Here is a 57,671-nt window from a genome sequence, read left to right as displayed (position 1 = left end):
CTGCACGGATGGCGGGTCGAGGCGCGCTACGAGGACGACGGGCTGGCGATGCGCGTACGCCTGGGCTAGGCAGGCACGAGGTGGAACACAGCGCCCTCGGCACCAGGTGCGCAGCTACTCCTCGACGCTCGTGCCCACGGCCCGTTCCAGTACGCCCAGGAAGGTCTCGGCGTCACGCGTGGCGACGAGCTTGCGCGGGAAGCCGATCTCTTCCAGCATCGAGCGGACGTGGTCGAAGTGGCCTATCCCGCACGAGATGTGGGAGTCGGTGCCCGTCGAGATCATGACCCCCTCCTCCGCGCAGCGCTCGGCTAGCCTGCGGCAGGTGCTCGTCGCGGATGGGTGGCTGGCAAGGGTCGCCTCGTTTATCTCGACGAGCTTGCCCTTCTCGCGCGCCACGGCGAGCACCTCGCCCACGTCGAAGGGCACGCCGGCACGTCCCGCGTGTCCCAGGATCAACACCTTGGGGTCCTCGAGGGCCCGCACGTACATCCGGGTCGTCTGCGCCAGGCTTGCGCCACGTGCGAATTCGTCGCAGTGCACCGAGGCGATAACGTAGTCGCAGCCTTGGAAGACGCGCTCCTTGAGGGTGAGCTGTCGGTGCAGGGGGTTGCCGTTTATCTCGTGCGTGAGGGGCACGTCATGGCCGAAGAGGTGGCCGTCGAGGTCCACGACGTCCGCCTCGCAGCCGTGCAGCAGACGCACGCCTCGCCACACGCGCGGCCAGGCGCCGTAGTTCATGAAGTACTGGAAGTCCCGCAAGTCGTAGCCCTGCGCACGCTCCATGCTGCCAACCTCGGAGAAGAGCATCGAGGAGTAGTGGTCGGTCGACCCCAGCAGCTCGAGGTGCAGCTCCGCCGCCGCCCGCACGTTCTCCTCTATGGTGGAGTAGGCGTGGCGCGAATAGAGGGTGTGGGTGTGGACGTCACAGGCCAGCTGAAGCATGGGGGCTCCTCTCTTGGAAGACCCTCCCAGCTTAGCAGCGCCCCCGGCAGGCGAGAGGTGCGTTGCCGCCCGCGCCGCAGGCTCGTCCGCATGGGATGCCTCCCTCGACCGCGAGACGCCCTCGCCCCAGCGTCCCCTGAGGCCGAAGCCCGCCTTGGGCGTCATCCTGAAGGCGGGACAGGCGGCGTCGGACGCATGCACCTCTCCCCTTCTGCCGTCTGGGGCGACGCAGACGCTGCGCGTGCGCAGGAGCCCCGTCTTTGCCTGGCAGAAGCTGCAGTTCTGGCAGATGCGCTCCCAGCTCACGCGTCCCCCTGGGCATACTGCTCGGCGAGGCGCCTCCATGCCGGCATCGAGTCGACGATGGTCTGGTGGCTCACGCAGTAGCCCACGCGCACCCAGCCCTCGCAGCCAAAGCTGTTTGACGGGACGGGCAGGAGTTCCAGGGCCTTCGCCTTCTGGAAGAAGGCCTCGGCGTCGGGCTCCAGGGACTTCACCCAGAGGTAGAAGGCGCCTTGCGGCTCGATGTACTCGTAGCCAAGCGCCGAGAGCCCCTCCGTGAGCGCCTTGCGGTTGCGCTCGTAGGCGGCGACGTCGCTCGGGACGTCCACGCAGTCCATGACCACGCGCTGGAAGAGCGCCGGCGCGCAGACGAAGCCCAGCTTGCGGCCGGCACCGGCGATGGCGGGGACAAGCTCGTCGTGGTCGGGGTTGGTGTTGGGGACCAGCACCCAGCCCACGCGCTCGCCGGGCAGGCTCAGGCTCTTGGAGTAGGAGTAGCAGACGACGCTGCGGTCGTACAAGGAGGGGATCCAAGGCACCTCGCAGCCGTAGCTGATCTCGCGATACGGCTCGTCGGACACCAGGTAGATGGCGGTCCCCAGGGCGCTCTCGCGCTCGCGGAGCACGTCCGCCAGCTCCTCGAGGTTCTGGCGGGAGTAGACCGACCCGACGGGGTTGTTGGGCGAGTTGACCACCACGGCCTTGGTGCGGCTCGTGATGGCGGCGCACACGGCCTCCGTGTCCACCTGGAAGGTCTGGGGGTCCGCCATGACCTCGACGCAGGACGCCCCGGCGGTCTGGATCCAGACGCGGTACTCCGGGAAGTAGGGGGCGATGACGATGACCTCGTCGCCGGGATCGACCAGCGCGTTGAAGCTGATGCTGAGCGAGGCGGCGGCACCGCAGGTCATGTAGAGGTCGCCCGCCCCGTAGTCGCAGCCGAAGCGTCGGTTGAGCGACTCCGCGACGCGCTGCCTGACCTCGACGAGGCCTGCGGCGGGGGTGTAGCCGTGCAGCTGCACGGGAGGGAGCTCCAGGGAGCGCTCGATGGAGCGGCGGACCTCCTCGGGCGCGGGCACGGAGGGGTTGCCCAGCGAGAAGTCGAAGACCTTCTCGGCCCCTATCTGCGCCTTGCGCTGGGCGCCGTAGGCAGCGATCTCCCTGATGCTGGACTTGGAGGTCCCGTACTCGTAGCTCCTCTGGTTGACTGGCATCTCCACTCCCCTCCTCGGCACCGGCCCGGCGGCGCGCCCCTGACAAAAAAGAGTGCGGCGCGGCATGAGCCGCGCCGCCAGCTTGCAGACTACTCGCCGCCGAGGACGGGCGACGATTCCGTCACAGACTCGTCACCGCCGAGCGGCGAGTCCACCGCGACCTCCGGGTGCTCGAGGACGTACTGCGCCCAGCGGTCGTCCAGAAGGGCGTTGACCACGTCGCCCTCCACCGTCTCGCGCGCAAGGAGCACCTTGGCCATGGTCTCCATCTGGCTGCGCCTCGCCTCGAGCACCGCGCGCGAGCGACCATGGGCCTCGCGCATGATGCGCTCGACCTCGTCGTCGATGCGTTTGGCCGTCTCGGCGGCGTAGTCGTTGTGGTTCGCGTAGTCGCGCCCCAGGAAGACCTCGTGCTGGGCCTCGCCGAAGACCTGCGTGCCCAGCTCCTCGCTCATGCCGTAGCGAGTGACCATCTCGCGCGCCATCTTGGTGGCCCGCTCGAGGTCGTTGCTGGCGCCGGTGGTGATGTCCTCGCAGAAGAGCTCCTCGGCCGTACGTCCCCCCAGGAAGACGGCGATCTGGTCCAGCATGCCGTCGCGCGTCTCGAGGAAGTGGTCCTCCTCGGGGAGCTGCAGGGTGTATCCCAGGGCACGACCACGGCTGATGATGCTGATCTTGTGCACCGGGTCGGAGTTCTCGAGTATGTGCCCCACCAGGGCATGCCCGCACTCGTGGTAGGCGATGGTAACGCGCTCCTTCTGGGTCATCACGCGGCCCCTCTTCTCGGGACCGGCGACGACGCGTTCCATGGACTCCTCCACCTCCTCCATCGAGATGCGGTCCTTGTGCCGGCGGGCGGCGAGGAGCGCGGACTCGTTCATGAGGTTGGCGAGGTCGGCACCCGTGAAGCCTGGCGTCAGCTTGGCGATCCGCTTGAGGTCGACGTCCTTTTTGAGGGGCTTGTTCTGGGAGTGGACCGAGAGGATCCTCTCCCTCCCCTTGACGTCGGGGCGGTCGACGGTGACCTGCCGGTCGAAGCGTCCGGGGCGCAGCAGCGCCGGGTCCAGGATGTCGGGACGGTTCGTCGCGGCGACCAGGATGACGGCCTGGTTCTCCTCGAAGCCGTCCATCTCGACCAGCAGCTGGTTGAGGGTCTGTTCGCGCTCGTCGTGGCCACCACCCAAGCCAGCGCCGCGCTGGCGTCCCACAGCGTCGATCTCGTCGATGAAGATGATGGAGGGGGCGGACTCCTTCGCCTGCTTGAAGAGGTCGCGCACGCGACTCGCGCCAACGCCCACGAACATCTCGACGAAGTCTGAGCCAGATATGGAGAAGAACGGCACCCCCGCCTCGCCGGCCACGGCCTTGGCGAGCAAGGTCTTGCCGGTGCCCGGGGGACCCACCAGGAGCACGCCACGCGGAATCTTGGCACCCATCTTCTGGTAGCGCTCGGGCTCGCGCAGGAAGTCGCGGACCTCCTTGAGCTCCTCTACCGCCTCGTCTATGCCCGCCACGTCAGAGAACTTCACCTTGGGCCGGGTCTCCTCCGTCGTGCGCGCCCTGTTGGCGCGACCGAAGTTCATGGAGCGTCCGTTCTGGCCCTGCATCTGCCTGGTGAAGTAGATCATGAAGGCGAGTATGACCGCCGTGGGGACGATCGACACCAGGATGGTCTGGAGCAGGTCGGAGCTCGACGTGTCGATGGTGAAGCTCACGTCGGGATGCTGCGCCATGAGCTCCTGCAGGCTGTCGGCACCCACGTAGTAGCTCACGAAGCGGCTCTGCTCGTTGCCGTCATGGCGGTAGTTGCCCCTCAGGCTGCCGTCGGAGGTCTTGTAGGTGACGTCGCTCACCCGCTCGTCCTTGACCGCGGTGACGAAGGCGTTGGTGGTGAGGGTGTCCGCTTGGCTCGCCCCCAGCATCGACTGACCGGCGGTGTAAGCGACGTAGGCGACCAACGCGATCATGAGGGCGGCGATGATGGCTGGCTGACGGCGTCCCCCCGGGCCCTCCTGCCCGGGAATGGGCGGGCGCGAGGGATCGAGGCCGTTGTTGTTGTCTGACACTTGGCTGGGCTCCTTGGAAGGGTCTGGAGGCTACCCCTGGTAGACCTCGGGCTTGAGCACCCCCACGTAGGGAAGGTTGCGATACTTCTCCGCATAGTCCAGACCATAGCCCACGATGAACTCGTTGGGGACGTGCGCCCCCACGTACTCGGGGTTGATGGCGGGGGTGTGGTTGGGGATGTCCTTGATGGAGAAGGCAGCCACGCTGACGGACTTGGGACCCCTGCCCTTGAGCAGCTCGACGAGGTAGCTCAGGGTGAGGCCGGAGTCGAGGATGTCCTCCGCGATGATGAGGTCGCGACCCTCGACCTTGGTGCTGAGGTCCTTGATGATGCGCACGACGCCGGAGCTCTTCACGCCATCCCCGTAGCTCGAGACCGCCATGAAGTCGACCTCGCAGGGGATGGTGATGGAGCGCAGGAGGTCCGCGGTGAACACGAAGGCGCCGCGCAGCACGGCTACGATAAGGGGGTTGCGTCCCTCGTAGTCGCGGCTGATCTCTGCGCCCATGCGCTGGACGATCCCCCTGATCTGATCCTCGGTGAGGATGACGCTCTTGATGTCGGCGGTGAGCTCGTCTGCCATGGACCTTGCCCTTCCTGTGCGTCAGTCGGTCTTGCCGGCTGGCTGGACGTATGCGCCTATGGTACTACGCCCTCGGGGCGCGACCGCCCCCGTTGGGTGCGACGTAACGCAGGCGCAGCTTAGCCGGCATGCTCAAACGCTCGCCCCTCTCGTCCGCCACGCTCGAACGCACGCAACTTTCGCTCACCACGCTCGAACGCACGGATGTCCCGACTGACAACTGGGCAAACGCGAAGGCGTCCGTGCTCTTCCGCGTGCGCGTCGCATGAGGCGTGCGTTGGAGCGTGGGCGCTTCGCGCGTGACGGGCGCGCCACACGAAGCGTGCGTTCGCGCGTGACGGGCCGCGCGCTCTTACGTGCTAGCTCAGGGCAAGCTCGAGGACGAGGCGGGTGGTGGGCACGCAGCGCACGCGCTCGTCGCAGCGAAGGGGAGAGACCCAGAGCACCTGGCCCGTGGGGCCGCTCCTCACCACGGGCACTCCCGGTCGGTCGGCCGCGGGTACGTGCACCTCGTTGAGGAGGTCGGAGAGCTTCTTCGACTGGCCGTGCATGCCCAGGGGGCACATGACGTCTCCCGCCGCGGGGGCGTCCACCCACAGCCTCCCCTGCCCCGAGGGAGAGACGCCGCAGGCCACGGCGTCGAGATAGACCGAGCGGCCACCCCATTCCAGGGCATGGGCGCGGGCCACCTCTTCAGGGGAGGAGCCCGCCGGAACCGACGCCAGGCGCGCGGAGATGGTGCGGCCGTCGGGGAGGCGCACGCTTCCCGGGACGTCGAGCCATGCCGGGCCCACCGAGGCCGTACGCCGGGGGACGCGCAGGAAGAGCAGGCCGTACTCGACGCGCGCGTCGATTCCCAAGCTCACGTTGCAGGACCCGCATCCCTGGGCCACGATGCGCAAGACCCTTGCCACCTGCGCGGACTCGATGCGTGCCGCGGGGCTCAGGCCAAGGATGGCGAGCCTCACCACGCGCCGGGCTATGGACACGTCGGCCGCGCCGAGGCGGCGGGCGTCCAAGGCGACCACCCCCTCGCCCGAGCGCCTCACGAGCTCGCGATAGCTGCGGGCGGCCACCTGTCCCAGGTAGGCGTCCTCGTCCGAGAGAATCTCGCAGGTGTTTGAGAGGGCGCTGACCAGCTGGGGGTTGCGACCCAGCGCAACGGGCATGATCTCGTGGCGCACGAAGGAGCGAAGGTAGCGCGTGTCCGCGTTGGTCGCATCCTCCCTCCAGGCGATCCCCTTGAGCGAGAGGAGCTCGCAGAGCTCCTCGTGGGTGCGTTCCAGGAGTGGGCGCACGATGCGGTTGCGGCGGCGGGGTATGGAGGAGAGGCCGGAGGTGCCCGTGCCCCTGATGGCATTCATGAAGAAGGTCTCCGCCCGGTCGCTCGCGGTATGCGCCGTGAGTATGCGTGCGGCGGAGCGCGGCGTGCCCAAGCTTGCCGAGAGCTCGTTGGCAAGCTCCCCGGCGAGGCGGTAGCGCTCCTCTCGCCCCACGTTCTCTATGTTGCCGCCGGCGGAACCGGCCTGCGCGGCAAGGCCGGCCACGTCCACCCTACGCACCGTGCAGGGGACGCCAAGCTCCGCGCAGAGCCCGCGCACGAAGGCCTCGTCACCCAGGGCGTCGTCGCCACGGAGCTGGTGGTTGACGTGCAGGACGTGGAGGCGCTCCCGGGCGATGCGCGCGCGGCCGCGGCCGTCGTCGATGTCGAGCTCGGAGCCCACGGCCAAGAGCAGGAGGGCCGTCGAGTCCGCACCGCCCGAGACCATGAGCACGACGGGCGCGCGTGCCTCGTCGTCGGCCGCGGGGCCAGGGCGGCCGCCCCTTCCCCGAACGCTTGCATATCTGCGCATGACGCTGGTCACGGGCCCTCCAAGCCTCGTCTTGGCCCAGCTCGGGCACGCCGGGCCATGCATGGGGCCCGGACGCCCCAGTGTCGCCCGGGCCCCTTGGGAACCCTATGATACCCGCGTCGCACAAAGCCCCGACGCGAGGCCCCGCCTCCGCTAGACCAGGACCTGAGCCACGAGCAGCAGCGCGTTGAGCAGGACCGTGATGACCAAGAGCGGCGTCACGAACTTGAACCAGCGGCTGAAGGGCACGTCCACCATGGCAAGGGACGCGAGGATGAGGCCCGTGGGCGTGACGTACGAGATGAGGCCCTGGCCGTAGTTGTAGGCCGAGATGATGGCCGTCTTCGAGACGCCCACCGCGCCGCCGAGGGGCGCCATGATGGGCACCGAGAGCACGGCGAGGCCGGAGGACGAGTTGATGAAGAAGCCCAGGATGATGTAGACGACCAGCATCATGATGATGAACAGCACGGGGCTCATCCCCGCGATGGCACCCGAGAAGAAGTACAGGATGGTGTCAGAGATGAGACCGTTCTCGAGCAGGATGTTGACCGCACGGGCGACGCCGACGACCAGCGCGACGCTCATGAGGTCGCCGCAGCCGCCGATGTACTCGTCCATGAAGACCTCCTCGTCGAGGCCGCAGGTGAAGGCGAGGATCATGGAGCAGGCTAGGAAGACGGCGGTCATGTAGTCGAACCACCACTGGTGGGCGACGATGCCGTAGACCAGAACGACGAACGAGACGCCAAAGACGGCGAGCGAGACCTTCATGGGCGTGGTAAACTCGGGAGCCTCGCCCCTCTGGCCCCAGCGCTCCTCGATCCTCTCCTTGAAGTCGTAGACGACGGACTTGGAGGGGTCGAGGCGAACCTTGTGCCCGTAGCGCATGACGTAGGCGAGCGAGATGACGGTGCCTATGGCGAGCGCCACGAACCTCCAGGACATGCCCTCGGCCATGGAGATGCCGGCCGCCTTAGTGGCGACGCCGATGGCGAAGGGGTTGACCGTCGAATACATGGTGCCCACGCAGGAGCCCATGAAGATGACGGCGATGCAGGTCATCGCGTCATAGCCCGCTGCGATGAATACGGGCATGAGGATCGGGTAGAGGGCGATCGTCTCCTCCGCGAGGCCAAAGGTGGTCCCGCCCGCGACGATGATGAGCGTCAGCACGATGATGAGCAGCCACTCACGCCCCCTCGTCACGCGCGAGAGCGCGGCGACCGCGGCGGTGAGGGCGCCCATGTGGTTGAGGACGCCGATGCAACCGCCCAGCAAGAACACGAACAGGATGATGTCGATCGACTCGTAGACACCGTTGATCGGGGCGAGAAGGAACTCCACGACGCCCTGCGGGTTCTGGTCGACTCGCTGGTAGGTGCCGGGGATCGCCGTCGGCTTCGAGATGGACCCGTCGAGGTAGCTCTCGACGTTCGCCGAGATGCCCAGCTTAGTGAGGGTCTCCTGCGTGGCGGGCTGCTCCTCCGTCGTGCCGTCCGCGTTGGTGATCGAGAACACGTCGTCGTCCGCGACGTACTTGAGCTTCGAGTACTCACCCGCCGGCACGACCCAGGTAAGCACCGCAGCGAAGAGCATCACGATGAAGAGCACCGTGATCGCGGTCGGGAAGTGGAGCTTGTCCCTCTTCTTGGGCGCGCCCCCCTCTGTAGCCGCTTCGACCATCGCCTCTTCTGCCATAGCAAGACCCCTTTCGTCCAAAGGGGCCGCCCTCATGGCGGCCCCTGATGCAACCCCCGCGCTCGGACCGCTATTCCCCGGCAAAGACCCTCACGAGCTCGACCGCCATCCTCGTGGCGGCATCCATGCCCTCGACCGTGATGTGCTCGTAGGGACCGTGATATCCGTGGCCGCCGGTTCCCAGGTTGGGACAGGGCAGCCCGCGGTACGAGAGCTGGCAGCCGTCCGTGCCCCCGCGTATGGGCGACACGTCGGGCTTGACGCCGGCGCGCTCCGCGGCCAGCTTCGCGTTGTCGATCATGTACATGCAGCCGTCGATGACCGAGGCCATGTTCTTGTACTCGTCCTTGATGGTCAGGGTGACCGTTCCCTCGCCCCACTCCTCGTTCATGAGCTTCTCGATGTGGCGCAGCGTCTGCTTTCGCGCCTCGAAGGAGCCCGCGTCGTGGTCGCGCACGATGTACGAGAGGCTCGCGTGGGCCTCGTCGCCGTTTATCTGGAGCAGGTGGTAGAAGCCCTCGTAGCCCTCGGTGTGGCGCGGGGTCTCGAAGGCGGGGAGCATGCCGTTGATCTGGCAGGCGAGGAGGACGGCGTTCACCATGACGTCCTTGGCGGAGCCCGGGTGCACGCTCACGCCCGTGACCTCGAAGCTGGCCTCGCAGGCGTTGAAGTTCTGGTACTGGATCTCGCCCTCGGTGTCGCCATCCAAGGTATAGGCGACGTCAGCGTCGAATCCCTCGACGTCGAAGCTGTGCACGCCGCAGCCTATCTCCTCGTCAGGGGTGAAGGCGATGCGCAGCGGGCCATGGGCGATGCCCTCGGCGAGCAGGGTCTCGAGGGCGGTCATAATCTCGGCGATGCCCGCCTTGTCGTCCGCGCCAAGGATCGTCGTCCCGTCGCTGGTGATGAGCGTACGGCCCTTGAGGGTAGGCAGGTGGGGGAAGTCCCTCACCGCGAGCGTGCGCCCACTCTGGAAGAGCGGAAGGTCCCCACCGTCGTAGTCGGGCGTGAGCTGGGGACGGATCTCGTGGTCACAGAACTGCGAGACCGTGTCCATGTGGGCGATGAGCCCCAGCTTGGGCCTGTCCTCGAGGCCTGGCGTCGCCGGTACCTTCGCATAGACGAAGCAGTCGTCGCTCAGGCGGACGTCGGTGACGCCCAACCCCCTGAGCTCCTCCACCAGCATGCGCGCGAGCTCGAACTGCTCGGGGCTGCTGGGGGTGTGCGCCTCGTTCCCCTCGTCGCTGGGCGTGCGCACGACGACGTAGTCAAGGAGTCTCTCGTATGCCCTCACGTCGCGCTCTCCTCTCCATGGCATGTCACGGGCGGCCGCATGCGAACTGGAGGTGCCAGTCGATGCAACGGCCTTTTGATTGGCTGGCCCATGACAATTTGAATGACGTTTAACAGTCTAGAAATACTAGGGAGTGAGCGCCAGGATGGCTTCCGCCAGGGGTCAAAACTGGGCGAGCCGCCCCAAATTCCAGGCGAGAGGTTCCTGGACACAAAAAAGGGGAGGCGACGCCGTGGCATCGCCTCCCCCACCTCGCTATGTCAGCAAATCAAACCTGGCCAAACCCCGATTCGAGCTAGTCGATCGAAATCTTGGTGACGTTGGCCTTCTCCTCCTGCTTGGGGACGTTGACGGTGAGCACGCCGCCGTCGAGCTTTGCGGAGAGACCGGAGATCGCGGCGTCCTTGAGGTACACGCCACGGGTGGCCTGCCACTCGTTCGTCTCCTTGTGGAGGTAGTTCTTGCCCTTCTCCTCCTCGGTCTCCTTCTTCTCGACCGAGACCGAGAGGCGACCCTCGTTGAGCTCTACGTCGATGTCCTCGCGCTTCACGCCGGGGAGCTCGGCCGAGACGACGTACTTGTCGCCGGCGTCCTCGACGTTCATCTTGAATGCGGCATCGCTCGAGAGGCTGGCCAGCGGCGCGTTGAAGAAGTCGTCGAACGCGTTGAAGGGGAACGCCCTGCGAAGGGCCCTGTCATAGCTGGTGTAAGGGATGAGGTTCGTCATCTTTACCACTCCTTCTGCTTGCGGATGCCCTGGTAGACACCCTTTGCTCTCGTTGGTATATATGCCCATCGAAGCTTGACTTTATACCTCAGGTCAATATTTTCTCAGTTGAGTTTGCTCATTAAATCTAAGTCTGTCTAAGTTAGGTGTTGCAGAGGAAGATTGCGTTAGATGTAGCTATCGCGCATGACACTTTGGCAGGCCTCACCTGCTCTATCATGACTGCCATTGATGTGTACGGGCTTTGCGTGCCACGGCGGCGGAGGTGCTCCATGGACAAGGGCTTTGACGAGGGTCTTCGGGAGCCCCTTCCCAACAACGCAACGAACGAGGAGGGCACGCCCAAGACGGCGGCGACCGAGGCCCGGCCGTCGGTCGTTTCGGCAACCCAAGGTGGGACCGAGGCCACGGGCGAGACGGGCGAGGGCGACTTCGCGGCCACCACCTTCCAGCCCGTGGCCGCCCGCGTGCCCTACGTGAGGCAGCGCGCCCCGCACCGCTCCCAGGCCGCCATCGACGACCTCGGACAGGACGGCGCCTCCGCCAGCGGCTACGCCCACGACTCAAACGTCGCCGTGAGCGGCAAAGTCTTCTCCGGCGCGTCCAAGTACCGCCGCTCGCGCGGCGGCATGGGCAGGATCCAGAACAGCCGCTACGGCCAGTACCTCGAGATTCCCAAGGGTCGGCGCTCCATCTTCTCGTCGCGCGAGAGGAGCCGCCGCAGGCGCTCGGTGCTCTCGCTCATCGTCGTGGTGGCCCTGCTCGTGGTGGTCGCCCTCATCATCCTGAGGCTGCTCTCCACCAGGTAGGCCGGACGGGATGCCCCCGACGATCTGACGCGCGCTTCACGGGCGACGGCGGCACCCTCCTGCCGGCCGGAGACCCTTCTAATCCCAGGGATCGGCCTCGAAGAGGGGCTCGCACGGGGCGGGACGGTCCGAGTAGGGGTCGTAGCCGTCGTCGTCCTCGTTCTCCGCCCGAAGGAAGCTGGCGTCAGATGACGTGACGGGCCTCTCGCCTGTCGCCCTTTCGCCTGACCAGTCAGCTTCCCGCACGGGACCGACACCCCCCGCCCTGCTCGCCAGCATGACGTCCCCTCCATCAATGGCGTCCTTGTGCATCCGCTCGCTATCCAACCTCTGCCCCTCGCTTGCCGTAGACGTCGCCGTAGGCGACGAAGTCACAGACGCTCCCTCCAAAGGGAGCCAGGTCATAGCTCTTGTACAGGGCCTTGGGAGCGGCCGTCACGACCACGCGCGCGTCCTTCCCGCCCTGGACTATGAGCACCGTCCAGCAGGCGTCGCCCATCTCTCCGTAACCGCAGACGAAGGGCGTGCCCTTGCGTTCCTGCCCCTGCGGGAGGACGACCGTCTGCATGTTGCAGCTTCTGCTCAGCCCGCTGAGACCGCAGAGCTCCATGACCCCCTCCAGGGCGTCGCGGCTGAGCCTGCCCGCTTCCGCGGGCCACTCTGACTTGGGCAGCTCCAGGCGCACGCCCTCGAAGCCGGCGTCAGCCTCTGGGGTCGCCCCCTCCCTTGCTGCCTCGAGGTCGAACTTTGCCGAGAAGGGATACGAGCCCAAGGTGACCCTGCCCCCCTCGCCCTCATAGAGCGCCTGCGCCTTGCCGTGCGCGTTTGCATAGCTTGCCTGGAGGGAGAATCCCTGCTTCTGGAGGTAGTCCCCGATCTGGCTGGCGGTGAACTCGAAGTACTCGGCCAGGTGGTGATAGTCGGACGGATAGGGCTCCGAGACCCTGAGGGTCACGACGTCGTCCCTGCCGACGCGCGTGCCCTGGTCAGGGCTCACCCCGACGACGCTCCCGCCCGGCTCGTCGGAGCTCACGTACTCGAGCTTGGCCTCGAGGCCCGCCGCCTCGACGAGCGACCTTGCCTCGGACTCATTCTTGCCCATGACATAGGGAACCGTGTAGGGCTGCGCCACGGTGAGGGTGATCGCGTCGCGGGCCACGAAGGCGCTCCCCGCCTCGGGGGTCGACCTGGTGACCGTTCCCCCCTCGGCGGACGAGGCCTCGTACTGGATCGACACGTCTTGCGCCCCCGCATCAGCCAGGACGGCACGAGCCTCGTCGAGTCGCATGCCCACGACGTCGGGAAGCACGCGCTTCGTGCCGACGACCAGCGTGACCTCGCTGCCACGCTCGAGCCTGGTTCCGCTTGCAGGGTCGCAGCGGACCGCCTTGCCCACCCCGTCGTCGACAGGCTCCTCCGCCAGCACGACCTCGAAGCCGCGCTGTTCCAGGTCGCGCTGGGCCACCACCTGGGACTTGCCCGTGACAGAAGGGACGCGGCGGCCGCCCCAGAGCTCCGCCTCATAGGTGACGAAGAGCGCGGTGACCGTGACGGCAGCGAGCAGGAGCACGGCAGCCACGACGGGACGAGATACGCTGCGGCTCTTGCCCTCGCCGGGAACGCTCTTTGGGGGCTCCAGCGATTCGGGCTCCCGCACGGGAGCCGCGACGGCCTGTGGGAGGACGGCCGTGACGGGAGGATCGGACGGCGATTCCAGGTCGCCTGCCGGCTCGGACCTTCCCACGGAGGGGCCCAGCCCGTCCGACGGGACCTCGGAGAGCCTGCTCTTGGGGTCTTCCATCTGCCCTCCCGGTGGGTTGTGCGCGCGATTCTTCCCTATGGTCGCGCAAAGGGCCGGCTCACGCCAGGCCGGCCCAGCAAGCGCGAGGGGACGGGCCTTCGGGTCCGTCCCCTCGCGAAATGGCGGGTACCGTGCGGTACGAAGGTCGATGCGATAGCAGCTACTCCACGGAATCGGGCTCCAACGCCTGCTCGTCACGGGCGGCGAAGAGCTTTCCGTCCGCCCCGACGTCCACCATGACGGTATCGCCCTCGTGGAGCTCCCCGGCGATGATCAGGCTGGCGACGTTGTCCACGACCTGGCGCTGGATGAGCCGCTTGAGCGGACGCGCGCCATAGACCGGATCAAGCCCGTCGAGCGAGAGGAGCTGCACCGCGCTGTCCGAGAGCCTGAGCGTGATGCGCTCGCGGGCGAGGCGGCTGCGCACGTCGCGAAGCTGGATGTCCACGATCTTCTCTATCTCGGCCAGCCCGAGGGAGTGGAAGACGACCACGTCGTCGATGCGGTTGAGGAACTCTGGCTTGAAGGCCTGGCGCAGCGCCTCCATGACCTGGGAGTTGACCGCCTTGGGATCGCTCGTGGCGTTGGCGGCCGCGATGAACTGGCTCCCCACGTTGCTGGTCATGATGATGATCGTGTTCTTGAAGCTCACGACGCGACCCTGCCCGTCGGTCAGGCGACCGTCGTCCAGCACCTGCAGGAGGATGTTGAACACGTCGGGATGCGCCTTCTCCATCTCGTCCAGGAGGATGACGCTGTACGGCTTGCGACGCACGGCCTCGGTGAGCTGGCCTCCCTCGTCGTAGCCCACGTATCCCGGAGGGGCGCCGATCAGGCGCTGGACGCTGAACTTCTCCATGTACTCGGACATGTCGATGCGCACCAGCGCGCGCTCGTCGTCGAAGAGGCACTCGGCAAGCGCCTTGGCGAGTTCGGTCTTTCCCACGCCGGTGGGTCCCAGGAAGAAGAAGCTTCCCAGGGGACGATTGGGGTCGGCAAGCCCCGCACGGCTGCGGCGCACCGCCGAGGCGACCGCGCTCACGGCCTCGTTCTGGCCGATGACGCGCTCGTGGAGCTCGGCCTCGAGGTTCTGGAGCTTGTCTATCTCGCCCTGCATCATCTTCGACACGGGGACGCCGGTCCAGGAGCTCACGACCTCGGCGATCTCTTCGGTGGTGACCTCCTCCTTGAGTATGCCGCCCGCCTCCTGCTTCTGCGATAACGCCGCCTCGGCGGCGTCGTACTCGGCCTGGAGCGAGGGGATGGTCGAGTAGCGCAGCTCGGACGCGCGAGCAAGGTCACCGGTACGGGTGACGCGCTCCATCTCGCCTCTGGCTTCCTCTATCTTGGACTTGAGGTCCTGGACGCGGTCGATGCTCGCCTTCTCGTTCTCCCAGCTCGCCTTCATGCCGTCGAGCCTCTCGCGCGTGGTCGCGATCTCCTTCCGCAGGGTCTCGAGGCGCTCGCGGCTTGCGGCGTCCTCCTCCTTCATGAGGGCCTGCTCCTCGATCTGCATCTGCGTGAGCTGGCGGTCGACGGCGTCTATCTCGGCCGGCATGGAGTCGAGCTCCATGCGCAGGCGGCTCGCCGCCTCGTCCACCAGGTCGATGGCCTTGTCGGGCAGGAAGCGCTCGCTGATGTAGCGGTTCGAGAGGTCCGCGGCAGACACCAAGGCCGCGTCGGTGATGCGCACGCGGTGATGCTGCTCGTACTTCTCCTTGAGGCCGCGGAGGATGCTGACCGTGTCCTCTACCGTGGGCTCGCTCACGAGCACCGTCTGGAAGCGGCGGGCCAGCGCCTGGTCCTTCTCTATGTACTTGCGGTACTCGTCCAGCGTGGTCGCGCCGATGGCATGGAGCTCGCCGCGGGCGAGCGCGGGCTTCAGGATGTTGCCCGCGTCCATGGAGCCCTCGGTCGCGCCGGCACCCACGATGGTGTGGAGCTCATCGATGAACAGGATGATCTGCCCGTCGGACTTCTCCACCTCCTTGAGCACCGACTTCAGGCGGTCCTCGAACTCACCGCGGTACTTCGCTCCCGCGACCAGCGCGCTCATGTCGAGCTCGACGATGTCCTTGTCCTTGATGGTCGAGGGTACGTCGCCAGCCACGATGCGCTCGGCCAGACCCTCGACGATGGCGGTCTTGCCTACGCCGGGCTCACCGATGAGCACCGGGTTGTTCTTCGTGCGGCGGCTCAGGACCTGGATCGTGCGACGTATCTCCTCCACGCGGCCGATCACCGGGTCGAGCTTGCCCTGGCGTGCAAGGTCCGTCACGTTGCGGCCGTACTGCTCAAGGGCCTCGAACTGGGACTTCTGGTCCTGGGAGGTCACGCGCTCGTCACCACGCAGGCTCTGGTAGGCCTCCTGCACGCGCTTGCTCGTGACGCCCGCGGCCTTGAGGGCGCTGCCCGCCTCGCCACGCTCGTCGGCAAGCGCGCAGAGCAGGTGCTCGGAGGTGACATAGGAGTCGCCGAGCTTGGCGGCAAGCTTCTCCGCGGCGTCGCCCACGCGCGTGAGCTCGGTCGAGATGCCCATCTGCGACAGGTCGCCACTCACCTTGGGGGCACGCGCGATGGCCTGGTCCACCTGGGCTTCAACCTGCGCCGGGTCCGCACCGACGCGCTCGACGATGGCGCGGAGGTTCCTCTCGCCCGACTCTATCAGGGCCTTGAGCAGGTGGATGGGTCGAACCTGCCCCGCCTCGGCATCGGCGGCGATGGTTATGGAGGACTGCAGAGCCTCCTGGGCGGTGACCGCCCACTTGTCAAACCTCATCTGCCTCACCCCTTCTGGCTCCCTCGGGGAGCACCGCTGTCTGTTGAGTTGATTGTTCCCTGGAGTGGTGGTCGCTATGCGCAAATCTAAGTGTATTCACAATAGATTATCTGAGTTGTCTTGTACGTTTGCGAAAGGTCTGTCACGCCGGCGCCCAGGCCTGCGGCGGACGGGGCGCAACGCGGCCCCCGGCTCGCGACAACAATCCCCGCATCGCGGCACCCGAACGCCTCGACGGGCTGTCCCAGAAGCAGACCCGCGTACCCGACATCATGTTTGTGGGCAGTGGAGTGGGAATCAACTACGACGGGGGCATGCACTACGACCTGCGGAGCATTGCCGAGGCCACGACGATGGAGCCCAACGAGGCGGACGAGGCGCTTGCCGCCGTCAGACGCGCGATCGTCGACGACAAGCGCCGCGACCGCGACCTCTGGCTACGCGGCCTCACGGTGCTACCCGCCACGAGCGAGGACCTGTACCAACCCCGAGGCCCGGACCGTCTCATGGGGCAGGTCATGGAGGCGATCGAGCGAACGGCCGGCAGGGACCTCTCACTGCAGAGGAGCGTCCTGACCAGACAGCCCTTCGTGCGGGAGCGGCAGCGGCTGGTCTGGTCGCTTCTTCCAGGCGAGAGGGGGCGGCGCATCTCACAACAGCTCGTCCGGGAGCTCCAACGCCCTCAGGGGCACGTCGAGAGCTGCATCATCGCGCTGTGACAAGGAGTGGGAGCTTGGATGAGATGGCACGATGGCACCCCCGTCCAAAATCGGACATGTTGGTGTGCACAATGCTCGAATCTGAAAGCATTTCTCGCCAAAAAAGCCCTTTTATCAGTGATTTCGCTCGTTTGTGTACACTAATCGCGTAAAAGGGACGACGACCGGAGTCGCGTGCGCCCAGCGCGACACAAAGGGCAGACCCAGACCAGACGAGAGGGGCATCACGGACAGAGTCGCGATGCCCCCTGCCTGGTGCGAACGTCGCCGCCGCTACTCGTCATCGTCCTCGAGGTGGGTCTCCAGGAGCCCGCGCATGACCTGTTCGGGACCCGTGCCGTCGTAGCGGGCAAGCGCCGTGATGCGCTCGCGCATGCGAAGCTCGTGGATATCGTCCTCGAGCGAGCGGACCCGCGCGCGCAGCTCGTCTATCTCCTTGTCGCGCTTGAGGGCGCGCTCACGCATGTCCAGGATGCGCACGACGCCCGCGAGGTTGATGCCCTCGTCGGTAAGCTTGCTGATCAGGTTGAGGCGTTCGATGTCGCCTTGGGAGTACAGCCGCGTGTTGCCACGCGAGCGGCCGGGGTTGACCAGGCCCTTCTGCTCGTAGACGCGCAGGGTCTGCGGATGCATGCCGGTCAGCTCGGCCGCAACGCTGATCATGTAAAGCGGCTTGTCCTTGCCGCTCGCGTCGCTACGCGCCATATGCCTCGACGTCCTTTCTGTAGTCACGGCCGTCGGCATCACGCAGGGCCTCCAGCGCGTCACGCTCCTTTTGCGAGAGTCGCGTGGGCACCTTGACCCTCACGGTCACGTACAGGGCGCCACGGGATCCCTTGCGACGCACATCGGGGGCGCCCAGCTCCTTGAAGCGGAAGGTCTTGCCGTCCTGCGTGCCTGCGGGAACCTTGAGGCGGACTTCCGCCCCCTCGGGCGTCGGCACGTCGATGGTGGCCCCCAGGGCAGCCTCGAAGGCGCTCACCGGAAGCTCCATGCGCACGTCGGCCCCGTCGCGCTTGAAGAGCGGGTGCTCGGCCACGCGGGTCGTCACCACGAGGTCGCCGCGGGCACCGCCGTTGGTCCCGTACTCGCCACGTCCGCGATAGCGCAGCTTGCCACCATCGATTGCCCCGGCGGGGACCTTGACGTTGAGGGTCTGGCGCTCGCCCGTCGAGGGAATCGAGTAGCTGATCTTGCGCTGCTCGCCCGCAAAGGCGGCCTCCGCGCTCACGTCTATGGTGGCGGTTATATCCCGGCCCTTGGAAGGACGGTTGGCGGCGGCCTGCCCACCGAAGATCGACGAGAAGTCGAAGCCAGGGAAGGCGCCGTCACCGTTGCGGATATTGTCGAAGATGTCGCCCCAGTCGGCCCCGCCCACGTTGGTGGTGTAGCTGTAGCCGCCGCTCCTGCCGCCCGCACCACCAAATCCCGAGCCGGGCATGCCACCAAACATCAGCATCTGGTCATACTCGCGACGCTTCTGGGTGTCAGAGAGCGTCGTGTACGCCTCGCTGACCTCCTTGAACTTTGCCTCGTCACCACCCGCGTCGGGGTGATACTTGGCAGCGAGCTTGCGAAAGGCCTTCTTGATGTCGTCCTGGCTGGCGTCGCGCTTCACGCCCAAGACGTCGTAGTAGTTCTTGTCTGCCATAGAAGCCAACGCCTCCTTCCTGGTGGCAGCGCCCGGACTTGGGCCCGGGCGCGCCAAGTGCGACTACTCCTTGGTCTCGTCGTCGCCCGTGGGCTCGCCCTCCGGCTCGGGACGCTTGGGCCCGCCATAGGTCACCGTGACCATGGCCGTACGAATCACCTTGCCGCCCATGCGATAGCCCCTCTGGTACACCTGGGCCACCGTCTCGTCATAGGCCTCGGTGTTCTCCTCGCGACCTACGGCCTGGTGGACCAGGGGGTCAAAGGGCTCGCCGGCTGGGTCGATGACCTCGACGCCCTCCTTGCCCAGGACGGAGACCATCTTGTCGTGCACCGCGTCGACGCCGGCGACGAACTGCAGCAGGGCCTCGTCGCCATCGGCGGTCTGTGCCGCATGGGCGGAGGCGCGCTCCATGTCGTCGAGGACCGGAAGCAGGTTGAGCACGAGCTTCTCGGCCGCGCGTTCCCTCTCGGCCAGGCGTTCCTGCGCAGTGCGGCGGCGGTAGTTGTCCCAGTCGGCCTGCAGGCGCGTCAGTCGGTCAGTCGAGTCCGCGGCCTCCCTCTGTGCCGCGGCGACCTTGTCCGCGACCTCGTCGAGCTGCCGTTGGAGGTCGTCGCGCTCCTGACGGACCTTGTCGGCATCGGCCTTGAAGTCGGCCTCAGCCGCCTGCTCGCCTGCGCGCTTCGCCGCCTCCACCAGGTCCTCCTCGCTGGACTCCTCCTCGGGCGCGGCGTCAGCGACCACCTCCGGCTCGACCGCCGGCTCACCCTCGGCCGCCGTGGCCTCGACGACGTCCTCGTCCCTCATGTCATCACCCTCGATAGGCACCTTCACGTCACCCTCCTCGGGCTGCCAAAGGGGCGGCCGCAAGGGCCGCCCCAGCCAACATCTTGTCCTAGGGCCTAGGCGGCCTTGGCCTACTGGTTGTTCTTGTCGTCGTCCACGACCTCGTAGTCGGCGTCGACGACGTCGTCGGTCGAGCTTCCGCCGGCAGCGGAGGTCTGAGCCTGGGTGTCGGAGTAGACGATCTCGGCCAGCTTGTGCCCGACCTCCTGGAGCTTCTCGCCCGCGGCCTTGATGGCGTCGACGTCAGTGCCGTCAAGTGCCTTCTTGGCTGCGTCGACCGCGTCCTGGACCTCCTTCTTCTGGTCCTCGGACACCTTGTCGCCCAGGTCCTTCAGCGTCTGCTCGGTGCTGTAGCACAGCGAGTCGGTCTGGTTGCGGACCTCGATCTCGTCCTTGTGCCTCTTGTCCTCCTCGGCGTGGGACTCGGCGTCCTTGACCATGCGGTCGACCTCGTCGTCCGAGAGCGCGGTGGAGCCAGAGATCGTGATCTGCTGCTGCTTGCCGGTGCCCTTGTCCTTGGCGGTGACCTTCACGATGCCGTTGGCGTCGATGTCGAAGGTGACCTCGATCTGGGGCACGCCGCGGCGTGCGGCGGGGATGCCGGTCAGGTTGAACTTGCCCAGGCTCTTGTTGTCACGAGCCATCTCGCGCTCGCCCTGCAGGACGTTGATCTCGACGGAGGTCTGGTTGTCGGCCGCCGTGGAGTAGACCTCGGTCTTGCTGGTGGGAATCGTGGTGTTGCGGTCGATCATCTTGGTCATGACGCCGCCCATGGTCTCGACGCCCAGCGAGAGCGGGGTGACGTCGAGCAGCAGGATGCCGGAGACGTCGCCGGTGAGCACGCCGCCCTGGACGGCAGCGCCGTCGGCGACGACCTCGTCGGGGTTCACGGACATGTTGGGCTGCTTGCCGGTCATGGTCTTGACCAGGTCCTGCACGGCGGGCATGCGAGAGGAGCCACCCACGAGGATGACCTCGTTGACCTCAAAGATCTGCAGGCCGGCGTCCTGGAGGGCCTTGGTGACGGGGCCCTTGCAGCGGTCGAGCAGGTCACGGGTGATGCGCTCGAACTCGGCGCGGGTCAGCGTGTAGTTGAGGTGCTTGGGGCCGGTGGCGTCGGCGGTGATGAAGGGCAGGTTGATGTCTGCCTGCTGGGCGCTGGAGAGCTCCTTCTTGGCGTTCTCGGCGGCCTCCTTCAGGCGCTGCAGCGCCATGGGGTCACGGCGCAGGTCGATGCCCATCTCCTGCTGGAACTTGTCGGCCATCCAGTCGATGACGCGCTGGTCCCAGTCGTCGCCGCCCAGATGGTTGTCACCGTTGGTGGCCAGGACCTCGACGACTCCGTCGGCCAGGTCGAGCAGGGACACGTCGAAGGTGCCGCCGCCCAGGTCGAAGACCAGGACCTTCTGGTCGATGTCCTTCTTGTCGAGGCCGTAGGCGAGGGCCGCCGCCGTGGGCTCGTTGACGATGCGCTGGACGTTGAGGCCGGCGATATTGACGGCGTCCGTGGTGGCCTGGCGCTGGGCGTCGTTGAAGTAGGCGGGGACGGTGATGACCGCGTCGGTGACGGGCTCGCCCAAGTACTTCTCGGCGTCGGCCTTCATCTTGGCCAGAATCATTGCGCTGATCTGCTCGGGGGTGAAGTCCTCACCGTCGATCTCGACCACGGCACGGTTGCCGGTGCCGCCCTTCACGGAGTAGGGGACGGTCTTGAGCTCGGAACTGACCTCGTCGTAGCGACGGCCCATGAAGCGCTTGATGGAGAAGACCGTGTTCTTGGGGTTGGTGACTGCCTGGTTCTTTGCGGCCTTGCCCACGATGCGGTCGCCGTCGGCGCGGAAGCCCACGACGGACGGGGTGGTGCGGTCGCCCTCGGCGTTGACGATGATGGTGGGCTCGCCGCCCTCGAGGACTGCCATCGCGGAGTTGGTGGTGCCAAGATCGATACCCAGAATCTTGCCCATTGCGATTCCCTTCTGTCTCTCCCTTGGCCCCTGGGGCGGGGAGCTTGTCTGCCCTTGTGCTGCCGCCGAGTCGCCGACGGAGCCTTCGTACACTGCGATTGTTCCCGCGGTATCTGATTCTATACGCAATCTAAGTCTCTACACATTAGATTTTTTGTTCTCTCATGAGTGAGGAATCTTGAGCCAGCCAGAGGGGGTGGTCACTCGCCGACAATCGAGCTTGTGGCGACGCATCGCCTGCGGGGAACGACGCCCATGGGTGGGTGGGGCGGCACGGAACAGGGTCGTGCCACAAGAAGGGGTCCGCGGCAGCTCGCCTCGGACCCCGATACACGTGCACTGTCTGGCAGCGCGAGTTCGCTACTCTTCCCCCTCTTCCTTCCCCGCCTTCCTGAGCTGGGAGAAGCCAACGAACGAGAGTACGGTCTGGGCGACCACGAAGAAGAAGTACATGGGGAAGAGAACCATCGCCACGGCGTAGAGGATGGCTCCCACCAAGGCGAAAGAGGGCTTGTGCATGAAGAGCCCGAGCCCGTTGAAGATGACCGCCACGGCAGTGGATGCCAGGTGGGGCATGACGAGGTAGGTCGCAATCGCGGCGCCGGCTCGATAGGCGGTCGTCCCCGAGGAGCCCGCACCACCCCAGTAGTAGACGCTGTACAGGAGGTACAGCGCCCCCAACACGAACGAGATGAGCAGCAGTACGTTGAGCTTCTTCTTCATGACTTCGCTTCCTTCGATTGCGTGGTCTTGCGCCTTGACATGCTCCGCCGATGAGCCGTCGTAGCCCCTACGAGAGACTGAAGGTCTGGGTGGCCAGGGGCTCGTCGCTCGCAGAGACGTACTCCTTCACCTCGACCTCAATGTCCGAGGTGTCCTGTAACGCATACGGGATGCGCACCTTTATTGTCCCGCCAGGCTTGACCTTGTTTGACCAGTCGGCAGTATCGACCCCGTCGACGATGCCCGGCTCGCACTGTATGCCGTTCTGGTACACCTCCGTTGACGCCACCGCCATCAGCGACTGCGCTTCGTCGGAGTTATTCGTGAAGCTGTAGTCGATGACCGCGGCAGGGTTGCCCTGGTAGTCGACGGCGGAGGTGCAGCCGTCGATTGTCACTTCGTAGTCGGACTTCGCCTTCTGAGCCTGGACGGGATCCGAGCCCGCGCCGTCGCCGCTCGACGACGGGGTGCCGGAGCAAGCCGCCAGCGGCAGGGCGACAAGCGTGGCAACGACAACTGCACAAACGGTCTTCTTGACGCTCATGTGTTCTCTCACCTTTCTCTTTGCTGGCTTCTGCCAGGACAAAGGAGATGGTAGGGGCGAGAGAACCCCCGTTCATTAGCTGTCAGCTAACTGTTCGCGAGCGGGCCACCCGGAGCCGCGCCGCCCGTGAGGGGCCGCTCCCTCTGCTCCCAGAGGAGATGGTCGCAGCAGGTCACGCCCATCCCGCGCTCGAGGCAGAAGGCGATGACCACATCCCGGCGGCGGTCGGGCCTGAGGGCGCTCAGGCCGCCGCGTTCCAGGGCGTCGCTCGCGTCCTCCACGCCCAGCCCCATCCCGAAGCAGACCTGGAGGAGCTTGTCACGCGTGGGGTTTCGCGACCCAGAGAGGATCTGATACGCGTAGGTGTGATTGAGGCCCGAGCGCCCCACGACCGCGCCACGCGAGAGCGAGCGCTCGCGCAGGGCGTCATCCGCCCAGCCGGCAAAGTTTCGGTCGTCAAGCGGCGCGCTTTCCAACGCGCGCCTGACGTCCGAACCGCAGTCCCTCAAGAAGCCCCACTCATCCATTGCACAACCCCTTTCGCGTGAAAGGGTAGGTGGCGCGACGCGGCGATTCATTAGCTGGCAGCTCATTGTTTCGCGGAAGGGCCACGTGGCGCAGGGGTGGGGAGCGGCCGCGCGGCCAGGCGCACCCAAGGCAGAGCAGCCTCCGCGCCACGCGCGACATTGCGCAAAGGGCCTAGACGAGACCGGCCGCCTGGGCAAGGATCTGTAGCGCGAGCATAATCGCAAAGCCTGCGAAAAGCTCCTCCGCCACACGAAGCAGCAGACGCCTCGGGAGCGCGCCCCGATCCAGACCCGCGTACTCCCCCACCCCTGCCACGGCGCAAGCGAGCTCGTAGGAGGGGAGGAGTATCCACCAGGCCATGAGCACGAGGTACGAGATGGCGGCAAGCGACTCCTGGGCAATCCCCACCTGCCGTCCCACCTGCTCTGGCATGCCAAGGAGACCCGCGGCGAACACCACGAGGAGGACCACCGCGAACACGAGCGCGACGGTCTTGCGCACGGAGCGAGACGCACGGAGCAGCGCCAGAACGGTCGGGGCGAGCTCCATCCAGACGTGGAGCGAGTGGGGGGCGAGGCTCCGGTCGCCCTTGGGGCGCAGCTCGACGGCCGGCACGGCAGCGGGTCCCTCCCAATCATCCTGTCCCGCCGTGCCCGAACCTTCGGCGCAGGAGCGCAACTCAGCCATGAGCTCTGCCGCAGACTGAGGGCGCGCGCTGGGCTCAAGCGACCGGGCACGGCCTATCAGCCCGACCACCTCCCCTGGCACGGCGGCGAGTCCCAACGCAGGATCGAAGCCCCTCTCGCCCGGCCAGGTAGCTGTGAGCATGTAGGCGAGCACGCTCGCCAGGAAGTCCACGTCGGACCTAGCGTCGGTCTGGGCGAAGCCGAACTGCTCTGGTGCGGCAAAGCCCCAGGTGCCTAGGAGCGTCGTGTCTCGCCCCGCCTCGTCCGAGCGCAGGCGCGCGATGCCCAGGTCTATGAGGTGGGCGCATCCCCCGCCATCCACGATGACGTTCTTTGGCGTGATGTCGCGGTGTATGATGCCATGCTCGTGGAGCGCCTGTGCGGCGGAGCAGATTCCGTCCATGAGCCGCACCGCCCGCGACAGGGAGAGCGGTCCCTCCCGCGTCACGAGGCCCTCGAGAGACTCCCCGTCCACGTACTCGAGCACCACGGCCAGGCGGTCAGGAAGGCGGTAGACGGTCTCCACTCGGGGAAGCCCCGGCTCGTCAACGCCCAGCAACGTGCCCCAGAGCCCAGGTGCGGCGAGTCCGCCAGCGAAGTACTTGCGCACGAAGAGGCCAGCCCCACCAAGGGTCACGAGCTCGGTCCTGAGCCCCTCTCGCTCGGAAAGCACCCGCTCGACCTTGTAGGTGTCGTCCAGCACAAGGGCGTGCAACACCTCTCCCTCGTCCACGCGTCAGCCCTCCGCAGGCAGGAGGGTCTCTTCCCCCATGCGGTAGAGCTCGTCGTCGCAGTTCTCGCGGCTGAGCCCGGGCTCGAGGCAGAAGATGACGATCGCGTCGCGCCGCCGGCGACTCCACAGCTCCGCATGCCCCGCCAGACGCAGTAGCCTCTGGGCCTCGTGCAGGGTGCAGCCCATGCCGAAGGCGAGCATCAGGGCCCTGTCGCGCCCGATGTGCCGCGTGCCTTGGAAGACCTGGTAGCCAAAGGTGGCGTTGAGTCCGGCGGCGGCAATGGCCTGCGCGCGCCCGAGGCCCTTCCGCTCCAGGAGGTCGCGCAGGTACTCGGCGAGGTCGCGCCCCTCGAGGTCGGGCTCGACGGCGCTGAGATAGCCCTCTATCGAGGTGGACGCGAGCAGGCGCTCGAGGAGCTCCTCGGTCACGTGCTCGTGGCCGCAAGAATCGACCTCCGACCGCTCTTTGGCCATGCGCTTCCCTTCCCCGTTTCCCAGGAGAGACCATCATAGCCCCCACCTGGGACGCGAGCAGACTCCACCCGGGACGCGCGCGGCCCCGGGGATGCGGGCGCTTGCGCTAAGCTCGACTGCATGCCAGAAAACATCGTCGGACGAGAGAAGACCTCGTCCTCGGCCCTTGGGAGGCACCACATGAAGCTGCTCCTCGCCTCTGACATCCACGGTGCGGCAGACCGCTGCGCCCGCCTCATGGACGCCATCGATGCGGAGCGGCCCGACCGCGTGGTGCTCCTGGGAGACCTCCTCTACCACGGGCCCCGCAACGACCTGCCCGCCGACTACGCCCCCAAACGCGTCATCCAGATGCTCAACTCCATCGCGGACCAGGTCATAGCCGTGCGCGGCAACTGCGACGCCGAGGTGGACCAGATGGTCCTGGACTTCCCCTGCATGACCGACCACAACCTGCTCTGGGACCCTGCCGCCCCCAACCCCGTGACCGGCGGCATGGGTCGCACGCTCTTCCTCACGCACGGGCACGTCTGGGGCGCAGGCTTCCACAACTCCGTCGACCACCTGCCCCTGCTGCCCGATGGCGCGGCGCTCGTGTACGGGCACACGCACCGGAAGGTCAACGAGCCCGCGCCGGGCAACCCCGACATCTGGTGCTTCAACCCTGGCAGCGTGGGCATTCCCAAGGACGGCAGCAGCAGCTACGGCCTCTGGCTGGACGGGCGCCTCGAGCACCGCGAGCTCTAGGACGATGGAGCGGGTCCCTCCGCCATGCTGCCCCCGGCGCAGGGACCCCACCTCAGCTTGCCCCGACGCGATCCCATGTCCGAGCTAGTGCCTTGACCTCAGGTCGCGCTCCCACACGGCGACGCCCGCACAGGCAATGCCTCCGATTGGCCAGGGGAGCCAGAAGAATTCATTCGGCGACCCGTTGGCGCCGTTGAGGTCGATGGACGTGAACAACAGGACCAGCGCCAGCGCGGTCGCGGCGAGCATGATGATGGCGCAGATCGCCCCAACCCTGCGATTCCCGCGCCTTACCGCCAGCGCACGCTCGAGCCCCTCTCCCTCGAGCGCCTCCGCAATCTCGTCCTCGCTGAGCTCGTCCAAGGCGTCCTCGTTGTAGCTGGCAAGGTTCACGCGCTCGCCCATCACGAGGGAGTAGACCAGAGTCCCGACACCCGCCGCGACGCAGAGCAGCATGGACACTGCCCAGACGTTTGCGTCCCCCAGAAGCACCGGAAACAAGATCCCGAGGAGTATCGCCCCGACGCCTAGGGCGATGCCCCGCCCCATGAGGCCCCGCGCGTCGGCACGCTGCTCTGGGGTATAGAAGTCCTCCACGAAGGGATGCTCCTTCTGGAAGGCCGTGTGGGCCATCACGGTTGGCACGATAAGCGCCACGCCAAGGGCCACGAAGGCAAAGAGGGCCAGCGTCGAGAGCGCGCTTGGGTCTGCCAGGGCCCCTGCGGGGTTGACCCCGTCAAGGAGCGCACCCAGCGCCACGCCCACGATGATGGCCGAGACGCCCAGGGCCATGCGCCGGGCAAAGGAGCGCACGTGCTCGTCGTAGCCACAGACGTCCGTGGCGGGTCCAGGCGAGACGAGCTCGGACCTCGGTGGTTCGACGTCCGTAAGGTCACCCTTCACGAGCTCGTCCAGGGTGCAGCCGAAGATGTCGCAGAGCTTGAGGAGCTTGTCCATCTCGGGGTAGGCCTTCTCGGCCTCCCACTTGGTCACCGACTGGCGGCTCACGCCCACCAGCATGGCAAGCTGCTCCTGGGTCATGTTGCGCGTGGCGCGCAGGTGCTGAAGGTTGTCTCGGAAGCTCATGGTGTTTCCCTCTGCCTTGCCGCCCGCGGCGGCCCCAACGTCTTCTGTGCCGGCACCTTCGAATCTATGGTAGCCGGGCGTCCCCGGCCACCAACCCGAGGCTGCATTTTATGGAATGTCAGGGCACCGGACGGTTGCGGGCCGCAGCTCAGAGGTTGCAAAGACCCACCGGGAGGGTTGCCAGAGGGTCCATCTTGCCTCTCGCCACATGCAGGTGCAGAACGGCCCCGGTGGAGGTCTGGTTGTCGGATGGTCCATCTTGTCTTTCGCCACACAAAGAGGTCGAAATCCGCCAAAAAGTGTGGCAGAAGACAAGATGGATGCCTCCGCACGAAGAGGCGCGCGTCGAACTCGAAAATCACCATGGCCCCGCGCGGACGTCCTCGCGCCAAAGGGGCACGATGACGAGGGGCGGTTCCCGGGCGAGAGGGGCCGCGGCGCCACTCGCGACGACCACGCCAGGACTGCGCCATGGAGTGCCGACCACTGGCCCGCAAATGCCGGCTCGCGCGGCCAAGTCGCGAGCAAGACACGCCGCGCCCCTCTCGCCCGCCTGGTCTATCCTGATAGCGAAAAATCGCGCCGGAACGGAGCCAGCATGCCCATCAACATCCCCGACGGCCTGCCCGCCAAGAAGGTCCTCCGCCAGGAGCGGATTTTCGCCCTGGAGGAGGAGGTCGCCGGGCAACAGCAGATCCGTCCGCTCAACCTGGTGATCTTGAACCTCATGCCCACCAAGATAGAGACCGAGACCCAGATTCTGCGTCTCATCAGCAAGTCCCCCCTGCAGGTGAGCTGCGACTTCATGCGCGTGAGCACGCACGAGTCCACCCACGTCTCGCAGGACCACCTGGTGAAGTTCTACGACTGCTTCGAGGCCTACGAGGACAAGAACTACGACGGCATGATCATCACCGGCGCTCCGGTGGAGCAGCTGCCCTACGAGGCCGTCGACTACTGGGACGAGCTCTGCCGGATCATAGACTGGTCGCAGGAGCACGTGCTCAGCACCATGTATCTCTGCTGGGGCGCGCTTGCCGGCCTCTGGCACCTCTACCGGATTCCCAAGAGGCAGCTTCCCGCCAAGCTCTTCGGCGTCTTTCCCCAGCGGCTCTGCGACGAGTACAGCTTCCTCACCAACGGCTTCGACGAGATGCATAACATGCCCCACTCGCGCCATGCCGCCATCGACGCAGGCGAGCTGGCCAACCACCCCGAGCTGCACGTGCTCAGCGAGGGTTTCTCCAGTGGACCCTCGCTCATCGCGACCCGCGACTTCCACGAGGTGTACGTAACCGGCCACTACGAGTACGGGCGCGACACCCTGGGCGACGAGTACTGGCGCGACTTCAAGCGCGGGCTTCCCATCCGCGTGCCCCAGAACTACTTCCCCGACGACGACCCCGAGCGGCAGCCCATCTTTACCTGGCGAGCCCATGCAAACCTTCTGTACCGCAACTGGCTCAACTGGGTGTACCAGATGACGCCCTACGACCGGGCGGACATTCCGGCACAAATCCGCACGCTCAAGGCGGACTCCGATGGCATGGTGGACAAGTTCGAGGCATAGGGCACGACAAGAGGTCCACCCAGAGCAGGACACGGCGGGCGAGAGGACCGTGTGTCCGAGAACGCGGCCGCCCCGCGCGCCTACACCGCCTACGCCATCTGGGCCTTGAGCCGCGCGGCCGCAGCACGTGGGTCGTCCGCCTGGGCTATGGCCCTGCCCACGAGGACGCAGGCGGGGCGCGCCGCCACCACCTGGGCTATGTTATCGAGCCCGATGTGGCCGACCACTGCGCTCTGGGCGCTCGTCAGGCACTCGTTGAGGCCACGCAGCAGCTCCAGCGGGGCGAAGGTGCCCGCCTCCCCGACGTCCGAGACGGCACTGAGCTCGTGACCATCGGCCCCCAGCCCCGAGGGAACGACGAGCTCCCCCACGCCCAGCGCCTCGAGCTCCACGGCACGGCTGAGCGGACCCGCCATGCCAGCCAGGTCGCCCACCACGCACCGTCCCATCACCTCGGCCACCCGCAGCACCGCGTCGAAGGTCTGGTCGGAGGCAAGTCCCAGGACGCTCACCGCGTCCGCCCCGTAGTCAAAGCACTTCCGCGCGACGTAGCCACCGCTGTGGAAGACCTTCGCGTCGGCGAGCACAACCTTGTCCGGGAAGGCATGCTTCACGTGCCTCACCATCGAAAGCCCCTCCTCCACCAGGAGCGGATAGCCCACCTCGACCACGTCGACGTAGTCACGGGTGTCCAGGATGAGGTCGAGGCAGTCCTCCAACCTCAGCGCGTCCAACGTGAGCTGCAGCCTCATGGCAACCTCCCAGGCGATTCGTCGCAACAGGCCCAGCGTAGTCGAGGGTCACGGGGCAATCGTGAGCCTTTGGTGTGCTCGGGCCCTCTGGCGCCATTCGCGCCGCAGACGGCTGCCCCACATAGCCGTCAGGACGCATGGCTCCGATGTCTGCCCTGCAGCACGAGGCAACTTGGGCGATACTTAGGCACATGACTAAGACATTTGCCGAGCTCGGGCTAAACGAGCACATCCTCGCCGGCGTGGAGGAGCTGGGCTTCTCAACGCCGACTCCCGTGCAGGAGCAGGCCATCCCCGCCGTCCTCGCCGGGCGCGACGTGATCGCCTCCGCACAGACAGGCACGGGCAAGACCGCCGCCTTCGCATTGCCGGTCCTGCAGGTCATCGAGCCCCTCTCTCGCGCGGCACGGCAGAGCCGGGCAGCATCCGCCGCCCCCGGCGCAAAGCCGGCTGATGCGGGCGAGAGTGACGACGGCCCTTCGCAGGACGGGGCCACCAGGGCCACACAGGACGACGGACCCGAAGTCCTCGCGGACCGCGTGGAGGACGACTCCGTGCTCTCGGCACCCGTCAACAACGAGAGCGTAATCCAGGACGCCGACGCATCGGGCAAGCCCCGGCGCCGGCGTCGCAGGCATCACAAGAAGGCGGAAGGCGGCGACGCACCCGCAGACGATACGAAGGCGAACGCGGATGCCGCGCCCCAGACCAAGTCCGCTCCCGAGACGCAGGGCGACTCCCCCACAAAGCCCAAGCGCAAGCGCCGTCGCAGGAAGAAGCCTGCCTCGAAGCGCACGGACGCCCCCATGGACGACTCGCGCGAGAGGGACCCCGACGCCAGGCCCTTCGGACCCTTCGCCCTGGTGGTGACTCCCACCCGCGAGCTCGCGGCACAGATCGAGGACGTGGTGAGCGTCGTCTGCCGCAAGACCGGACAGAAGACCGTCGTTGTCATGGGTGGTGCCAAGTTCGAGCGCCAGATCCGTGAGCTCGAGCGCGGCTGCGACCTGCTCGTGGCGACCCCCGGCCGTCTCATCGACCTCATGGAGCACGAGCACGTGAGCCTGGCAGACGTCAAGGTCCTGGTACTGGACGAGGCCGACCGCATGCTGGACATGGGTTTCTGGCCCAGCGTGCGCCGCATCGTCAAGGCCTGCCCCGCAGACCGGCAGACACTGCTCTTCTCCGCCACCATCCCACCCAGCATCAAGGGCACCGTGGACGCCATGCTGCACGACCCTGCGAGCATCGAGATTGCCCGCGTGGGCGAGACGGCCGACACCGTGGAGGAGCACCTCTGCCCCGTCTCGCAGGGGCAGAAGACCCTGCTTCTGGAAGCGCTGCTCAAGACTGGCGGGGCCGCAGGCGAGATCCCCGAGCGCGTGCTGGTCTTCTGTCGCACCAAGCACCGCAGCGACGACCTCGAGAAGTACCTCAAGCGCGCGAGCTTCAGCGTGGACGTCATGCACGCTGACCGCCCCCAGAAGGCCCGCGAGCGAGCACTCGAGCGATTCCGCGAAGGTGCCTGCCAGGTGCTCGTGGCCACCGACGTCATGAGCCGCGGCATAGACGTGAGCGGCATCGACGCCGTGGTCAACTTCGACGTCCCCATGGACCCAGAGGACTACGTCCACCGCATCGGACGCACCGGCCGCGCCGGCGCGACGGGACATGCCTACACCTTCGTCGCGCCCGACGAGATTAGCCCCCTGCGCGAGATCGAGTACTTCACGCACGCGCTCGTCCCGGTATGGGACCTCGAGGGCTTCGACTACGACGCGACGCGCATCGTACCCAACCCGGGGCGCTCCACCACCAAGGCGACGCGCACCATGTTCAGTGGCTCCCGCAGCCGGGGGCGCGGCATCAGCTCCGGACGCTACGGCAGGCACTTCTAGACTTTGCGATAAGACGTACGAACATATCAATGACCTGCTTCCGAGGCGCGTTCGCAGTCGTGGACGTGCCTCTTCTCTCCCCTGGCGCCATGGTCACGCGCCACATCCCACATGCCCCATGCCGTCCGCGCCGCAATGCGGGCTTCTCCCCTAATCGCCGCACGTCCCGTCGCCCGTGGTAGCAAGCTAGATGTCACGAGGGGTTGCCTGGGACGCCAGCACTCGACGCCGCAGGCGCGAGGAAGGGAGATCCCATGTACGAGAAGCTCTTCGAGGCGGGGCAGATAGGTGGCCTGAAGCTCAAGAACCGACTGGTCATGACACCCGTGGGCGTGGGCCTGGCCAACCTCGACGGCACGCCGAGCGACGAGATGATCGCCTACTACGAGACGCGCGCCGCGGGCGGGGCAGGGCTCATCCTGCCCGAGATCTGTCGCGTCGACGACGTGACCGGCCCCGGCCTCCTGCGCCAGATATCCGCCACGCGCGACCGCAACATACCCGCGCTGGCACGCCTCGCGGCGGCAATCCACAGCCATGGCGCGAAGACCATGATCCAGCTCCACCACCCCGGCCGCGAGACCTATAGCTCACTACTGGGCGGTGCCCCCGTGGTCAGCGCCTCGGCCATCCCCTGCAAGCGCTGCAAGCAGGAGACGCGCGCCCTCACCACCGACGAGGTCAGGCACATCATCCGGGAGTTCGTGGACGCCGCCGCGCGTGTCCAGCAGGCGGGCTTCGATGGCGTCGAGCTGCACTGCGCCCACGGCTACCTGCTTGAGCAGTTCCTCTCGCCCTACACCAACAAGCGCGAGGACGAGTACGGCGGGTCCTTCGAGAACCGCCTGCGCATGGTGCTCGAAATCATCTCGGGCATCCGCGAGCGCTGCGGGGAGGACTTCCCCCTGGGCTGCCGCCTCTCGGTCGAGGAGTTCCTCTCTGCCACGGGCGTCACCGAGGACTACATTCACATCCAGGACGGCGTGAGGATCGCCCAGGAGCTCCAGAAGGCCGGCGTCGACTTCATCGACGTCTCCTGCGGCATCTACGAGACCGGCATAACCTCCGTCGAGCCCGTCTCGTACGCCGAGGGCTGGAGGCACGACCTCATCGCCGCCGTGCGCAAGAACGTCTCGATCCCCGTCATAGCGGTGTCGAACTTCCGTGGCCCTGACGTCCCCGAGAGCTTCCTCGAGGAGGGGCTCATCGACTTCGCGGGCATGGGGCGCGCCTGGCTGGCGGACCCCGAATGGGGCCGCAAGGTCCAGGAGGGTCGCGTGGACGAGCTCCGCAAGTGCATCTCGTGCCTGCGCTGCTTCGAGAGCCTCGAGCAGAACGCCGAGGCGGCCATGCCGCTCGAGTGCGCCGTCAACCCGACCTGCGCGGCGGAGCTCCGTTGCGGCAGCCTCGAACCCGACGTCGAGCACCACCATCTCGTTGTGGTGGGGGCAGGTCCCGCCGGTATGTGTGCGGCAGAGACGGCTGCCACGCGAGGCTGCAGGGTCACGCTCCTGGAGGCAGCGCGCGAGCTGGGCGGCGACGTCGTCCTCGCGGCGGCGCCTCCCCTCAAGGAGAAGATGTCCTTCGTGCCCGAGTACTACGCCAAGGTCCTTCCCGACCTGGGCGTGGACATCCACCTGGGAGAGCGCGCGACCGTGGAATCCGTGCTCGCGCTCGAGCCCGACGCGGTGATACTCGCCACCGGCGGGAGCCCCATCGTGCCGCGCTCCATTCCCGGCCTCGACGGCCCCAACGTCGCCTGCGTGCCCGAGGTCCTCATCGGCAGGCGCGAGCTTGCCGGCAAGAGCGTCGTGGTCGTCGGCGCGGGCATGACCGGCATCGAGACCGCCGAATACGCAGCCGAGAAGGGTGCGGCCCACGTCGTCGTGGTGGACATGCTCGACTCCGTCGCGCCTGGCGTCAACCCCGTCAACGTGCTTGACGTCATGGGACGCCTGCGCAAGTACGGCGTGGAGTTCAGGCTGGGACAGAAGCTCGTCAGCGCGGACGCGCAGGGCCTGGCGCTCGAGTCGACGGCGGACGGAAGCGCCTCTCGCCTTGACTGCGACCTCGTCGTGCTCTCGCTGGGCAACCGCCCCAACACCGAACTGCGCGAGGGGCTCGAGGCAGCAGACGTCGAGGTGCGCGTCGTGGGGTCCGCCGTCAAGGACGGGAACATCTCACCCGCCACACACGGTGGCTATGCGGCGGCACGCGAACTCTTCCTCCCACACCGGCCGCAAGCCAGCTTCCATGCCCTGGACGAGGACGTGGCGAAGTTCGGCCAGCCCTCCATCATGGGTGACCAGCGTGGCATCTACATCGCCTTCACCACGACGCCCGAGGCCATCCGCCGCGTCCTGCCACCGGAGCTCACGCCCTTCAAGATGCCCGTCGTGGTCCTCTCGATCAACCACATCAATCGTCCCTCGTTCACGGACGACTACTACGAGGCGATCCTGGGCGTCTACTGCTACGCCGACGAGCAGCTGGGCCAGTACACGCTCTCGCTGCTCCTGGGCGGCAACGGCCAGGAGATGGCCACGCAGCTCGGGCGCGACAACGGCTCCATGCCCAAGAAGATGGGGGCCGAGTTCGTGCTGCGCCGTGACGGCGACGTGGTGACGGCCGAGGTCAGCCGCAGGGGCTGTCAGGTCGCCAGCGTGCGCATGGAGCTCGGCGAGTACAACACGCCCCTCACGCACATGATCTTCCAGGGGCCCGGGGCGGGCGTCACCACCAAGGGATGCGGCTTCTACTACCACTTCGACCGCATGGTGAGACCCGAAGGCGGCGCCGAGCTGACCTCCGGGGCGCTCCTCGGGGCGCTCGTGCAGTACGACTACAAGGAGTGGACGCCGGGATACGTCACCAAGCTCGAGCTTCGCTCGACTCCGGACGACCCCTGGGGCGAGCTGCCCGTCATCAGCGTCATAGGCGGTGGCCTCTCCACCCTGGACCTCACGGTCTGCGGCATGAGGCGCCTGGCCGACGTGGACGCCAAAGCGATCCTGCCCTACCTGCTCTCCGCCTGGTACGACCGCTCCGCGCTGGGCGAGTGCGGGCGCATCTAGCGAGCGTGTCGGCCCCGTCACAGGTGATCGTCCTGCGACGGGGGTCATGGACGACGAAAAGGGAGTCCCCGCAGCCCAGTCAGAGCTGCGGGGACTCCACCTTTGACACAGTGAGAGGGGCGCTCCTGCCGCGCCGGCAGCCCCGGGGAGGGGCGCGCCTACGCGCGGGCCGCCGCAGACGCGGCGCCTGAGGAAGCGTCCTCCGCGGCGCGGGCAGCGACGTGCTTGCGGCCGAGCTCGGACCACTCGGGCTCCTCGTCGGGCATGGAGCCGGCCTCGGTGGTGAAGAGCTCCTTCAGGCAGTTGTAGGCGACGATCAGGCCCAGGGCCATGAGCAGGACGGCAAAGACCAGCTGCAGGCCCTTGGTGGCCAGCACGTCCACCGTCATCCCCGCGGCAAGCGCCGTGACGCAGCCGTAGGCGCTCATAGCAAGTGAGGTGAAGGTGCTGCAGAGCAGGAAGGCGACGGGCAGGTAGAGCATCCAGCCCTTGCGGCCCGTGGCCTTGCAGAAGACGGCCAGGGTGATCATGGTCATGCCGCCCAGGAGCTGGTTGGAGGCGCCAAAGAGCGGCCAGATGTTGAGGTAGCCGCCAAAGGTGAGCGACAGGCCGATCGCCAGGGTCACGAAGGTGGCAAACCACACGTTGGTCACGACACGATATGCGAGGGACCCCTCTCCAGCCTCCTCGCCGGCGTCGTTGGTCTTGAGGAAGAACTCCTGGAACGAGGTACGGGCGATGCGGGCGACGGCGTCGAGCGAGGTCAGCGCCAATGCCGAGACGTTCATCGTCATGAAGACGGTGGCAAAGCTCGAGTTGATGCCAATCGCGGTCATGCCTCGCGCGACGCCGGCGGCAAAGATCTGGAAGGGCGTGCTCGCGGCGCCGGAGTTGAGGGCGCCGGTTCCTGCCGTGTTCATGTCGCTGAACATAATGGCGGCGACGACCACCGCCAGGACGCCCACGAAGGATTCGAGGACCATGGCGCCGAAGCCCACGGGCATGGCGTCAGCCTCGTTAGAGACCTGCTTCGAGGAGGTTCCGGAGGACACCAGGCTGTGGAAGCCCGAGAGGGCGCCACAGGCGACCGAGACAAAGAGCACCGGGAAGAGGTAGTTGCCCTTGGCGGACAGGGCGTCCAGAGTCTGGGACGAGACGACCATGGGTGCCGTCATCGTGGCCTTGCCGCTCACGCCCAGGACCACGATGCCCACGACGGCACAGGCGATCATGGCCACCATCATGATGGTGGTGAGGTAGTCCCGGGGCTGCTTGAGGGTCTGGATGGGCATGGCGGAGGCGAACACCAAGTAGACCATGACCACGGCGATCCAGGCGTTGAGGCTCAGGTAGATCGGGAAGAGCATGCCGAGGAAGAACATCGCGGCGATGAGCAGGACGGCGAAGGCGAACTGCTTCCAGCCGGAAAGCTCGTACCTGCGGCACATCCAGCCGAAGAGGATGGCGACGAAGGTGAAGAGGATCGAGATGGTGCCGGCGGCGCCAGCGGGATAGGACCTCGCGACGTCCAGGGCGCCGGCCTCGCCCACGCTCATCTTGAAGGTGCCGGCGACCATGGAGGTGAAGGCGGCGACGACGATGCAGCAGAAGAGGAAGCTGAAGAGCAGGAAGAGCCTGCGGCCGGTACGGCCGATGTACTTCTCGATCAGCTGCCCCAGCGACTTCCCGTTGTTCTTGACGGAGGCGTAGAGGGCGCCGAAGTCATGGACGGCGCCAAAGAAGATGCCGCCGACCAGGACCCAGAGCAGCACCGGCAGCCAGCCGAACATCATGGCGACGATGGTGCCCGTGACGGGACCCGCGCCGCAGATGGACGAGAACTGGTGCGCGAAGACGGTGAAGCGCGAGGCGGGGGCGAAGTCGTGGCCGTCCTCCATGCGCACCGCGGGCGTCAGCGCGTCCTCGTCGACCCCCCAGGACTTCGCTAGCCAGCGGCCATACCCGATATAGCCAATGACCAGGACAACCGCAGCAACAACGATCACAAACAGTCCGTTCATAGTAGTTACAACCTCCCTCGCAGGGGTCGCGGCGACGCGTCGCCACTCGTGCCGGCGGGCCTCTCCCGCCCTGGCTGACGCCGCGGCTCCAGTGGGTTGGGCCGAGTCGGACCCCTTGGGGCCACTCCCTCCCCATCCGACGCCGCGGGTGTCTGGCCATGTTAGGGGCCGGATGAGAGGAGCGTGGGCTACGAGGCCCAAGGCGAAACTCGGACGTAACGGTATCCGTCCCCCGCTCGTAACCTTTTGGGGCCGGGGCATGGGACAGGTCGGCCCATGCCCAGCGAACTTGGTGCCTCAAGGCTGTCGGCCAGCAGGGGGCGGCGTGTCGGCCATAATGCAAGACGCGGGACCAAACGAGACGTATTCGCCCGCAGACAGCGCAAGGACCGGAGGGACGCCCAGCATGAAGCAGCTCAGACCCTACCCCCAGGCAATCGTAAGCCGCAAGGCCGCCCGCTCCCTCAAGGCGGGTCACCCATGGGTGTTCGAAGGCGAGGCTCTGGAACTGCGTCCCTCTCCCCTGGACGGGCGTGAGGCCACGAACGGCTGTGCCATCGACCTCTTCGAGGAAAGTGGCACCTGGCAGGGAGTGGGGCTCCTCTCGCTCAAGAGCAAGATCTGCGTGCGCGTGGTGAGCCGCAACGCGAACGACCGGCTCGACGCCGCCTTCTGGTGGCGCAAGCTCCGCTGGGCGTGGGGGCACCGCAAGGCCACCATGGGATCGCGCGCCCTTGCCGGCTGCGAGCCGGACACCAACTGCTGTCGCCTGCTCTTCTCGGAGGCCGACGCCTTCCCCGGCCTCGTGGTGGACCGCTACGAGGACGTGCTCGTGGCGCAGGTGGGCACCGTGGGCATGGAGCTCCTGAGGCCCACCCTCTTCCCGCTCCTGACCCTCGTCCTCGAGGAGGACGGCGTCCGCGTGCGCGGCATCTACGAGCGCTCCGACTCACCCGCCCGCCTGAAGGAGGGGCTCGAGCCCCGCAAGGGCTGGTACGACTTCTCGGCCCCGGAGGCCGTGGACCCGCTCGCGATCGAGGCGAGCGGCGGCGCGCTGGACGGTTGCCTGACGCGGGAGCCCCAAGACGCGCGACTCGTGGTGCACGAGAACGGCCTGGCCTTCGACCTTGACATAGAGAACAGCCAGAAGACCGGCTTCTTCCTCGACCAGAAGTACAACCGCCGCGCCGTGAGGCAGGTCAGCGCGGGGCGACGCGTGCTCGACTGCTTCTGCCACGTGGGGCCCTTCGGCCTCAACGCCGCCGCAGGCGGGGCGGAGTTCGTGCGCTGCGTGGACGTGAGCCAGACGGCGCTCGACCTGGCGGCGCAGAACGCGCGGCTGAACGGGCTCGACGTGAATGCGGACGGGACGCCGCGCATGGGGTTCACCCAGGCAGACGTCCTGGCGTACCTGCCCGAACTCGCGCGCGACAAGGCACGGCTGCGCGCCGAGGGAGGTCCCTTCGACCTCGTCGTGCTGGACCCGCCCGCCTTCACCAAGAGCCGCAGGACCATCGACCACGCGATGCGCGGCTACCGCCAGATCAACCAGGACGCGATGCGGATGCTTCCGCGCGGCGGTTACCTGGCCACCTGCAGCTGCAGCCACTTCATGTCGCGCGAGCGCCTGGCGCAGGCGATCGCGGAGGCGGCACACGGGGCCGGGGTGCAGCTGCGCCAGGTCGAGGAGCGCCAGCAGGCACCGGACCACCCCATCCTCTGGGGCGTGCCCGAGACCCACTACCTGGACTTCTTCATCTTCCAGCTGGTGTAGGCGCACCCCTCGCCCGTTTGCACCACTGCATCCGCGGCGCCCACGGGCCGGCACACACGGCCCGCGTTGTCCGCGCCCTTGTGCACGCGCCACGGACCAAGCACGCCCTTGCGCACGCGCCGCGGGTCAAGCGCGCTCTTGCGCACACGAGACCCACGTGCCAACAGCGCAGACGCAGCTCTGGCTGTGCGTTGGTGCGTGCTCGACAAAAATCGTGTGCGCAACGGCGTGTGCGCTGCGACCTAGCGTGCGTTGATGCGTGCTCGACGTGACTCGATGTGCGCTGAAGCGTGCGCGGCAAGGCGAGGGGCGCGCGGAAGCGTGCCCGACACGCGATGCCAAGTCGGCCTACCCCTCGTCGCCGAAGTCCTCCTCGAGGATGGCCGAGAGCACGTCCGCGTCCAGGTTGCCGCCGCTTATCACCAGTGCGACGTTGTGGCCGCCCACGAGCTCCGCATGCTCTCGCACGGCAGCGACCACCATGGCACTTCCCGGCTCGATGCTCAGCTGCTCGCGGCTCACCATGAACTTGAAGGCGGAGCGGATGGACCTCTCGCTCACTATGATCATCTGGTCGAGGAGGTCGGGCAGCATGTCGAAGGCAATCTGTCCCACGCCGCCCACGATTGCCTCGCAGACGGTCCTCCCCGAGGTCGGGTAGCGGTTGTAGCAGACTCCGTCGCGCAGGGACTGCAGCATGGCCGGGCAGGCGCTGGTCTGCACGCCCACGATGCGCACGTCGGGCCTCATGGCCTTCGCTATGGTGGCGATGCCGGTGATAAGCCCGCCACCGCCCACGGGCACGACGATGGTGTCGACCTCTGGGTTCTGCTCCAGGACCTCGAGCCCGATGGTCCCCTGGCCGCAGTACACGCGCGGGTCGTACTCATAGGGGTCCACGAAGAACATCTCGTTGCGGTCTATGTAGTTGATGCCCAGCGTGATGGAGTCGTCGTAATCCGAGCCCAGCATCATGGAGCGGGCGCCGTAGTAGCGTATGCGGTCGGTCTTGGAATGCGGCGTCCCCATGGGAACGACCACCATGCAGTCGCGGATTCCCAGCTCGCGGGCGGCATAGGCGACGGCAACGCCATGGTTGCCCGTCGAGACCGTGCCCACGCCGTGCCGGCGCTCGCGGTCGCTCAGCCGCGACATGGTGTTGTAGGCGCCACGAATCTTGAAGCTCTTGCCGATCTGCTGGCTCTCGAGCTTGAAGAAGTAGCGCGTGTCTCCTCCGTTGAGATAGACGGCCTCCTCCAGCGGGGTCCGACGCACGTGGTCGCGAATGTGCTCGTATGCCTCGCGTACGTCGTCCGCGTCGAACCACTTGCCCATGCCCATAAGCCCCTTCGCCCGGAATACAGACAAAGATACTTCACTATTGGATAAACAGCGAGAAAAACTGCAGTTACGTGGCGGACGAGCGGTCGCACGGGCAGGGCATGCGTGGCCTCATGCGCCCTAGACGACGACCGTAAGCGGACGAGCCGGCTCCTGAGCCCGCGCGACCCTACTCGTCCGAGGCCACACCCCTCGCGGCACGCTGCTCCGCACGGCGGGCGCGGAAGAAGTCGCGAAGCAGCTGCGCACACTCATCCTGCAACACGCCACCCACCACCTCGAACTCGTGGTTCAGCCGTCCGTCGTGGCTCACGTCATAGAGCGTTCCCAGCGCGCCGCCCTTGGGGTCTGGGGCACCAAAGACGCAGCGGTCTATGCGGGAGTTGACCATGAGCCCCGCGCACATGAGGCAGGGCTCGAGCGTCACGTAGGCCGTGCAGCCCGTAAGCCGCCAGCGACCCAGCGCCTGCGACGCCTTCACCAGCGCGCTGAACTCGGCATGGGCCGATGGGTCATGGTCGAGCTCGCGCCGGTTGCGACCGCGTGCGACCACCCTTCCGTCGCAGACCACGACGGCGCCGATGGGCACCTCTCCCTCCTGCGCGGCAAGGCGGGCCTCCTCGATGGCCTCGCGCATGAAGGCCTCGTCGACCTCGCGCCGTCGCTCCGCTTCGGCCATCGTCCCCTAGCCTCCCCTCTTCTGCATGGGCTCATGCGCTAGGATATATCCGCGCACCCATTGGAGGGGTGGCAGAGTGGTTGATTGCAGCGGTCTTGAAAACCGTCGAGCGGTAACCCCGTTCCGAGGGTTCGAATCCCTCCCCCTCCGCCATGCGCATCAGCCAGGTCGCCCAGGTGCCTCCCGGTGCGATGGCGTCAGTCCCCTGCCTTACGGTCGCGTCGACATTGAACCCCCGCAATCCGACTTCGTTGCCCCGCGGACATCACATGCCGTCAGGACCACGTCCCAGGTCGAATGTGGGCGGGTCCGGGTATACTTGTCTGACAGGATACGAGCCGCGAGAAGGGAATCGCCATGACGCTCGCCATAATCATCATCGCACTCATCGTGGTGGTGGGAATCTGGTTCATCTCGATCTACAACGGCATCGTCCAGAAGAACAACCGCTGCGACAACGCGTGGGAGACCATCGACACGCAGCTCCAGCGCCGCAACGACCTGATCCCCAACCTGGTCGAGGTCGTCAAGGGCTATGCCAGCCACGAGTCCCAGACCCTCGAAGCCGTGATCAAGGCCCGCTCTGCCGTGAGCTCTGCCGTCACCCCCGAGGACAAGATGGCCGCCTCCAACCAGCTGACCCAGACCCTCGGACACCTCTTCGCCGTCGCGGAGTCCTACCCCGAGCTCAAGGCCAATGCCAACTTCCAGCAGCTCCAGGGCGACCTGACCGACACCGAGAACCGCATCAGCTACGCGCGCCAGAGCTTCAACGACTGCGTGCTCGAGTACAACAACGCCGTCACCACCTTCCCCGGCAACATCGTCGCCGGGTCCAAGTTCCCGCGCCGCAAGGGCTTCGAGGCCGCCGACGCCTCCGTGCGCCAGGCGCCCCAGGTCAAGTTCTAGAGCCTTAGCCTCCTTCCCCCTCGCACGAGCGGAGCCCGGCCGGATCATCCCGACCGGGTTCCTTCTTTAGGCGAGAATGCCCCGCACCTCGAGTGACGCGCAGTGCCAGCCCGGGGTTATGCCACGCCGGGGGCGTCGTCCGTCGTGCCCGCCGGCGTCTCGTCGGCATCTGCCGCTTCCGCCGGAGCGTCCTTCTCACGGGAGGCGTCCACGCGCTCGGGGTCGGCACCCTCGGCCGCCGCCGACGCCTCGCACTCGTGGCCAACCGCGGCGGACGTCCCTTCCCTTGTGGGCCCCGTCTCGGGGCGGACAGTTGCGACCCCCTCACCCCCGACCTCGTCCTTGTCCGTGGCGGGAGTGCCTGCGCGGTCGTCGCTCATGCCGTCGTTGACGGGCGTCGAGCCCTCCTCGATGGGCACGCCAGGATAGCGGTCCTCGGGGTCGTGCGTTAGCGTGCTGAAGCTGCCGTCGACGTAATAGACGTACCAGACGCTGCCCTCGTGCACGATGCGCTCGATCCTGGGGCCGCGCGTGAAGTCCGCCTCCTCCTCGTCTCGGGACTCCGCCGCATGTTCGTGGTCGCGCTCGACCTCGTGGTCGCCGTTCCGCTCGTCGTCGTGGGCATGGCCTCCGCCACCATGCCCCACCTCGGCGTCGCTCCCCCAGCCGTTCTTGCCCTTGGGACGCGCCTCGGGGTGCTGGACCAGGTACTTGAGGGTGGCGACGACGGCGCGCGGGTCGTTGCCGTGGAAGGTGTCCCCACCGTCCTTGCAGAACTGGATGATCGTCTGGATGGACACGTAGTGGTAGTGGTCGTGGTGGGGAATCACGAAGCCACCGGCGGCCTCGTCGTAGTCGACGGAGTGGACCACGTTGCCATAGTTAATCTGGTCAAGCGGAACCAGAAGCGCGGCGTCGACGTCCTCGTAGCGGAAGCTCTCGCCCGGCTTGAGGGGCTCGAAGTGGCGCCCCATGTTGGGGTCGTACTCCGTGATCTTGATGTCAGGGTAGGCGGAGGAGGGGTCCTCGTAGGCCACGCTCTCGGAGCCGTCTGCGTGGTGCAGGTGCCAGTGGTTGTTGTGGTGCTCGATGGATAGCACGCGCTTGGGGTCGTTCTTGTCCTGCTTGATGGGGGCGACGGGGCCCGCAGGCTTCGAGGCGCCCGCCTTGCCGCGCGAGCGGGGCGCGCCGTTCCCAGCCGCGCCACCCCGAGCGCCGCGACCCACGTGCGAGACATGCCCGCCATGGCTCCCCTCGAAGGTCCCTATCTTGATCTTGGGGAAGGCGCGGGAGGGATCCTCGCGGCAGATGAACTCACTGCCGTCCTCCGTGTAGGCGTTGTAGTGGTCGTCATGCTTGAGGATGCGGACGATGGGCTGGCGGGCGAGCTCGTCCAGGCTCACCATCCTCACGAGTATGCGTGGGGGTACAGTGCGCTCGGGTCCTCGTAGGTGACGAACTCCCGTCCGTCCCGACGACCTTCGCCGTGTTGCTGAGCTGCGAGCCGCTCTTGGCCTGGCTCGGGTCGCTGTAGGTGATGATCTCTCGCCCGTCCTTGGTGAAGACGTGCCAGTGGTCCCCGTGCTTGACCACCTTCACGATCTAGTCTGAATCCACCTCGGGGGCGTCGATGAGGACCTCAGTGGTGTCGTCCGTGGCGAAGGACACGTCCGCCTTGCTCGCAGGGTCGTCTTGGCGCAGTACCCGAACCTGCTCCTGTGCCGCGGGCGCCTGCCGGCCACCCGACGCGGGAACGCCAAGCCCGCGACCACCCAGCGCCGCGACGACGGCCGCCGCGGCAATGGCACCGGCAAGGCCCAGGCCTGCCTTCCTTACGTTGTTCATAGGTACCCCCACCTTCTCTTGGCGAGCATCGCCACTGATAAAGCAAGCACTGCGATGAGCACGATCACAGATCCGGGCCTGAGGTTCTGGTGGTACGAGACCGCAAGGCCCGCATGGACGAAGGCGAGCGAGAGGGCTATAGAGAGGAGCAGCGTCCCCCTGTAGCTGCGTGCGAACTGCATGGCGCAGATGACGGGTATGACCATCAGCGACGAGACGATCAGCGAGCCGATGGTCTTTGCCGCCACGCTCACCGTGATGGCGACGAGGAACGAGAACGCCAGGTTGAGCGCCCGGCCGTCGATGCCCATGAGAGGGGCCGCGACGGGGTCGAAGGCGCTCAGGTAGAGGCGGTCGTAGATCAGGCGGTAGGTGACCAGCACCACAGCCGCCACGACGAGCACCAGCGCGAGCTCGAAGTCCCCGATGGTCACGATCGAGCCAAAGAGGTAGGAGCTGATGGCGTTGCTCCCGCCCGTGAGGCTCGTGAAGATGCCCGCGAGTCCGATGGCGGTCGCAAGCACGATCACGGTCGAGATCTCCTGGTAGGCCTTGAGGCGACTGCTGATGAGCTCGACCCCCAAGGCTGCCACGACGCAGGCGACCACGGGGAACCAAGGAGCGGGTCGAAGCCCAGGCAGAGGCCTATGGCCACGCCGGCGAGCGAGGCGTGTGAGAGCGTGTCGCCCATCATCGAGAGCCTCTTGAGCAGAATTGGCAGGCCTATGAGCGGCAGGATCACGGCCAGGACGCTGCCCACGAGGTAGGCGCGCCGCATGAACTCGTATTCGAACATCACGCGCCGACGTCTCCTTCCGACAACTGAACGACCTCCTCGATGCTGCCGTCCCTGAGCCTGATCACACGGTCGGCACGGCCCTCGAGCTCGTCCGGATGGTGGGTCACGACCAGCACTGCCTTGCCCGCGTCCGCCATGTCCCTCAGCACCTGGAAAAGCTCGTCCGAGAAGCTGGCGTCCACTCCGTTGGTCGGCTCGTCGAGGAGAATGAGACGGGCGTCCTTGAGAAGGGCGACGAGCAGCCCCACCCGCTGGAGCTGCCCACCCGAAAGCTGGTCGAGCGCCTTGTCGAGCGAGCCCTCCAGGCGCACTTGGGCCAGGAGCTCGCCGACGTCGGACTTGATTCCCAGTTGCCGGCAGTGGACCTGGAGGAGCTCGCGGACGGTCGTGGGAAAATGGCGGTAGCCACGCACGGAGTCCTGCGAGACGTAGGCGACGCGCGGGTAGTGGCGGTGCGTCACGGGACGCTCGCCCAGGACGAGAAGCTCCCCCGCGTCAGGCGCAAGCTCGCCCAAGAGCAGCCTCATGAGCGTCGACTTGCCCGCTCCGTTCCTGCCCACCAGGGCGACCAGCTCGCCAGGGCGCAGGCTCAAGTCCAGGCCGGCTATGACGGGGACGCCCTCGTACGAGAACTCGAGCCCCCGCGCGCGCACCAGCTCACACATCAAACGACTCCGCCAGGGCGTCGAGGTTGCGCCTCATGAGCTCGACGTAGCCAAGCCCCATCTCCTCCTCGCTCAGGTTCTCCATGGTGTAGAGGGTCGAGGTGGTGGCGCCGGTGCTCCGCGCCAGGGTCTGCGCGACCTTGGGGGTCGCGCTACCCTCGAAGAAGATGGTGTCGATGCCATGCTGCCTCACGAAGTCGGCGATGGTCGCAAGCTGGGCCGCAGACGGCTCGTCCTCGGGGGAGATGCCCGTCACGGCCACCTGCCGCAGGCCGTAGTCGTGCGCCAGGTAGTTGAACGCCGCGTGCGAGACCACGAAGTACCTCTCGCCCGCCTTGCCCTTGTCCAGGCGCTCCTGGAAGCTCTGGTCGAGCTCGTGCAGCTCGTCGATGAGCCTCTGCACGTTTGCCCGGTACGTGCCCGCCCCGTCGGGGTCCATCGCGCTCGCCCGGTCGCGGATGAGCTCGACCTCGTGCTGGGCGTTTCTCACGCTCAGCCAGGTGTGGGGGTTGACGCTCGAGCGATCGTCCCCGTCCGAGTCCTTGCCCCGAAGCAGCGTGAGGCCCTGCGAGAGGTCGGGGAAGCGACCGTCGTCACCCTCGGAGCCCCTGAGGTCGTCCATGAAGTCCTCCATGCCTGCCCCGTTGTAGATGACGAGGTCGGCCTCGCCCAGCTCGGCTCGGTCGCCAGCCTGAAGCTCGAAGTCGTGGGGCTCCTGGCTGCCCTTGATGATGGTCCGCACCTCCATGCGGTCTCCCACCACCTGGCGCGTGAGGTCTGCCACGGGATAGAAGCTCGCGTACACCACGGGCTTGTCGCCGCCCGAAGAGCTCCCCCTCATGCTTGCCCCCTCCGCACAACCCGTAAGGGCGAGCGCCATGGCCCCGGCGGCCAACAACGCGCCCGGGGAGAGGAACGGTGGCCCCCCGATTGGGCACCTTGTCGAAATCGGTCCTTTTGGAGCGGGAGCGAGCGGCCCTACGCCCTGCGACGGCGGCGGATCCTCATGGCGGCGCGGACGACGACGGTCCCCGCGACAAGCGCGTCGACCAGCGAGACGACCACCAGCACGAGGGAGGTCCCCTTGGTCTTGGCGGGACGGTCGAGCGTGGCCTCGCCCGCCGCGGCCGCCGCGTCGTTGTAGCCAAGGTTGGACGCGCGGGCGTTGAGCCAGGTGTAGAGCACGTCCTTGCTGGCCGCCCGCAGGCGCCGGCGGAAGTTTGGGGTGGTAGTGTCAAGGGCGAAGCCGCCATCGTCAAAGACGCCGTCCATGAAGAGGCTGCCGCCGGCACGAAGCATCTGGTCGGCGTTCATATAGGCGTGATGGTCGCTGTAGTCGGTTATCACGGAGCCGCGGAAGCCCCACTCGCCGCGCAGCACGCCATCGACGAGAGCCTCGCTGCCGCCCGCCCAGATGGCGCCGATGCGATTGTACGAGCTCATGACGCCCGTGCAGCCACCGTCCTCGACCGACCTGCGGAAGGGCTCGAGGTAGAGCTCCCTCAGGGACTGCTCGCTCAGCCAGGTATAGAGGGAGTCGCGATAGGAGTCCTGCTCGTTCAGGGCGAGGTGCTTGAGGTAGGTGTAGGTCCCCGCCTGGCGCGCGCCCTCGATGGTACGGGCGGCCATGACGCCGGACACGAGGGGGTCCTCTGAGTAGTACTCGTAGTTCCGCCCGCCCAGGGGCGTGCGATGCAGGTTGCAGGCGGGGGCGTACCAGCCGTCGATGCCCAGCATCGCGCACTCCATGCCCACCGCCTGACCAAAGCGCCTTGACAGGGAGGGGTTCCATGTCTGTGCCAGCGTGGTGGGGTTGGGGAAGCCCACCCCCCAGCGGAGCTGGTTGAAGGAGGACGCCTGGGACGAGCCGTCGAGCTCCTTGCTGCGAGGCTTTCCTATCACGCCGAGCTCGGAGGTGTGGGAGTAGCCGTGCAGGACCAGCTGCTCCATCTGCCCCTGCGAGAGCTGTCCGAGCAGGGAGTCCCAGCGCTCGTCGTCGTAGTCCTCGCCCAGGGCGCGGCCTAGGGCGGTGAGCCTGCCGTGGCGCTCGAGCGCATAGAACCTCGCCTTGGCCTGCGAGGGCTGTTGGGTCATCTGGACCTCTCCGTCGTACCGGGAGTCCTGCGCGCGGGCCTGACCCGCGTCATAGCGGTTGAGGATGCGGACGGCGTCGGGCATGGTCCGGTCTACGTCACGGTTCTTGGGAAAGCTGCCCCTGAAGTCCGCCCGCGTGAGGAGTCTCAGCGGCGACCCCGTGCTGCTGCCGTCGATGGAGACGCCGGCCTCGGCCGAGCTACCCGTGAAGCGGTTCGAGACCCGCGCCCCCGTCCTCGCGTCGTCTGGATAGGGGTGGTCGTGCGGCAGCTCGTAGCTGACGCTCGCGTGCGCGCAGGTCGCGAGGGTGTGCGCGTCTCGCTTGAGCTCGATCCTGTAGCTCCCGCGCTCGAGCTCCCAGCCGGCAAAGCCGTTGCCATTGGCGTCATAGCAGTCGTAGCTCGCCAGGGACCGCACGTCGAAGCTCAGCGTGACGTCCTGGCTCTGGCCTGGCTGGAGCTCGTCGGTCTTCGCGAAGGCGACGAGCTGCGTCGACGGCTTCTCGATCCCGCCATGCTCGTAGGGTGGCGTGGCGTAGAGCTCGACCACGTCCTTGCCCGCCCGCGAGCCCGTGTTGGTGACGCGCACCACGGTAGTCACGCTTCCGTCTGGGTCAAGCTCCCCGCCCCTGAGGGGGTCGCGCGAGACCACCTGCCAGGAGAAGTCCGTGTAGCTCAGGCCGTGGCCGAAAGGGTATTGGACGACGCCGTTGTAGCCCTCCCCATGGCTGGTCCTCTCCCCCTCCCAGAAGCCCTCCGCGTCCGCCGTCTCGTACCAGCGGTAACCGACGTAGATGCCTTCGGCGTAGTCGACGAAGCGCACGGAGTCATAGGCCTCGCGGGTGCCCACGTTGCCGTTGAGCGTCCCGTCGGCCGGGTAGCAGCCCCCTGCGTCGAGGTAGTGGCCCTCGCCGTCCGCTCCCGCGTTGGCCCAGCTGGGGGCTGTGGAGAAGTCGTACGCGTAGGTGTCCGTCGTGCGGCCGGAGGGGTTCACGTCCCCCCAGAGGGCCCTCACCACGGCTCGCGCGCCCGTCGTCCCGGTGGCGCCCACCAGCATGCAGGCGTCCACCCCCTCGACGGACTCGACGACGCCGAGCTCCATGGGGTTGGTCGAGTTGACCAGCACGACGACGTTCTGGTAGTTGGCAGCGACGTAGCGGATGAGCGCCTCCTCCTCGGGGGAGGGCTCGAGATAGTGCCGGGCCATGCTCCGCTTGACGGGACCGCCCTTGGTGGTGACGCGGAACTGCTCGCGCGGGCAATCGATGCTCTCGCCGCTCACGCGACTCAGCACCACGATCGCGGTGGAGGAGTACTCCCTCGCCTCCTGGAGGAGCTCGGGGGTGTAGAGCCCCTCGTCCTCGACGCTCGGCTCGTAGAGCCGGCAGAACTCGTAGTCATGGGTGTTGAGCGACCCGTTTGAGAGAAAGGGCCTCTCGCCCTGGAAGTTACGGTACATCTTGGCGAGCGCCTCGTTGTAGGCGATGCCCTCGTCGGTCAGGGCCTGCAGGATGCCCTCGCACTCCCCCGCCACGCCACCCGAGCCCGAGCCGCCGCCCACCCACTGGGTCGAACCCCAGCCGAAGACGTTCACGCGGTCGACGTCGCGAGGGAGGGGAAGCACGTCTCCCCTGTTCTGCACGAGCACCAGGCCCTCGGCCTCGACCTCCTCCGAGAGCTTCTCGTCGCGGGCCATCTGGGCCTCGACGCGGACATCTGACACGTCGACCTCGTCGCTGCTCAGGTAGGAGTCGATCGTCTCGCCGAAGCGCACCGCAGCGACATTGGCGGCGACCACCAGGCCGATTCCCAGGCCGGCCGCCACGCGCAGGGCGATGCGGCACCTGCGTCCCGCATCGGGGGACAAGGATGCGCCACCGGGCCTTCCGAACGTGGGGAGGCGTGGAAAGGCGCGCGTCATCTCCGCCCGACCTCATCCTCGGGAGAGGCCGCAAGGAAGTGCTTGGCTTGCAGGGTCCTCACCTCGCGCCCCCTTCTCTGACTGCGGGTCCACCCCAGGAAGTATCCCACATCAGCTGGCTCGCGCAGCGTGCCCCTGGACGGGAATGGGCGACGGGACGGTGCGCGGGATGGCGCATGACCTTCCTGCGTGGTGATTGGCATTCGTGGGAGTTCTGGCAGCTCGACGCGTGTACAATGCTCAAGGCGCAGGCAGGTGGCCATTTCGACCCCGCCTTGTGACGAGAAGAAGCTACGAGAAGGGTCATTGATGAAACCTCGACCTCACAGTCGATGACCCCTCGGTGCGTCCTGGTTGGTCTCACCGCGGGGTACCCCCGGCGAAGGCGACGCGATCCACGGCGATGCGCGGCGACGGACCAACGAAGGAGCACGCATGATCTATCTGTCCCAGATGCTGGGCAACCCCGTTTACGACCTCGACGGTGAGAGGATTGGCAGGGTCAACGACCTCGGCATCGCCACCGGCGAGGTGTTTCCCCGCGTGACCTCGCTCGCGGTCGAGGGGCCCGGCAAGACACCGTTCATGATCTCGTGGCGCAAGTACGTAGGCTCCTTCGACGACGACGAGGTGCGACTCAAGGTCGTCTCGACCGACATCCGCTTCTCGTACCTCCAGCCCAACGAGGTCCTCATCGCCCGCGACCTGCTCAACAAGCAGATCGTCGACACGCGCGGCATGCGCGTCGTGCGCGTGAACGACCTCAAGCTCTCGGACACCAGCTCCTCTCAGCTGCGCCTCCTCGGCGCCGAGGTGGGCGTCCGGGGAATACTGAGGTCCCTCTCGCCCGCGTTCGAGCGCGCGTCCCTCAAGATCGCCCGCGTCTTCGGGAAGTCCATCCCCGAGCGCATCATCGCCTGGAACTACATGGACCTGGTGGAGAGGGACCTATCCAACGTGAAGCTGTCGGTCTCGCACAAGACGCTGGACGAGCTTCACCCCGCCGACGTCGCCGACATCATCGAGAGGCTCGACCCGCGCCTGCGCGGCCAGGTCTTCGCCCAACTCGACGACGAGCAGGCGGCGGACGCCATGGCCGAGCTCGACGACGACCAGATGGCAGCCGAGATCGTGGGCGACATGGAGGAAGCCACGGCGTCGCGCATGCTGTCGGAGATGGACCCCGACGACGCGGCCGAGCTCGTAAGCGAGCTCGACTACGACAAGGCAGAGAAGCTGCTTCGGCTCATGGGCGTACAGGAGCAGAAGGCCATCCGCCAGCTCCTGGGGTACCGCGAGGACACCGCCGGCCGCATCATGACCAGCGAGTTCGTCCTGGTGGACGAGACGGGCACCGTAGACGACGCCATCACGGCGCTTCGTGGTCTGGACGAGAACTTCGAGTCCGTCCGCTACGTCTACACCAAGGACGAGGAAGGCCGCCTCGCCGGCGCGGTGAGCCTGAACGACCTCATCGTCCATGGCGGCCAGACCGTGCTGTCGGACATCGCCGAGAGCGAGCTCGTCGTGGCGAGCCCCGACGACGACCAGGAGGACGTGGCCAAGGACATCGCGAAGTACAACCTCCTGGCCATGCCCGTCGTGGACGACGCGCGCAAGCTGCTGGGCATCGTCACGGTGGACGACGCGCTCGACGTCATGGAGGAGGAGCACGAGGAGGACCTGCAGATCGCCGGTGCGGCGAGTCGCGACGGGGACGGGTCGCGCGGTGGCCACGACCTCGTCTGGCTGCTCAGGAACGAGCTGTGGTTCGCCTTCTGGATGCTGGGCCTGGCGGCGCTCGCTCTGGTCGCGGGGACCAACGGGGCAAGCGACACGACCCTCCTACATGCGCTGGCGCTGCCCGTGGCCGTGATTGCCGCGAACGACTCCATAAGCTACGTCACCAACTTCTTCCTGGGCTACGACCCTGACGACGAGGACGCGCCGTCGCTTCTGGGCTTCACCATCAAGGGGCTCGGCCTGGGGCTTCTCTTCTCCGCGCTCGTCCTGCTCGTCGCCGGCGGCATCAAGGCGGCGCTCTTTGCGAGCGGCCTGGGCGCGTACGACCCGAGCTTCCACGGCTTCGCCTCCGCGGCCGTGAGCGTTATGGCGTCATTCCTCTGCGCGCCGGCATACCTCACCATCCTGCGCGTGAGGGACGCCAAGAACCTCGAGACCTCGGGCCTCGCGCTCCAGGCAACGGCCATGGCCGTTGCGATCGTGGTGTACGCCGTCGCACTCGCATGCCTCCCCGGCGGGCTGGGGGCCTAGGGTGGCGACGGCACGACGGGCGGCGGGAGTCGACGCGGCGCCCACGAGGGGGCAGCGGCTCCGCTCGACGCTCTCCGTGATGGGACCCGGCATCCTCACCGCCCTGGCGGGGATGGACGCGGGAGGCATCGCGACCTTCTCGTCCGAGGGCGCGCGCTACGGCTTTGGCATGCTCTGGTCCATCCCGCTCACCTGCCTGCTGCTTGTCGTGGTGCAGGAGACCGCCGCGCGCATGGCCTGCGTGACGGGCAAGGGCTTCGCCTCCCTCATCCGCGAGCAGTTTGGCATCCGCATCTCGACGGTCGCCATGCTGGCCGTCATCCTCTCGAACTTCTCCGTCACGGTGTCGGAGTTCGCGGGCATCGCCTCGGGCCTTCTGCTCTTCGGCATCCCGGTCTACGTCTCGGTGCCCGTGGCCGCCCTGGCGTCGTGGCTCCTGGCCATGTCTGGATCCTACCGCCGCATCGAGAAGGTCCTCCTCACCATCTCCGCCGTCTTCGTCACCTACGTGATCACCGGCGTCGTGGTGGGACCCGACTGGGGCAAGGCGCTTGGCAGCACGGTCGTGCCGCAGATGTCGGGAGACCCCGCCTACATCTCGCTGCTGGTGGCAAGCATAGGCACCACGATCTCGCCCTACATGATCTTCATGGTCTCGAGCAACGTTGCCGAGAAGAACCTCGACGAGGGCGACATCCTTGGGCAGCGCGCCGACAACGTGTCCGGCGCGCTCGTCTCGCAGGCCATCGCCTGGTTCATTGTGCTCACGACCGCAAGCGTCCTCTTCCCCGCGGGCGTGGTGATTCAGGACGCTGCCGACGCGGCCCAGGCGTTGGTTCCGCTCGCGGGCAAGTACAGCGCCGTGCTCTTTGCCGCAGGCCTTGTGGGGGCGTCGTTCCTCGCCTCCTGCGTCATGCCCGGCATCACCGCGGGTGCCGTGTGCGAGGCCTTTGGATGGGAGAGGGGCACCAACCGCAGCTGGAAGGAGGCCCCCGCCTACCGCGGCATCCTGACGGCCATCGCCATCCTGAGCGCCGCCCTGGTGCTGCTCCCGGGAGCGAACCTCTTCGGCATCATGATGGCAGCACAAATCGTGAACGGTGTGCTCCTGCCCGTGCTCCTGGTATGCATGGTAAACATCGCAAGCGACCGCCACGTCATGGGTCGCTGGGCCAACGGGCGCATCTGGAACGCGCTAACCTGGTTCACCATCGTCGCCGTGGTGGTCCTCACGGTGATCATGTTCGCGCTCCAGGCAATGGGATACTAGGCTGTCGGGACGCGGGGGCGCCCTGGCCCGCGTACCCCGGGGACGGCCGATGGGTAGGCCGCAGGACGATCTTCCCGCGAAGGCCGAGGGCGCTTGGCCTACTTGCTCGCCTTGCGATACTCGTCCATGAAGGAGCCGAACATTCCGCCGGCCTTCTTCATCTGGCGGCCCACGGCTCGTGCGCCGTCCGCGCCCGTGTTCTTCCGCGAGGTCTTCTTTGCCCCTGGCTGGGTGGCCGTCGCCTTCTTGGGCTCCAACCCACCTTGCGCTGCCCCCTCCACGGACCTTCTGGCCTTGCCGATCGCGCGGCCAAGCGCGCTGGACCCCCTGTCAAGCGCCTGAGAGGCCGTCTCGTCGGCTCGTGCCGCGACCTTCCTTCCGGCGATCTGCGCCCTGGCGCTCGCCTCGCCGGCCTTCGCCGCGGCACCACCGCTCAAAGAGAGCCGAGACGCAGCGTCGTCCACCACCATGTAGCCGCCTCGGTAGCCCCTGAGCATGGACGCGGGGACCTGAACCGAGCCCACGAGCGACTGGGCCACGCCGCCGTCTCCCACGGCAAAGCTCTGCACGCGACCGGTCCCGGCGTCGTAGGTCGCGTCACCCACGTAGCCCAGGACGCGACCTCGCTCCGTCTTGGCATCCATGCCCGCCCACATGACGCAGGAGTCCCATTCAAGGCCCAGCCTGCCACGGGCCCCGTCATCCAGCGCCAGCCCCGCGTCCTTCGTCAGGAATATGGCGTCCTCGCCCGACCGGAGCGAGTCAAGTGCCAGGAAGGCGTCGGGGCGCCTGACCATCCCCGCGATGTCGGGGCGCCTGACCATGTAGCCTACCAGGGACCTGCCGTCGGGGGAGAAGACCGCGGCATGCACCCTGCCGACTCTCCTGCGCCGAGGCTCGCCGCCCGCCTTGCGGGCAGGACGCAGCTCGTACACCTTCCTGCCCATGAGCTCCGAGATCCTGGCCATGCCCTTCTCCCCTCGATGGCTCCCGAACCGGCTGCCGGAACGTTCCGCGCGCCTCTCGCGCCGCGCGCACGAAACCAAGCGGGGCGGGCGACGTCAGAACGTCCGCCCGCCCCCAAACGCAGCGTTCGAAGGAGCGCTACCCCTCGTCCGTCGCATCGTCCTCGACGACCTCCACGTGGACCGCGGAGTCCGACGCCGTCGCCTCGGCGGCAGCGCTGACCTTGTCGGCGACGTCCGAGACCGTCTCCTGCACCTGCGTGGAAGCGTTGGTCACGGCCTCGGAGAGCGAGTCGCGCAGCTGGTCCATGCGCTCGCGGGCCAGGTCGACCTTGGCGCGCAGCTCGTCGGTGGTGGCGTCCATGCCCGGACGGACTCCGGCGATCTTGTCGTTGACCACGCGCGAGCCACGCTCGTATGAGTCGACCGCGCTGTCCCACGCGTCATTCATGGCGTCGGCGGCCATGGCTCGGCTCTCCGCGCCGGGACGAGGCGCCATCAGGATTCCCGCCGCGAATCCGGCCGTCGCTCCCGCGAACAAGCCTGCCACGAATCCAAGTGCTCCCTTTGCGCTCATGTCTTCCTCCCGTCGTTTCCCAGCCAAGGCCGAGAGATCCTTCCCGTATGCGGAGACAGACCGCCCCTGCATGGTGACACCATCCTAGCCGACCTGGGGCTACCAGAAGCGCAAATGCCCGGAGGAGTGCGTCGCGGTCGGTGACCGCGTTTCCTACCAGGGGAGCTCGACCTCAACGTCCCCGCCATCCGTGACAGGCCCCGGCTCGTCGACCGTCTCGACGAAGGGGGCCTGCGACGAATCGAGGACGTCGCCTGCGTCCCCGGAACGCTCGTCATCGCTCGAGCCGAGGCTTTCCTGGGCCGACTGCCAGGCCTCGGGCGAGGCCTCCCGCTGGACGAAGTCAGGGCCGCGGCCCTCCCTGACCTTCCGGACAAAAGGGTCGTCGGGATCCACCGCCCAGCTTGGCAGCTGCGAGAGTTCCTCCGCACGGCTCGACTCGAGCGCGGCCGACTCGGCGGCCGCGCGGGCGCGTGCCTGGTCGGCGGCAGCCGCTGCGGCGGCCTCAGCGAGGGCCCTCCTCTGGGCGAGCTCGTCCTCGCGCTGGGCCAGGAGCTCGTCCCTTCTCTTCTCCACCTCGGCGTCAATCTCTTCCTGGACTTCGCGCTCGTATGCCTCGGCAGGCTCGTCGCCCAGGCTCTGGACCAGTCCGGTCAGGCCCTCGGCGATGGCGTCGACGTCAGGGCGCGGCCCCTCTCCCCCGCCAAAGGCCCAGTCCATGACCCAGACGGCGCTGGAGAGCGCGGCGCACACCAACACGTCGTCGGGGCAGGAGAGCTCGACGTCGTAGGTGCGCGCCTCTCCCGGGACGGGGTAGGTGCGGCCAGAAGAGACCTCCGCGGAGGCGGCGGAGCGCGAGAGCAGCTCCACCGTCACGTGCTCGAGGAGGTGGGCCAGCTCGGTGTTGCCCATGACCTCCTTAAAGGTCTCGCTCGCGTCCCCCAGGCAGGCATGCTCGACGATGTGAGGCATGAGCTTGTAGACGCGCGTGGTCCCCTGCAGGTCCTCGCTGGTCATGAGCGGAGCCTCGTCCGAGACGCGCACCCGGGCAACGAGGTTCTTGAGGCCGACCTCGACCCGCAGGATGTCTATGAGCTGTGCCATGGAGCTGCCTTTCCTAGGAACCGCATGCGTCCATACATTGTAGTCAAAGGCGAGGAGGACGCCCCGCGCGCAGGTTGGGACGGGAGCCTTGCAGGGCCTCGTCGGCGAGACGCCCCACGGCACCTGGTGGCGCGCCGCGCCTGCCACCTAGCCCTGCGGCTCGTCTCCGGTCGTTGGCTCCGGGGCCGTGACCCTGAGCAGGGCGATGCGGCGGCCGCGCACCGACTGCACCAGGAACCTGTAGCCATCGACCTCGAAGGCATCGCCCGGCTTGGGGAGGCCGTCGGCTATCTCGAGCACGAAGCCCGCGACCGTCTCGTACTCCTCGCGGTCCTCGATGGGCCAACCGAGCTCGATGGCGTCGTCGATGCTGAAGCGGCCGTCCACCAGCCACTCGCGCTCACCCAGCTGGGTGAGGTACTTGTTGTCGGGGTCGAACTCGTCCTCGATCTCGCCCACGACCTCCTCGACGATGTCCTCGATGGTTATGACGCCGGCCGTGCCGCCATACTCGTCGACCACGATGACCATCTGGTCGTGGCTGGTGCGCATCTCGGAGAGCAGGGGGATGATGTCCTTCGTGTCGGGCACGAAGTCGGCCCCACGCATGTAGCGGGCGATCATGTTGTCTCCCGCGTCCTCCTCGAGGACGGGGCCGAGGAGGTCCTTGATGTGCGCGATTCCCACCACGCGATCGACGTCCTCGTGATAGACGGGAACGCGGGAGTAGCCCGTGCGGCGCATGAGCTCGATCACGTCGCCCACCGTGGTCGAGTCCTCGACGGCCGTCATGTCCACGCGGGGCACCATGACCTCGCGGGCGATGGCGTCACCCAGCTCGAAGATCTCGTGGATCATGGACTTCTCTTCGTCCGTCAGGTCGTCCGCGTCGGTGACCATGTACTTGATCTCGTCCTCGCCCACGTTCTGTCGGTCGTCGGCGCTAGCGATGCCGAGGAGCGCGGCGAGGCCATTGGTGCTCGCCGCCGTGAGCGCGACGAGCGGACGGGCGATGACGGCGAAGCTCCTGAGAGGCCCGGCCACGCTCTTTGCCACGCCCTCGGCGTCGGCCATCGCGATGCGCTTGGGCACGAGCTCGCCCACCACGATGGAGATGTACGAGACCAGAAGGGTGATGAGCACGGTGGCGAGGACGTGGGCCAGGTCCATTGGGACGCCCCAGGACGCAAGCTGGCTCGCGAGGGGACCCGAGAGGCTCGTGGCCGCGAAGGCGGACGAAAAGAAGCCGACCAGCGTGATTCCCACCTGGATGACCGCGAGGAAGTCACCCGGATGCTCGCTCATCTGGGCCGCGCGCGCCGCCTTCTCGTCGCCCTCGTCCGCGTCATGGTCGAGTATGACCTTGCGTGCGGTCGAGAGGGCCATCTCGGCCATCGAGAAGTATCCGTTTACGAGTATGAGGAGCGTGGTGACAGTGACGCTTATGGCTATGTCCATGCGCGGATGCGCAACCTCCCTGTTCAGCTATGGTCCCCAGAAGGATACCAAAGGCCAGGTCGGTTACGTCGGCACGAGGATTTAGGCGGCACTTATGCGATAAAGCGCCATATCTCCCTGCCTCATCACGAGCTCGAAGCCCGGGGTGCCCTCGTTGACGGAGTCGATGCCCTTCCAGAGGTCATGGTCGTAGTTCCAGAGCATCGAGTAGGCCTTGTCCTCCTTGAGGTGCTCGAACCTGATGACGTAGCGCGCGCCGAGCTGGTTGACCGCCACCCTCACCTCGGGGTCGTCGGCAACGTGATCGAGCCTCGCCCTCACCGTCGCCTCTGCCCCGCCATCCGCACCTATCCCCTCGCTGAGCTCCCTGAAGTAGACGCGCATGCCCGCGTCTCCGTACGCATAGGCGCTGCCGTCAAAGGGGTTGTTGATCACCAGGGCGTCCGCTCCCCCCTCGGCCTCGATCAGCTTCTGGCAGTTGCGGGCAAAGGCGCGCTCTCGCGTGGTGTAGAAGCCGTACTGCGAGTACGCCTCCTGGACCTGCAGCCTCGTCTGCTCGACCTGGGTCTCGATCCGTCCCGAACTCGGAAACGCGCTGAAGGTGAGGGTGGGAATCCTGACCCCGGGATAGAAGACGAGGATGGCGAGGGCGGCGAGGGTTCCCGACGTGAGGGCGGACGCGGTAAGGTGCGAACCATCCCCGACCCGCACCCCCAATGCGCGAGAGACGCCGGTGACGACCCAGTCCATGCCCAACGCCGCCAAAGGGACGGCGCACAGGGCGGCGACGGCGGCGACGCGAGGCGGATCCGAATACCAGAAGCCCGAGAGCAGCTGCTTCGCCAGGCCGCCCATGGTCGCGTTGCCAAAGACGATGCCCGCAGCCGCGACGTAGGACACCGACATCCAACGCAGTCTCCTGTTCCTCAGAGTCCAGACCAGACCCAGCAGCACGAGGAGCGCAAGAAGGGGCTGTCCCAGGTCGGGAACGAAGAAGGCCTGGTAGGCAAGGGTCGCGACGTTCACGAGGGCCTCCCAGGGAGAGATGCGATACCCCCAGAGCCCGAAGCCGACCACGTCGGACATGAACGGCGCCCGATTGAGCGCAAGCCAGACGAGACCACAGGCCACGACCCAGAGGGCTGCCACCAGCCCGGATGGCAACTCATGCAAGAGGACCCTCAGGACGCCGCCCGAAGAGACGATGCGCGCCGCGACGTAGGGAACCAGGATGACGGCGGCCACGAAGATCGCGTTTGGCTGCGTGAGGGCGAGCGCCACGCCGCCCACGAGGAAGAGTGCGAGCGCCCTGAGGCGCGCGGGGCGCTTCCACGCAGGCTCCACGAGAAGCATGAAGGCGACGACGCAGGGAAACACGAGGGAAAATCCCGCGAGGTTGGGGTAGATGGGGCCGAACTTCATGAAGTACCAGGGGAACGCCATGAAGCTCACCGTGGCGAGCGCGCCGGCGGCAAGGGGGCGGCGCTTGCCACGAAACGACCAGGCAAGGAAGACGAGGGTGCCCAGCGGCCACACGAAGGACGAGATGGTCACGTTCACCGCGTTGATCGCGACCGAGATCTCTGTGACTCCCATCTGCACCACCAGGGTGACGGCGGCATGCCAGCCTGCAGGATAGAAGCCCGGAAGAGCGTAGGGGTCGACGGAAAGGTCCTGGGAAAGCAGGTACGGACCCATCCTCAGAGACGAGAAGGACTGCGTCGAGACGAACGCCCTGATGCTGTTGATGTGGTGAGCCAGGTCCCTGCCCGTCATCACGGCGTTGGCGCTGGGAAGCATCCGCACGAACATGAACGTGGTGGCCACCAGGCCCATCGCGAGGTAGAGGGCGATCATTCCCCAGCCAATGCGGGGGAGGTCGGGCAGCCGGAACGAGCGGCCCAGGAGGGCAAGAACCGCGAGGA

General features: G+C 67.0%; 48 protein-coding genes and 1 tRNA gene (1 of these 49 running past the window's edge). 12 read left to right on the top strand and 37 right to left on the bottom strand.

Annotated features, from left to right (window positions below):
* On the top strand, positions 1-69 hold the final stretch of the coding sequence (locus ACMPH2_RS08240; protein WP_417119180.1) for a sensor histidine kinase. Its footprint begins 405 nt before the window's first position; the window shows 69 of its 474 coding nt (coding positions 406-474); its start codon lies beyond the left edge, outside the window; the stop codon is at positions 67-69.
* A gap of 45 nt (positions 70-114) precedes the next feature.
* Here ACMPH2_RS08240 and ACMPH2_RS08235 read toward each other — a convergent pair whose 3' ends face one another.
* From ACMPH2_RS08235 to ACMPH2_RS08200, 8 genes are all read right to left on the bottom strand, one after another.
* Positions 115-1,251, bottom strand: a complete 1,137-nt coding sequence (locus ACMPH2_RS08235) for a phosphatase (RefSeq protein WP_417119179.1) — start codon at positions 1,249-1,251, stop codon at positions 115-117.
* Entirely contained in the window at positions 1,248-2,441 is a 1,194-nt protein-coding gene (locus ACMPH2_RS08230) for a pyridoxal phosphate-dependent aminotransferase (protein ID WP_417119178.1), read from the bottom strand. The genes ACMPH2_RS08235 and ACMPH2_RS08230 overlap by 4 nt, the downstream gene beginning before the upstream one ends.
* A gap of 89 nt (positions 2,442-2,530) precedes the next feature.
* The gene (gene ftsH / locus ACMPH2_RS08225) at positions 2,531-4,507 is read right to left on the bottom strand and encodes an ATP-dependent zinc metalloprotease FtsH (RefSeq protein ID WP_062531469.1); all 1,977 of its coding nucleotides are present in this window, start codon (positions 4,505-4,507) and stop codon (positions 2,531-2,533) included.
* 30 nt (positions 4,508-4,537) lie between these two features.
* On the bottom strand, positions 4,538-5,092 hold the full coding sequence (gene hpt / locus ACMPH2_RS08220) for a hypoxanthine phosphoribosyltransferase (RefSeq protein ID WP_062531470.1): 555 nt from the start codon (positions 5,090-5,092) through the stop codon (positions 4,538-4,540).
* A gap of 359 nt (positions 5,093-5,451) precedes the next feature.
* Positions 5,452-6,957 (bottom strand): tRNA lysidine(34) synthetase TilS, encoded by a 1,506-nt coding sequence (tilS, locus tag ACMPH2_RS08215; protein WP_417119177.1) that lies wholly within the window; start codon positions 6,955-6,957, stop codon positions 5,452-5,454.
* 141 nt (positions 6,958-7,098) lie between these two features.
* On the bottom strand, positions 7,099-8,646 hold the full coding sequence (locus ACMPH2_RS08210) for a YfcC family protein (RefSeq protein ID WP_082719579.1): 1,548 nt from the start codon (positions 8,644-8,646) through the stop codon (positions 7,099-7,101).
* A 70-nt stretch (positions 8,647-8,716) separates the two neighbouring features.
* Positions 8,717-9,940: a peptidase T gene (gene pepT / locus ACMPH2_RS08205; protein WP_062531472.1), complete on the bottom strand. Its 1,224-nt coding sequence runs from the start codon at positions 9,938-9,940 to the stop codon at positions 8,717-8,719.
* A 295-nt stretch (positions 9,941-10,235) separates the two neighbouring features.
* Positions 10,236-10,667 (bottom strand): Hsp20/alpha crystallin family protein, encoded by a 432-nt coding sequence (locus ACMPH2_RS08200; RefSeq protein WP_062531473.1) that lies wholly within the window; start codon positions 10,665-10,667, stop codon positions 10,236-10,238.
* A gap of 272 nt (positions 10,668-10,939) precedes the next feature.
* On the opposite strand from ACMPH2_RS08200, the gene ACMPH2_RS08195 reads away from it, so the two are divergent.
* The gene (locus ACMPH2_RS08195; RefSeq protein ID WP_417119176.1) at positions 10,940-11,476 is read left to right on the top strand and encodes a hypothetical protein; all 537 of its coding nucleotides are present in this window, start codon (positions 10,940-10,942) and stop codon (positions 11,474-11,476) included.
* A 78-nt stretch (positions 11,477-11,554) separates the two neighbouring features.
* Here ACMPH2_RS08195 and ACMPH2_RS08190 read toward each other — a convergent pair whose 3' ends face one another.
* The 3 genes from ACMPH2_RS08190 to clpB form a co-directional block, all read right to left on the bottom strand.
* Complete coding sequence (locus tag ACMPH2_RS08190) at positions 11,555-11,755, bottom strand: hypothetical protein (RefSeq protein ID WP_417119175.1); 201 nt, start codon at positions 11,753-11,755, stop codon at positions 11,555-11,557.
* A 40-nt stretch (positions 11,756-11,795) separates the two neighbouring features.
* The gene (locus tag ACMPH2_RS08185; protein ID WP_417119174.1) at positions 11,796-13,277 is read right to left on the bottom strand and encodes a PASTA domain-containing protein; all 1,482 of its coding nucleotides are present in this window, start codon (positions 13,275-13,277) and stop codon (positions 11,796-11,798) included.
* A gap of 160 nt (positions 13,278-13,437) precedes the next feature.
* Positions 13,438-16,056: an ATP-dependent chaperone ClpB gene (clpB, locus tag ACMPH2_RS08180; RefSeq protein ID WP_417119173.1), complete on the bottom strand. Its 2,619-nt coding sequence runs from the start codon at positions 16,054-16,056 to the stop codon at positions 13,438-13,440.
* Positions 16,057-16,346: 290 nt separating this feature from the next.
* Here clpB and ACMPH2_RS08175 point away from each other — a divergent pair, with 290 nt between their 5' ends.
* The gene (locus ACMPH2_RS08175) at positions 16,347-16,775 is read left to right on the top strand and encodes a hypothetical protein (RefSeq protein WP_303132313.1); all 429 of its coding nucleotides are present in this window, start codon (positions 16,347-16,349) and stop codon (positions 16,773-16,775) included.
* A 273-nt stretch (positions 16,776-17,048) separates the two neighbouring features.
* Here the strand turns inward: ACMPH2_RS08175 and ACMPH2_RS08170 are convergent, their stop codons facing one another.
* From ACMPH2_RS08170 to ACMPH2_RS08130, 9 genes are all read right to left on the bottom strand, one after another.
* Positions 17,049-17,480 carry a heat shock protein transcriptional repressor HspR gene (locus tag ACMPH2_RS08170; RefSeq protein WP_062531479.1) on the bottom strand — a complete coding sequence of 144 codons (432 nt, stop codon included), beginning with the start codon at positions 17,478-17,480 and terminating at the stop codon, positions 17,049-17,051.
* Positions 17,470-18,426, bottom strand: a complete 957-nt coding sequence (locus tag ACMPH2_RS08165) for a DnaJ C-terminal domain-containing protein (RefSeq protein WP_062531480.1) — start codon at positions 18,424-18,426, stop codon at positions 17,470-17,472. The genes ACMPH2_RS08170 and ACMPH2_RS08165 overlap by 11 nt, the downstream gene beginning before the upstream one ends.
* A gap of 63 nt (positions 18,427-18,489) precedes the next feature.
* Positions 18,490-19,260 (bottom strand): nucleotide exchange factor GrpE, encoded by a 771-nt coding sequence (locus ACMPH2_RS08160; protein ID WP_417119172.1) that lies wholly within the window; start codon positions 19,258-19,260, stop codon positions 18,490-18,492.
* Between the two features lie 83 nt (positions 19,261-19,343).
* Positions 19,344-21,236: a molecular chaperone DnaK gene (gene dnaK / locus ACMPH2_RS08155; RefSeq protein WP_417119171.1), complete on the bottom strand. Its 1,893-nt coding sequence runs from the start codon at positions 21,234-21,236 to the stop codon at positions 19,344-19,346.
* A gap of 360 nt (positions 21,237-21,596) precedes the next feature.
* The gene (locus ACMPH2_RS08150) at positions 21,597-21,959 is read right to left on the bottom strand and encodes a hypothetical protein (RefSeq protein WP_303132320.1); all 363 of its coding nucleotides are present in this window, start codon (positions 21,957-21,959) and stop codon (positions 21,597-21,599) included.
* Positions 21,960-22,026: 67 nt separating this feature from the next.
* On the bottom strand, positions 22,027-22,503 hold the full coding sequence (locus ACMPH2_RS08145; RefSeq protein WP_417119170.1) for a DUF5067 domain-containing protein: 477 nt from the start codon (positions 22,501-22,503) through the stop codon (positions 22,027-22,029).
* Between the two features lie 86 nt (positions 22,504-22,589).
* Positions 22,590-23,030: a hypothetical protein gene (locus tag ACMPH2_RS08140; protein ID WP_417119169.1), complete on the bottom strand. Its 441-nt coding sequence runs from the start codon at positions 23,028-23,030 to the stop codon at positions 22,590-22,592.
* A gap of 172 nt (positions 23,031-23,202) precedes the next feature.
* Positions 23,203-24,450, bottom strand: coding sequence for a serine/threonine-protein kinase (locus ACMPH2_RS08135; protein WP_417119168.1), 1,248 nt, complete (start codon positions 24,448-24,450; stop codon positions 23,203-23,205).
* Between the two features lie 3 nt (positions 24,451-24,453).
* The gene (locus tag ACMPH2_RS08130; RefSeq protein WP_417119167.1) at positions 24,454-24,924 is read right to left on the bottom strand and encodes an XRE family transcriptional regulator; all 471 of its coding nucleotides are present in this window, start codon (positions 24,922-24,924) and stop codon (positions 24,454-24,456) included.
* Positions 24,925-25,104: 180 nt separating this feature from the next.
* Here ACMPH2_RS08130 and yfcE point away from each other — a divergent pair, with 180 nt between their 5' ends.
* On the top strand, positions 25,105-25,671 hold the full coding sequence (gene yfcE, locus ACMPH2_RS08125) for a phosphodiesterase (RefSeq protein WP_009278224.1): 567 nt from the start codon (positions 25,105-25,107) through the stop codon (positions 25,669-25,671).
* Positions 25,672-25,755: 84 nt separating this feature from the next.
* On the opposite strand, the gene ACMPH2_RS08120 is transcribed toward yfcE, so the two are convergent.
* Positions 25,756-26,757: a helix-turn-helix transcriptional regulator gene (locus ACMPH2_RS08120; protein ID WP_417119166.1), complete on the bottom strand. Its 1,002-nt coding sequence runs from the start codon at positions 26,755-26,757 to the stop codon at positions 25,756-25,758.
* Positions 26,758-27,355: 598 nt separating this feature from the next.
* Here ACMPH2_RS08120 and ACMPH2_RS08115 point away from each other — a divergent pair.
* Positions 27,356-28,327 (top strand): homoserine O-succinyltransferase, encoded by a 972-nt coding sequence (locus ACMPH2_RS08115; protein ID WP_417119165.1) that lies wholly within the window; start codon positions 27,356-27,358, stop codon positions 28,325-28,327.
* A gap of 89 nt (positions 28,328-28,416) precedes the next feature.
* On the opposite strand, the gene ACMPH2_RS08110 is transcribed toward ACMPH2_RS08115, so the two are convergent.
* A complete protein-coding gene (locus tag ACMPH2_RS08110) occupies positions 28,417-29,079 on the bottom strand; it encodes an orotidine 5'-phosphate decarboxylase / HUMPS family protein (protein WP_417119164.1) in 663 nt (220 codons plus the stop codon).
* 191 nt (positions 29,080-29,270) lie between these two features.
* Between ACMPH2_RS08110 and ACMPH2_RS08105 the strand changes: the two genes are divergently transcribed.
* The gene (locus ACMPH2_RS08105) at positions 29,271-30,977 is read left to right on the top strand and encodes a DEAD/DEAH box helicase (RefSeq protein ID WP_417119163.1); all 1,707 of its coding nucleotides are present in this window, start codon (positions 29,271-29,273) and stop codon (positions 30,975-30,977) included.
* Positions 30,978-31,231: 254 nt separating this feature from the next.
* Positions 31,232-34,051: an oxidoreductase gene (locus ACMPH2_RS08100; RefSeq protein ID WP_417119162.1), complete on the top strand. Its 2,820-nt coding sequence runs from the start codon at positions 31,232-31,234 to the stop codon at positions 34,049-34,051.
* A 158-nt stretch (positions 34,052-34,209) separates the two neighbouring features.
* Here ACMPH2_RS08100 and ACMPH2_RS08095 read toward each other — a convergent pair whose 3' ends face one another.
* On the bottom strand, positions 34,210-36,072 hold the full coding sequence (locus ACMPH2_RS08095; RefSeq protein ID WP_417119161.1) for a carbon starvation CstA family protein: 1,863 nt from the start codon (positions 36,070-36,072) through the stop codon (positions 34,210-34,212).
* Positions 36,073-36,478: 406 nt separating this feature from the next.
* On the opposite strand from ACMPH2_RS08095, the gene ACMPH2_RS08090 reads away from it, so the two are divergent.
* On the top strand, positions 36,479-37,846 hold the full coding sequence (locus tag ACMPH2_RS08090; protein ID WP_303132332.1) for a class I SAM-dependent rRNA methyltransferase: 1,368 nt from the start codon (positions 36,479-36,481) through the stop codon (positions 37,844-37,846).
* 348 nt (positions 37,847-38,194) lie between these two features.
* Here ACMPH2_RS08090 and ACMPH2_RS08085 read toward each other — a convergent pair whose 3' ends face one another.
* Positions 38,195-39,181, bottom strand: coding sequence for a threonine ammonia-lyase (locus ACMPH2_RS08085; RefSeq protein WP_234946908.1), 987 nt, complete (start codon positions 39,179-39,181; stop codon positions 38,195-38,197).
* Between the two features lie 175 nt (positions 39,182-39,356).
* On the bottom strand, positions 39,357-39,866 hold the full coding sequence (tadA, locus tag ACMPH2_RS08080; protein ID WP_072500290.1) for a tRNA adenosine(34) deaminase TadA: 510 nt from the start codon (positions 39,864-39,866) through the stop codon (positions 39,357-39,359).
* Between the two features lie 62 nt (positions 39,867-39,928).
* Between tadA and ACMPH2_RS08075 the strand changes: the two genes are divergently transcribed.
* Positions 39,929-40,019: transfer RNA gene (locus ACMPH2_RS08075), tRNA-Ser, on the top strand.
* Positions 40,020-40,223: 204 nt separating this feature from the next.
* The gene (locus ACMPH2_RS08070) at positions 40,224-40,775 is read left to right on the top strand and encodes a LemA family protein (protein WP_009278234.1); all 552 of its coding nucleotides are present in this window, start codon (positions 40,224-40,226) and stop codon (positions 40,773-40,775) included.
* A gap of 116 nt (positions 40,776-40,891) precedes the next feature.
* On the opposite strand, the gene ACMPH2_RS08065 is transcribed toward ACMPH2_RS08070, so the two are convergent.
* The 7 genes from ACMPH2_RS08065 to ACMPH2_RS08035 all read right to left on the bottom strand — a co-directional run bounded on the left by ACMPH2_RS08065 (position 40,892) and on the right by ACMPH2_RS08035 (position 48,044).
* The gene (locus ACMPH2_RS08065; RefSeq protein WP_417119160.1) at positions 40,892-42,178 is read right to left on the bottom strand and encodes a hypothetical protein; all 1,287 of its coding nucleotides are present in this window, start codon (positions 42,176-42,178) and stop codon (positions 40,892-40,894) included.
* Positions 42,179-42,377: 199 nt separating this feature from the next.
* On the bottom strand, positions 42,378-42,620 hold the full coding sequence (locus tag ACMPH2_RS08060) for a hypothetical protein (RefSeq protein ID WP_303132337.1): 243 nt from the start codon (positions 42,618-42,620) through the stop codon (positions 42,378-42,380).
* Positions 42,617-43,213, bottom strand: a complete 597-nt coding sequence (locus ACMPH2_RS08055) for a metal ABC transporter permease (RefSeq protein WP_417119159.1) — start codon at positions 43,211-43,213, stop codon at positions 42,617-42,619. The genes ACMPH2_RS08060 and ACMPH2_RS08055 overlap by 4 nt, the downstream gene beginning before the upstream one ends.
* Positions 43,147-43,416, bottom strand: coding sequence for a metal ABC transporter permease (locus tag ACMPH2_RS08050; RefSeq protein ID WP_417119194.1), 270 nt, complete (start codon positions 43,414-43,416; stop codon positions 43,147-43,149). The genes ACMPH2_RS08055 and ACMPH2_RS08050 overlap by 67 nt, the downstream gene beginning before the upstream one ends.
* Positions 43,416-44,084: an ABC transporter ATP-binding protein gene (locus ACMPH2_RS08045; protein ID WP_072500293.1), complete on the bottom strand. Its 669-nt coding sequence runs from the start codon at positions 44,082-44,084 to the stop codon at positions 43,416-43,418. The genes ACMPH2_RS08050 and ACMPH2_RS08045 overlap by 1 nt, the downstream gene beginning before the upstream one ends.
* Complete coding sequence (locus ACMPH2_RS08040; RefSeq protein ID WP_417119158.1) at positions 44,077-44,925, bottom strand: metal ABC transporter solute-binding protein, Zn/Mn family; 849 nt, start codon at positions 44,923-44,925, stop codon at positions 44,077-44,079. The genes ACMPH2_RS08045 and ACMPH2_RS08040 overlap by 8 nt, the downstream gene beginning before the upstream one ends.
* A 137-nt stretch (positions 44,926-45,062) precedes the next feature.
* Positions 45,063-48,044 (bottom strand): glycoside hydrolase family 3 N-terminal domain-containing protein, encoded by a 2,982-nt coding sequence (locus ACMPH2_RS08035; RefSeq protein ID WP_417119157.1) that lies wholly within the window; start codon positions 48,042-48,044, stop codon positions 45,063-45,065.
* A 489-nt stretch (positions 48,045-48,533) separates the two neighbouring features.
* Between ACMPH2_RS08035 and ACMPH2_RS08030 the strand changes: the two genes are divergently transcribed.
* Together ACMPH2_RS08030 and ACMPH2_RS08025 are read left to right on the top strand one after the other, a co-directional pair.
* Positions 48,534-50,372: a magnesium transporter gene (locus ACMPH2_RS08030; RefSeq protein WP_062531500.1), complete on the top strand. Its 1,839-nt coding sequence runs from the start codon at positions 48,534-48,536 to the stop codon at positions 50,370-50,372.
* Between the two features lies 1 nt (position 50,373).
* Entirely contained in the window at positions 50,374-51,642 is a 1,269-nt protein-coding gene (locus ACMPH2_RS08025) for an Nramp family divalent metal transporter (RefSeq protein WP_417119156.1), read from the top strand.
* A 98-nt stretch (positions 51,643-51,740) separates the two neighbouring features.
* Here the strand turns inward: ACMPH2_RS08025 and ACMPH2_RS08020 are convergent, their stop codons facing one another.
* From ACMPH2_RS08020 to ACMPH2_RS08000, 5 genes are all read right to left on the bottom strand, one after another.
* Entirely contained in the window at positions 51,741-52,610 is an 870-nt protein-coding gene (locus ACMPH2_RS08020) for a PRC-barrel domain-containing protein (protein WP_009278243.1), read from the bottom strand.
* Between the two features lie 136 nt (positions 52,611-52,746).
* Positions 52,747-53,184: a YtxH domain-containing protein gene (locus ACMPH2_RS08015; RefSeq protein WP_062531502.1), complete on the bottom strand. Its 438-nt coding sequence runs from the start codon at positions 53,182-53,184 to the stop codon at positions 52,747-52,749.
* A 153-nt stretch (positions 53,185-53,337) separates the two neighbouring features.
* Complete coding sequence (locus tag ACMPH2_RS08010; RefSeq protein ID WP_417119155.1) at positions 53,338-54,288, bottom strand: cyanophycin synthetase family protein; 951 nt, start codon at positions 54,286-54,288, stop codon at positions 53,338-53,340.
* Positions 54,289-54,435: 147 nt separating this feature from the next.
* The gene (locus tag ACMPH2_RS08005) at positions 54,436-55,746 is read right to left on the bottom strand and encodes a hemolysin family protein (RefSeq protein ID WP_062531504.1); all 1,311 of its coding nucleotides are present in this window, start codon (positions 55,744-55,746) and stop codon (positions 54,436-54,438) included.
* A gap of 81 nt (positions 55,747-55,827) precedes the next feature.
* The coding region (locus ACMPH2_RS08000; RefSeq protein ID WP_417119154.1) for a DUF6541 family protein at positions 55,828-57,671 on the bottom strand (1,844 nt) is incomplete at its 5' end.

Source organism: Olsenella phocaeensis (assembly GCF_048189965.1).
GTDB lineage: Bacteria > Actinomycetota > Coriobacteriia > Coriobacteriales > Atopobiaceae > Olsenella_I > Olsenella_I phocaeensis.
This window is presented reverse-complemented; position numbering and strand designations above follow the sequence as displayed.

Bases quoted from the DNA above. Each gene is read 5' to 3' on its own strand.
- ACMPH2_RS08120 (WP_417119166.1), bottom strand. From the start codon at position 26,757: ATGAGCTTCCGAGACAACCTTCAGCACCTGCGCGCCACGCGCAACATG.
- ACMPH2_RS08050 (WP_417119194.1), bottom strand. From the start codon at position 43,416: ATGTTCGAATACGAGTTCATGCGGCGCGCCTACCTCGTGGGCAGCGTC.
- ACMPH2_RS08165 (WP_062531480.1), bottom strand. From the start codon at position 18,426: ATGGCAGACAAGAACTACTACGACGTCTTGGGCGTGAAGCGCGACGCC.
- ACMPH2_RS08085 (WP_234946908.1), bottom strand. From the start codon at position 39,181: ATGGGCAAGTGGTTCGACGCGGACGACGTACGCGAGGCATACGAGCAC.
- ACMPH2_RS08030 (WP_062531500.1), top strand. From the start codon at position 48,534: ATGATCTATCTGTCCCAGATGCTGGGCAACCCCGTTTACGACCTCGAC.
- ACMPH2_RS08045 (WP_072500293.1), bottom strand. From the start codon at position 44,084: ATGTGTGAGCTGGTGCGCGCGCGGGGGCTCGAGTTCTCGTACGAGGGC.
- ACMPH2_RS08200 (WP_062531473.1), bottom strand. From the start codon at position 10,667: ATGACGAACCTCATCCCTTACACCAGCTATGACAGGGCCCTTCGCAGG.
- ACMPH2_RS08105 (WP_417119163.1), top strand. From the start codon at position 29,271: ATGACTAAGACATTTGCCGAGCTCGGGCTAAACGAGCACATCCTCGCC.
- ACMPH2_RS08015 (WP_062531502.1), bottom strand. From the start codon at position 53,184: ATGAGCGCAAAGGGAGCACTTGGATTCGTGGCAGGCTTGTTCGCGGGA.
- ACMPH2_RS08040 (WP_417119158.1), bottom strand. From the start codon at position 44,925: ATGAGGGGGAGCTCTTCGGGCGGCGACAAGCCCGTGGTGTACGCGAGC.
- ACMPH2_RS08195 (WP_417119176.1), top strand. From the start codon at position 10,940: ATGGACAAGGGCTTTGACGAGGGTCTTCGGGAGCCCCTTCCCAACAAC.
- ACMPH2_RS08110 (WP_417119164.1), bottom strand. From the start codon at position 29,079: ATGAGGCTGCAGCTCACGTTGGACGCGCTGAGGTTGGAGGACTGCCTC.
- ACMPH2_RS08115 (WP_417119165.1), top strand. From the start codon at position 27,356: ATGCCCATCAACATCCCCGACGGCCTGCCCGCCAAGAAGGTCCTCCGC.
- ACMPH2_RS08185 (WP_417119174.1), bottom strand. From the start codon at position 13,277: ATGGAAGACCCCAAGAGCAGGCTCTCCGAGGTCCCGTCGGACGGGCTG.
- ACMPH2_RS08170 (WP_062531479.1), bottom strand. From the start codon at position 17,480: ATGGCGCGTAGCGACGCGAGCGGCAAGGACAAGCCGCTTTACATGATC.
- ACMPH2_RS08100 (WP_417119162.1), top strand. From the start codon at position 31,232: ATGTACGAGAAGCTCTTCGAGGCGGGGCAGATAGGTGGCCTGAAGCTC.
- tadA (WP_072500290.1), bottom strand. From the start codon at position 39,866: ATGGCCGAAGCGGAGCGACGGCGCGAGGTCGACGAGGCCTTCATGCGC.
- ACMPH2_RS08140 (WP_417119169.1), bottom strand. From the start codon at position 23,030: ATGGATGAGTGGGGCTTCTTGAGGGACTGCGGTTCGGACGTCAGGCGC.
- hpt (WP_062531470.1), bottom strand. From the start codon at position 5,092: ATGGCAGACGAGCTCACCGCCGACATCAAGAGCGTCATCCTCACCGAG.
- ACMPH2_RS08230 (WP_417119178.1), bottom strand. From the start codon at position 2,441: ATGCCAGTCAACCAGAGGAGCTACGAGTACGGGACCTCCAAGTCCAGC.
- ACMPH2_RS08060 (WP_303132337.1), bottom strand. From the start codon at position 42,620: ATGAACAACGTAAGGAAGGCAGGCCTGGGCCTTGCCGGTGCCATTGCC.
- clpB (WP_417119173.1), bottom strand. From the start codon at position 16,056: ATGAGGTTTGACAAGTGGGCGGTCACCGCCCAGGAGGCTCTGCAGTCC.
- ACMPH2_RS08090 (WP_303132332.1), top strand. From the start codon at position 36,479: ATGAAGCAGCTCAGACCCTACCCCCAGGCAATCGTAAGCCGCAAGGCC.
- ACMPH2_RS08020 (WP_009278243.1), bottom strand. From the start codon at position 52,610: ATGGCCAGGATCTCGGAGCTCATGGGCAGGAAGGTGTACGAGCTGCGT.
- ACMPH2_RS08130 (WP_417119167.1), bottom strand. From the start codon at position 24,924: ATGGCCAAAGAGCGGTCGGAGGTCGATTCTTGCGGCCACGAGCACGTG.
- dnaK (WP_417119171.1), bottom strand. From the start codon at position 21,236: ATGGGCAAGATTCTGGGTATCGATCTTGGCACCACCAACTCCGCGATG.
- ACMPH2_RS08190 (WP_417119175.1), bottom strand. From the start codon at position 11,755: ATGCTGGCGAGCAGGGCGGGGGGTGTCGGTCCCGTGCGGGAAGCTGAC.
- ACMPH2_RS08210 (WP_082719579.1), bottom strand. From the start codon at position 8,646: ATGGCAGAAGAGGCGATGGTCGAAGCGGCTACAGAGGGGGGCGCGCCC.
- ACMPH2_RS08145 (WP_417119170.1), bottom strand. From the start codon at position 22,503: ATGAGCGTCAAGAAGACCGTTTGTGCAGTTGTCGTTGCCACGCTTGTC.
- ACMPH2_RS08070 (WP_009278234.1), top strand. From the start codon at position 40,224: ATGACGCTCGCCATAATCATCATCGCACTCATCGTGGTGGTGGGAATC.
- yfcE (WP_009278224.1), top strand. From the start codon at position 25,105: ATGAAGCTGCTCCTCGCCTCTGACATCCACGGTGCGGCAGACCGCTGC.
- ACMPH2_RS08150 (WP_303132320.1), bottom strand. From the start codon at position 21,959: ATGAAGAAGAAGCTCAACGTACTGCTGCTCATCTCGTTCGTGTTGGGG.
- ACMPH2_RS08010 (WP_417119155.1), bottom strand. From the start codon at position 54,288: ATGGCACAGCTCATAGACATCCTGCGGGTCGAGGTCGGCCTCAAGAAC.
- ACMPH2_RS08095 (WP_417119161.1), bottom strand. From the start codon at position 36,072: ATGAACGGACTGTTTGTGATCGTTGTTGCTGCGGTTGTCCTGGTCATT.
- ACMPH2_RS08005 (WP_062531504.1), bottom strand. From the start codon at position 55,746: ATGGACATAGCCATAAGCGTCACTGTCACCACGCTCCTCATACTCGTA.